At 68.3% G+C, this 55,997-nt stretch carries 57 protein-coding genes, 2 tRNA genes and 1 pseudogene (2 of these 60 only partly in view); 21 read left to right on the top strand and 39 right to left on the bottom strand.

Annotation, left to right across the window (positions count from 1 at the left end; all coding sequences use genetic code 11):
* Both OG595_RS28965 and OG595_RS28960 read left to right on the top strand, forming a co-directional pair.
* Positions 1–614, top strand: partial view of an MBL fold metallo-hydrolase gene (locus OG595_RS28965; protein WP_329277021.1) — the 3' portion only. 148 nt of this gene lie to the left of the window's left edge; only the last 614 of its 762 coding nucleotides appear in the window; its start codon lies beyond the left edge, outside the window; its stop codon occupies positions 612–614.
* Positions 615–645: 31 nt separating this feature from the next.
* On the top strand, positions 646–1,494 hold the full coding sequence (locus OG595_RS28960) for a DUF3097 domain-containing protein (protein ID WP_329277018.1): 849 nt from the start codon (positions 646–648) through the stop codon (positions 1,492–1,494).
* Between the two features lie 194 nt (positions 1,495–1,688).
* On the opposite strand, the gene hemW is transcribed toward OG595_RS28960, so the two are convergent.
* The 4 genes from hemW to lepA form a co-directional block, all read right to left on the bottom strand.
* On the bottom strand, positions 1,689–2,921 hold the full coding sequence (gene hemW, locus OG595_RS28955; protein WP_329277016.1) for a radical SAM family heme chaperone HemW: 1,233 nt from the start codon (positions 2,919–2,921) through the stop codon (positions 1,689–1,691).
* 99 nt (positions 2,922–3,020) lie between these two features.
* Positions 3,021–5,150, bottom strand: coding sequence for a SpoIIE family protein phosphatase (locus OG595_RS28950; protein ID WP_329277014.1), 2,130 nt, complete (start codon positions 5,148–5,150; stop codon positions 3,021–3,023).
* Positions 5,151–5,602: 452 nt separating this feature from the next.
* Positions 5,603–7,477, bottom strand: a complete 1,875-nt coding sequence (locus OG595_RS28945) for an AMP-dependent synthetase/ligase (RefSeq protein ID WP_329277013.1) — start codon at positions 7,475–7,477, stop codon at positions 5,603–5,605.
* Between the two features lie 345 nt (positions 7,478–7,822).
* On the bottom strand, positions 7,823–9,703 hold the full coding sequence (gene lepA / locus OG595_RS28940) for a translation elongation factor 4 (protein ID WP_329277011.1): 1,881 nt from the start codon (positions 9,701–9,703) through the stop codon (positions 7,823–7,825).
* A gap of 296 nt (positions 9,704–9,999) precedes the next feature.
* On the opposite strand from lepA, the gene rpsT reads away from it, so the two are divergent.
* Complete coding sequence (gene rpsT, locus OG595_RS28935; RefSeq protein WP_329277009.1) at positions 10,000–10,266, top strand: 30S ribosomal protein S20; 267 nt, start codon at positions 10,000–10,002, stop codon at positions 10,264–10,266.
* 305 nt (positions 10,267–10,571) lie between these two features.
* Here the strand turns inward: rpsT and holA are convergent, their stop codons facing one another.
* The 4 genes from holA to OG595_RS28915 all read right to left on the bottom strand — a co-directional run bounded on the left by holA (position 10,572) and on the right by OG595_RS28915 (position 15,372).
* Positions 10,572–11,561, bottom strand: a complete 990-nt coding sequence (holA, locus tag OG595_RS28930) for a DNA polymerase III subunit delta (protein ID WP_329277007.1) — start codon at positions 11,559–11,561, stop codon at positions 10,572–10,574.
* Positions 11,562–11,674: 113 nt separating this feature from the next.
* Entirely contained in the window at positions 11,675–11,920 is a 246-nt protein-coding gene (locus OG595_RS28925; RefSeq protein ID WP_329277005.1) for a hypothetical protein, read from the bottom strand.
* Between the two features lie 58 nt (positions 11,921–11,978).
* Positions 11,979–12,830 (bottom strand): arylamine N-acetyltransferase family protein, encoded by an 852-nt coding sequence (locus tag OG595_RS28920; protein ID WP_329277003.1) that lies wholly within the window; start codon positions 12,828–12,830, stop codon positions 11,979–11,981.
* Between the two features lie 4 nt (positions 12,831–12,834).
* On the bottom strand, positions 12,835–15,372 hold the full coding sequence (locus tag OG595_RS28915; protein WP_329283279.1) for a ComEC/Rec2 family competence protein: 2,538 nt from the start codon (positions 15,370–15,372) through the stop codon (positions 12,835–12,837).
* Between the two features lie 289 nt (positions 15,373–15,661).
* Here OG595_RS28915 and OG595_RS28910 point away from each other — a divergent pair, with 289 nt between their 5' ends.
* From OG595_RS28910 to OG595_RS28880, 7 genes are all read left to right on the top strand, one after another.
* Entirely contained in the window at positions 15,662–15,859 is a 198-nt protein-coding gene (locus OG595_RS28910; RefSeq protein ID WP_329277002.1) for a hypothetical protein, read from the top strand.
* Positions 15,846–16,538 carry a hypothetical protein gene (locus tag OG595_RS28905; protein WP_329277000.1) on the top strand — a complete coding sequence of 231 codons (693 nt, stop codon included), beginning with the start codon at positions 15,846–15,848 and terminating at the stop codon, positions 16,536–16,538. Before OG595_RS28910 ends, OG595_RS28905 begins: the two co-directional genes overlap by 14 nt.
* Positions 16,535–16,852 carry a hypothetical protein gene (locus OG595_RS28900; RefSeq protein WP_329276998.1) on the top strand — a complete coding sequence of 106 codons (318 nt, stop codon included), beginning with the start codon at positions 16,535–16,537 and terminating at the stop codon, positions 16,850–16,852. The genes OG595_RS28905 and OG595_RS28900 overlap by 4 nt, the downstream gene beginning before the upstream one ends.
* 99 nt (positions 16,853–16,951) lie before the next feature.
* Positions 16,952–17,161 (top strand): hypothetical protein, encoded by a 210-nt coding sequence (locus OG595_RS28895; protein ID WP_329276996.1) that lies wholly within the window; start codon positions 16,952–16,954, stop codon positions 17,159–17,161.
* The gene (locus OG595_RS28890; RefSeq protein ID WP_329276994.1) at positions 17,154–17,318 is read left to right on the top strand and encodes a DUF6257 family protein; all 165 of its coding nucleotides are present in this window, start codon (positions 17,154–17,156) and stop codon (positions 17,316–17,318) included. The genes OG595_RS28895 and OG595_RS28890 overlap by 8 nt, the downstream gene beginning before the upstream one ends.
* A gap of 87 nt (positions 17,319–17,405) precedes the next feature.
* Positions 17,406–19,532 (top strand): zonular occludens toxin domain-containing protein, encoded by a 2,127-nt coding sequence (locus OG595_RS28885; protein ID WP_329276992.1) that lies wholly within the window; start codon positions 17,406–17,408, stop codon positions 19,530–19,532.
* Between the two features lie 328 nt (positions 19,533–19,860).
* Positions 19,861–20,235, top strand: coding sequence for a hypothetical protein (locus OG595_RS28880; protein ID WP_329276990.1), 375 nt, complete (start codon positions 19,861–19,863; stop codon positions 20,233–20,235).
* A gap of 161 nt (positions 20,236–20,396) precedes the next feature.
* Here OG595_RS28880 and OG595_RS28875 read toward each other — a convergent pair whose 3' ends face one another.
* The 6 genes from OG595_RS28875 to OG595_RS28850 all read right to left on the bottom strand — a co-directional run bounded on the left by OG595_RS28875 (position 20,397) and on the right by OG595_RS28850 (position 23,960).
* Positions 20,397–20,945: a hypothetical protein gene (locus tag OG595_RS28875; protein WP_329276988.1), complete on the bottom strand. Its 549-nt coding sequence runs from the start codon at positions 20,943–20,945 to the stop codon at positions 20,397–20,399.
* Positions 20,942–22,084, bottom strand: coding sequence for a helix-turn-helix domain-containing protein (locus OG595_RS28870; protein WP_329276986.1), 1,143 nt, complete (start codon positions 22,082–22,084; stop codon positions 20,942–20,944). Before OG595_RS28870 ends, OG595_RS28875 begins: the two co-directional genes overlap by 4 nt.
* Positions 22,085–22,228: 144 nt before the next feature.
* On the bottom strand, positions 22,229–22,432 hold the full coding sequence (locus OG595_RS28865) for a hypothetical protein (protein WP_443073165.1): 204 nt from the start codon (positions 22,430–22,432) through the stop codon (positions 22,229–22,231).
* A 143-nt stretch (positions 22,433–22,575) separates the two neighbouring features.
* Complete coding sequence (locus OG595_RS28860; protein WP_329276983.1) at positions 22,576–23,121, bottom strand: hypothetical protein; 546 nt, start codon at positions 23,119–23,121, stop codon at positions 22,576–22,578.
* A gap of 107 nt (positions 23,122–23,228) precedes the next feature.
* Positions 23,229–23,702: a hypothetical protein gene (locus OG595_RS28855; RefSeq protein WP_329276981.1), complete on the bottom strand. Its 474-nt coding sequence runs from the start codon at positions 23,700–23,702 to the stop codon at positions 23,229–23,231.
* A 15-nt stretch (positions 23,703–23,717) separates the two neighbouring features.
* Positions 23,718–23,960, bottom strand: a complete 243-nt coding sequence (locus tag OG595_RS28850) for a hypothetical protein (RefSeq protein ID WP_329276979.1) — start codon at positions 23,958–23,960, stop codon at positions 23,718–23,720.
* 406 nt (positions 23,961–24,366) lie between these two features.
* Between OG595_RS28850 and OG595_RS28845 the strand changes: the two genes are divergently transcribed.
* The 3 genes and pseudogenes from OG595_RS28845 (at position 24,367) to OG595_RS28835 (ending at position 26,412) form a co-directional block, all read left to right on the top strand.
* Entirely contained in the window at positions 24,367–25,131 is a 765-nt protein-coding gene (locus OG595_RS28845; protein ID WP_329276977.1) for a hypothetical protein, read from the top strand.
* The gene (locus OG595_RS28840; protein WP_329276975.1) at positions 25,128–25,607 is read left to right on the top strand and encodes a hypothetical protein; all 480 of its coding nucleotides are present in this window, start codon (positions 25,128–25,130) and stop codon (positions 25,605–25,607) included. The genes OG595_RS28845 and OG595_RS28840 overlap by 4 nt, the downstream gene beginning before the upstream one ends.
* 164 nt (positions 25,608–25,771) lie before the next feature.
* Positions 25,772–26,412, top strand: a pseudogene (locus OG595_RS28835) (HNH endonuclease family protein).
* A 48-nt stretch (positions 26,413–26,460) separates the two neighbouring features.
* Here the strand turns inward: OG595_RS28835 and OG595_RS28830 are convergent.
* Together OG595_RS28830 and OG595_RS28825 are read right to left on the bottom strand one after the other, a co-directional pair.
* Entirely contained in the window at positions 26,461–27,312 is an 852-nt protein-coding gene (locus OG595_RS28830; RefSeq protein WP_329276974.1) for a helix-turn-helix domain-containing protein, read from the bottom strand.
* 17 nt (positions 27,313–27,329) lie between these two features.
* The gene (locus OG595_RS28825) at positions 27,330–28,085 is read right to left on the bottom strand and encodes a DUF6879 family protein (RefSeq protein ID WP_329276972.1); all 756 of its coding nucleotides are present in this window, start codon (positions 28,083–28,085) and stop codon (positions 27,330–27,332) included.
* A gap of 172 nt (positions 28,086–28,257) precedes the next feature.
* Between OG595_RS28825 and OG595_RS28820 the strand changes: the two genes are divergently transcribed.
* The 3 genes from OG595_RS28820 to OG595_RS28810 all read left to right on the top strand — a co-directional run bounded on the left by OG595_RS28820 (position 28,258) and on the right by OG595_RS28810 (position 29,292).
* Positions 28,258–28,461: a hypothetical protein gene (locus tag OG595_RS28820; protein WP_329276969.1), complete on the top strand. Its 204-nt coding sequence runs from the start codon at positions 28,258–28,260 to the stop codon at positions 28,459–28,461.
* Positions 28,458–28,679 carry a hypothetical protein gene (locus OG595_RS28815; RefSeq protein WP_329276967.1) on the top strand — a complete coding sequence of 74 codons (222 nt, stop codon included), beginning with the start codon at positions 28,458–28,460 and terminating at the stop codon, positions 28,677–28,679. Before OG595_RS28820 ends, OG595_RS28815 begins: the two co-directional genes overlap by 4 nt.
* A gap of 319 nt (positions 28,680–28,998) precedes the next feature.
* Complete coding sequence (locus OG595_RS28810) at positions 28,999–29,292, top strand: helix-turn-helix domain-containing protein (protein WP_329276965.1); 294 nt, start codon at positions 28,999–29,001, stop codon at positions 29,290–29,292.
* A gap of 44 nt (positions 29,293–29,336) precedes the next feature.
* On the opposite strand, the gene OG595_RS28805 is transcribed toward OG595_RS28810, so the two are convergent.
* The 5 genes from OG595_RS28805 to OG595_RS28785 form a co-directional block, all read right to left on the bottom strand.
* Positions 29,337–29,945: a hypothetical protein gene (locus tag OG595_RS28805; protein WP_329276963.1), complete on the bottom strand. Its 609-nt coding sequence runs from the start codon at positions 29,943–29,945 to the stop codon at positions 29,337–29,339.
* Positions 29,942–30,196 carry a hypothetical protein gene (locus OG595_RS28800; protein ID WP_329276962.1) on the bottom strand — a complete coding sequence of 85 codons (255 nt, stop codon included), beginning with the start codon at positions 30,194–30,196 and terminating at the stop codon, positions 29,942–29,944. Before OG595_RS28800 ends, OG595_RS28805 begins: the two co-directional genes overlap by 4 nt.
* 452 nt (positions 30,197–30,648) lie before the next feature.
* Positions 30,649–31,164 (bottom strand): hypothetical protein, encoded by a 516-nt coding sequence (locus OG595_RS28795; RefSeq protein WP_329276961.1) that lies wholly within the window; start codon positions 31,162–31,164, stop codon positions 30,649–30,651.
* Positions 31,165–31,224: 60 nt separating this feature from the next.
* Positions 31,225–31,713, bottom strand: a complete 489-nt coding sequence (locus tag OG595_RS28790; RefSeq protein WP_329276959.1) for a hypothetical protein — start codon at positions 31,711–31,713, stop codon at positions 31,225–31,227.
* 136 nt (positions 31,714–31,849) lie between these two features.
* Positions 31,850–32,320: a hypothetical protein gene (locus OG595_RS28785; RefSeq protein ID WP_329276957.1), complete on the bottom strand. Its 471-nt coding sequence runs from the start codon at positions 32,318–32,320 to the stop codon at positions 31,850–31,852.
* A 535-nt stretch (positions 32,321–32,855) separates the two neighbouring features.
* Between OG595_RS28785 and OG595_RS28780 the strand changes: the two genes are divergently transcribed.
* Positions 32,856–33,065, top strand: coding sequence for a hypothetical protein (locus tag OG595_RS28780; protein WP_329276955.1), 210 nt, complete (start codon positions 32,856–32,858; stop codon positions 33,063–33,065).
* 288 nt (positions 33,066–33,353) lie between these two features.
* Here the strand turns inward: OG595_RS28780 and OG595_RS28775 are convergent, their stop codons facing one another.
* The 5 genes from OG595_RS28775 to OG595_RS28755 all read right to left on the bottom strand — a co-directional run bounded on the left by OG595_RS28775 (position 33,354) and on the right by OG595_RS28755 (position 37,649).
* Positions 33,354–33,596 (bottom strand): hypothetical protein, encoded by a 243-nt coding sequence (locus OG595_RS28775; protein WP_329276953.1) that lies wholly within the window; start codon positions 33,594–33,596, stop codon positions 33,354–33,356.
* Positions 33,597–33,948: 352 nt separating this feature from the next.
* The gene (locus tag OG595_RS28770; protein ID WP_329276951.1) at positions 33,949–36,558 is read right to left on the bottom strand and encodes a bifunctional DNA primase/polymerase; all 2,610 of its coding nucleotides are present in this window, start codon (positions 36,556–36,558) and stop codon (positions 33,949–33,951) included.
* Positions 36,559–36,691: 133 nt separating this feature from the next.
* Positions 36,692–37,141, bottom strand: a complete 450-nt coding sequence (locus tag OG595_RS28765; RefSeq protein WP_329276949.1) for a hypothetical protein — start codon at positions 37,139–37,141, stop codon at positions 36,692–36,694.
* A gap of 80 nt (positions 37,142–37,221) precedes the next feature.
* Positions 37,222–37,401, bottom strand: a complete 180-nt coding sequence (locus OG595_RS28760; protein WP_329276948.1) for a hypothetical protein — start codon at positions 37,399–37,401, stop codon at positions 37,222–37,224.
* Complete coding sequence (locus OG595_RS28755) at positions 37,401–37,649, bottom strand: helix-turn-helix transcriptional regulator (RefSeq protein ID WP_329276946.1); 249 nt, start codon at positions 37,647–37,649, stop codon at positions 37,401–37,403. The genes OG595_RS28760 and OG595_RS28755 overlap by 1 nt, the downstream gene beginning before the upstream one ends.
* 127 nt (positions 37,650–37,776) lie before the next feature.
* Here OG595_RS28755 and OG595_RS28750 point away from each other — a divergent pair, with 127 nt between their 5' ends.
* Positions 37,777–38,409 (top strand): helix-turn-helix transcriptional regulator, encoded by a 633-nt coding sequence (locus tag OG595_RS28750; RefSeq protein ID WP_329276944.1) that lies wholly within the window; start codon positions 37,777–37,779, stop codon positions 38,407–38,409.
* Between the two features lie 59 nt (positions 38,410–38,468).
* On the opposite strand, the gene OG595_RS28745 is transcribed toward OG595_RS28750, so the two are convergent.
* The 6 genes from OG595_RS28745 to OG595_RS28720 all read right to left on the bottom strand — a co-directional run bounded on the left by OG595_RS28745 (position 38,469) and on the right by OG595_RS28720 (position 46,960).
* The gene (locus OG595_RS28745; RefSeq protein ID WP_329276943.1) at positions 38,469–39,995 is read right to left on the bottom strand and encodes a recombinase family protein; all 1,527 of its coding nucleotides are present in this window, start codon (positions 39,993–39,995) and stop codon (positions 38,469–38,471) included.
* 9 nt (positions 39,996–40,004) lie between these two features.
* On the bottom strand, positions 40,005–41,123 hold the full coding sequence (locus OG595_RS28740; RefSeq protein WP_329276941.1) for a helix-hairpin-helix domain-containing protein: 1,119 nt from the start codon (positions 41,121–41,123) through the stop codon (positions 40,005–40,007).
* Positions 41,124–41,291: 168 nt separating this feature from the next.
* Entirely contained in the window at positions 41,292–42,137 is an 846-nt protein-coding gene (locus OG595_RS28735; RefSeq protein ID WP_329276939.1) for a DegV family protein, read from the bottom strand.
* Between the two features lie 81 nt (positions 42,138–42,218).
* Complete coding sequence (locus OG595_RS28730) at positions 42,219–43,001, bottom strand: hypothetical protein (protein ID WP_329276937.1); 783 nt, start codon at positions 42,999–43,001, stop codon at positions 42,219–42,221.
* 157 nt (positions 43,002–43,158) lie between these two features.
* On the bottom strand, positions 43,159–46,038 hold the full coding sequence (gene leuS / locus OG595_RS28725) for a leucine--tRNA ligase (RefSeq protein WP_329276935.1): 2,880 nt from the start codon (positions 46,036–46,038) through the stop codon (positions 43,159–43,161).
* A gap of 325 nt (positions 46,039–46,363) precedes the next feature.
* Entirely contained in the window at positions 46,364–46,960 is a 597-nt protein-coding gene (locus OG595_RS28720) for a pentapeptide repeat-containing protein (protein ID WP_329275236.1), read from the bottom strand.
* 42 nt (positions 46,961–47,002) lie between these two features.
* On the opposite strand from OG595_RS28720, the gene OG595_RS28715 reads away from it, so the two are divergent.
* The 3 genes from OG595_RS28715 to OG595_RS28705 all read left to right on the top strand — a co-directional run bounded on the left by OG595_RS28715 (position 47,003) and on the right by OG595_RS28705 (position 51,389).
* Positions 47,003–48,241, top strand: coding sequence for an IS701 family transposase (locus OG595_RS28715; protein WP_329283141.1), 1,239 nt, complete (start codon positions 47,003–47,005; stop codon positions 48,239–48,241).
* Positions 48,242–48,474: 233 nt separating this feature from the next.
* On the top strand, positions 48,475–49,773 hold the full coding sequence (locus OG595_RS28710) for a ferric reductase-like transmembrane domain-containing protein (protein ID WP_329276933.1): 1,299 nt from the start codon (positions 48,475–48,477) through the stop codon (positions 49,771–49,773).
* On the top strand, positions 49,770–51,389 hold the full coding sequence (locus OG595_RS28705; RefSeq protein WP_164406570.1) for an NADH-ubiquinone oxidoreductase-F iron-sulfur binding region domain-containing protein: 1,620 nt from the start codon (positions 49,770–49,772) through the stop codon (positions 51,387–51,389). Before OG595_RS28710 ends, OG595_RS28705 begins: the two co-directional genes overlap by 4 nt.
* A 146-nt stretch (positions 51,390–51,535) precedes the next feature.
* Here OG595_RS28705 and OG595_RS28700 read toward each other — a convergent pair.
* The 7 genes from OG595_RS28700 to nadD form a co-directional block, all read right to left on the bottom strand.
* Positions 51,536–51,608 (bottom strand) — tRNA-Ala (locus OG595_RS28700).
* 98 nt (positions 51,609–51,706) lie between these two features.
* Positions 51,707–51,940, bottom strand: coding sequence for a hypothetical protein (locus tag OG595_RS28695; protein WP_044472114.1), 234 nt, complete (start codon positions 51,938–51,940; stop codon positions 51,707–51,709).
* Positions 51,941–52,407: 467 nt separating this feature from the next.
* A tRNA-Ala gene (locus OG595_RS28685) sits at positions 52,408–52,480 on the bottom strand.
* 107 nt (positions 52,481–52,587) lie between these two features.
* Positions 52,588–53,262, bottom strand: coding sequence for a histidine phosphatase family protein (locus OG595_RS28680; protein ID WP_329276928.1), 675 nt, complete (start codon positions 53,260–53,262; stop codon positions 52,588–52,590).
* Entirely contained in the window at positions 53,259–53,702 is a 444-nt protein-coding gene (gene rsfS / locus OG595_RS28675) for a ribosome silencing factor (RefSeq protein WP_329276926.1), read from the bottom strand. Before rsfS ends, OG595_RS28680 begins: the two co-directional genes overlap by 4 nt.
* A 153-nt stretch (positions 53,703–53,855) precedes the next feature.
* A complete protein-coding gene (locus OG595_RS28670; protein WP_329276924.1) occupies positions 53,856–55,598 on the bottom strand; it encodes an LCP family protein in 1,743 nt (580 codons plus the stop codon).
* A 16-nt stretch (positions 55,599–55,614) separates the two neighbouring features.
* Positions 55,615–55,997 carry the 3' portion of a nicotinate-nucleotide adenylyltransferase gene (nadD, locus tag OG595_RS28665; protein ID WP_329276922.1) on the bottom strand. 322 nt of this gene lie beyond the right edge of the window, so 383 of the gene's 705 nt are visible here — the last part of the coding sequence; the start codon falls outside the window, past its right edge — the gene reads right to left on this strand; its stop codon occupies positions 55,615–55,617.

Below are 55,997 nucleotides of genomic sequence, written 5' to 3'. Positions count from 1 at the left end.
CGAGCCTCGCGGAGGGCGCGAGACTGCGTCTGGAGGCTCAGGAGCTCGCCGGCTGCCGTGTGGGCTTCCTCGCACTCACGCACGCACACTTCGATCATGTTTTCGGAGCGGCGGCGTTCGCGGGTGCGCATGTGTTCGCGGCGCCGGGCCCGAACGACGAATTCGGGGAAGTGGGGCGCGCGGCGTTGTGCGCGGACGCCGTACGCAACGGTCTGGACGCCCGGGCGGCGGAGGAGGCGGCGGACACCCTGGTGGTTCCGCGTCAGCAGGTCCGGGGAAGTCTCACCGTCGAGCTGCGCGACGGCCCGGGAGTCGTCCTGAGCAACGTCGGCCCCGGCCACACCCGCGGCGACCTCGTGGCGGTCGTACCCGGTGACGGCACCCCGGCCGTCGTCTTCTGCGGCGACCTGGTCGAGGAGTCGGGCGAACCCCAGGCGGGCCCCGACGCCGAACCGGCGCACTGGCCGGCGGCCCTCGACCGCCTCCTCGCCCTGGGCGGCGAGGACGCCCTGTACGTGCCCGGCCACGGCGCGGTGGTGGACGCGGGGTTCGTACGGGCCCAACGGGACGCCCTGGCAACGCGTTTCGGCGTGTCGCGGGAGCCGGTGACCTGACGGCACGACCGCTTCTCCTATCGTCATCCGAATGCGCCAGTACTCTCCGGACCTGACCCCGCCGTGGAAGAAGCCCAAGCCCGTACCGCAGGTCCCCGCGGACCCGGGCCTGGTGGTCGAGGAGCCGGGTACGGGCTTCTGCGGCGCGGTGATCCGCTGCGAGGCGGGCACGGTCACCCTGGAGGACCGCTTCGGCAAACACCGCGTGTTCCCGCTGGAGCCGGGCGGCTTCCTCCTGGAGGGCAAGGTGGTGACCCTCGTACGCCCCGCCGGGTCACCGTCGCCGAGCGCGTCTTCCGTACGTCCGTCCCGTACCGCTTCCGGTTCGGTGGCGGTTCCCGGTGCCCGGGCACGGGTCGCACGGGCGGGGCGGATCTACGTCGAGGGGCGTCACGACGCCGAACTGGTCGAGAAGGTGTGGGGGGACGACCTGCGGGTCGAGGGTGTGGTCGTCGAGTACCTGGAGGGCATCGACGACCTCCCCGCGATCGTGGCCGAGTTCGCCCCCGGCCCGGACGCCCGCCTGGGCATCCTGGTGGACCACCTGGTGCCGGGCACGAAGGAGTTCCGGATCGCGCGGGCGGTGACCAGCGAACACGCGCTGGTGGTCGGGCACCCGTACATCGACGTGTGGGAGGCGGTGAAACCGGCGTCCCTGGGCATCCCCGGCTGGCCCCGGATCCCGCACGGGCAGGACTGGAAGACGGGGGTGTGCCGGGAGCTGGGATGGCCGGAGAACACCGGGGCGGTGTGGCGGGCGATTCTGGCGCGGGTGGGTTCGTACAGGGACCTGGAGCCGGAACTGCTGGGCCGAGTGGAGGAACTGATCGACTTCGTCACGGCACCACCGGACGAGGCCGCCCCCTCCAGCCCGCCCTGAGCTTGAGGACGAGGCCGCCCCTCCAGCCCACCCTGAGCTTGAGGACGAGGCCGCCCCCTCCAGCCCGTCCGGCGTTTGAGGACGAGGCCCCTTCAGGGCCGAAGCGGGGGTCTGGGGGCGGCAGCCCCCAGGAACGGGAAGGGACGGGACGGGTAGGGGCGGCGGGGGCGAGAACAACCCACCGCCACGCCCCCTCAGTCCACCAGGTCCCGAACCACCGCATCCGCCAGCAACCGCCCCCGCAACGTCAACACCGCCCGCCCCTCCCCATAGGGCCCCGCCTCCAGCAACCCCTCCCCCAACGCCCGCCCCGCAGCCACCAGCCCGGCGTCCTTCAGCAGCGCCAGAGGCACACCCTCCCGCAGCCTCAGCTCCAACAGCACCCGCTCCACCCGCCGGTCCTCCTCCGACAGCACCTCACGCCCCGCCCCCGGCGACCGCCCCGCCGCCAGCGCCCCGGCGTAGGCGCCCGGGTGCTTCACGTTCCACCACCGCACGCCCCCCACATGGCTGTGCGCCCCCGGCCCCGCGCCCCACCAGTCGGCGCCGCGCCAGTACAGCTCGTTGTGGAGGCACCGGGCAGCGCGCGAAGTCGCCCAGTTGGACACCTCGTACCACTCGTAACCTGCCGCGCCCAGCACCTCGTCCGCGATCAGATACCGGTCCGCGTGCACGTCGTCGTCGGTCATCGGCACCTCGCCCCGGCGGATACGCCGAGCCAGCTGCGTACCCTCCTCCACGATCAGGGCGTACGCGCTGACGTGATCCGGCCCGGCCCCGAGCACCGCCTCGAGCGAGGCCCGCCAGTCGTCGTCGGACTCCCCCGGCGTGCCGTAGATCAGGTCGAGGTTCACGTGCTCGAACCCCACGGCCCGCGCCTCCGCGACACACGCCTCGGGGCGCCCCGGCGTGTGCGTACGGTCCAGCACCTTCAGTACGTGCTGCCTCGCGCTCTGCATCCCGAACGAGATCCGGTTGAAGCCGCCCTCGCGCAGGGTGGCCAGATACCGCTCGTCCACCGACTCCGGATTCGCCTCGGTCGTCACCTCGGCGTCCGCCGCGAGGCCGAACTCGTCGCGGATCGACCGCAGCATCCGTACGAGATCGTCGGCGGCCAGGAGAGTCGGCGTACCGCCGCCGACGAACACCGTGCGCACCTGGCGCGGATCGTCGCCCAGCACCTTCCGGGCCAGCCGTACCTCGTCGGTCAGGGTGTCGGCGTAGTTGTCGCGGGAGGCCAGGACACCGCCCGTGCCGCGCAGCTCGGTCGCCGTGTAGGTGTTGAAGTCGCAGTAGCCGCAGCGGGTCGCGCAGTACGGGACGTGGAGGTAGAAAGCGAGGGGGCGGTCCGCGGCCCCGGCGAGCGCGGGGGCGGGCAGGGCACCGTCTTCGGGGACGGGTTCGCCGTCGGGGAGTGCGGAGGGCATGTCCTCCATTGTCCAGCACCGGCGAGGCGGCCCGCCCGACGGACCCGATGCCCGTGCCCGGGGCCCTTGCCCGGCGCCCTGCCGACACCCGGGCGCGAGTCACCCGCCGAGCGATTCCGCCTGGAGCACCAGCAGCGCCAGATCGTCCTCCGGCGGCTTCTCCCCGAACTCGTGCACGAGTTCGCGGATACGATCCGCGATCAGCTGCGCGTTCAGCCCGGCGCAGCCGGCGAGGGCGGTCGCCAGCCCGTCGCCGTCGTCGAACTGGCGGGGCCCGCAGCGCCGCTCGGTCACCCCGTCGGTGACGCACAGCAGGCTGTCGCCGGGCCGCAGCTCGAAACTCCCGCTCGTGTACGTCTCGTCCTCGACGACCCCGAGCAGTGTCTGCGGTTCGGCGGCGGTACGGACCTCACCGCTCGCCCGGAGCACCAGGGGCAGCGGATGCCCGGCCGAGGCGACAGTGCAGCGCACGCCTCCGTCGAAGGGCGCGAGTTCGCCGTAGAGGAGGGAGAGGAAGCGGGTCTGCGGCCCCTCGCCCGGCCGTACCGAGGCCAGGACACCGGGGACGGCCGATGCGGCCGACCCCGCCGCTCCGGTCGCCCCGGCCGGCACAGCGGGACGCGCGTCCGCGGCGACCAGCGCGCGGGCCGCCGCGTCCGCCGTCTCCGTGGCATCGTCGAGGAGCAACTGGTTGAGGCGGTCGAGGACGTCGGCGACGCGGTAGCCCTCGCGGGCGAGCAGCCGCAGCCAGGGCCGGGCCAGGCCGATCACCACGGCGGCCTCCGGGCCCTTGCCCTGCACATCGCCGACGGCGAAGCACCAGCGGCCGTCGCCGGCCGGGAAGAGGTCGTAGAAGTCGCCGCTGGGCCCGCCCTTGTCGCAGGGTTCGTAGACGAGGGCGCTGCTGACGCCGGGGATCTCGGCGACGGCGCCGGGCAGCAGCCCGCGCTGGAGGATGCGGCTGATGGTGGCCTGGCGGGCGTACTGGCGGGCGGCGCCGATGGCGAGCGCGACACGGCGGCTGAGATCCTCGACCAGGCCGGTGACCTCGTCGGGGAAGCGGAGCGTCCCGGCCCGCCCGATGACCAGCGTGCCGAGCGGCCGGCCGCCCGCGACCAGCCGGTAGGCGAGCGCGGAGCCGGTCTCCCCGCGCCCGCCGAGCGCCTCACCGGGCCAGGGCACGGTGACCGGCCCGGTTCTGGTGGTGTCGGGCGGGCGCGGCGGGTCCTTCTCCAGGACGCGGCGCAGCTCCTCGATACGGTCCTCGCTGCCGTGCCAGACCCGGGCGAGCCGCGGCCCGGGCCCGGTGTACCCCCCGTCCCCGCCTCCCTCTCCGTCGCCCCAGCTGCCGCGCCCCATGGACTCGTCCTCCAGCCACACCGCGCACCAGTCGGCGAGGCGCGGCACGAGGAGCTGCCCGGTGAGCGCGGCGACGAGGTCCTCGTCGAGCTGCCCGGCGAGCAGGTCCGAGGCCTCGGCGAGGAAGGAGAGGGCGCCGTGGTTGAGCCACTCCTGGTCACACGGGCTGCGCTGCGGCTCGGGGGCGAGGCCCTCGGCCACCCGTAACCCGTGCCCGAGGGCCTGGGTGCCGGCGTACGGGTCGAGGTCCTCGTCGACCGTCATGCCTTCGGCGGGGAGCCGCGCCCAGACGGTCTTGACGCCGGTGCGGTACGTGACGCCCCAGGCCTCGGAGAGTACGGAGACGAGGCGAAGGCCACGCCCGTACTCCGGTATGTCGTAAGGGAGTTCGACACCGCTGTCCCGGGGCGCGCGGGAGGGGTGATGATCGGACACCTCGACGACGAGCGCGACACCGACGCCCGCCTCCCCCTCTCCCTCGTCCCCCCTGTCCCGGTCCGCCCGATCCCCCCTGTCCGCCCTGTCCGCCCTCTCCGCCCGCTCCTCCGGTTCGTCCGGCGTCTCCAGGCGGCACTGCAACTCCACGTCCGTGCCCGCGTGGACGACGGCGTTGGTGACAAGCTCGCTGACGACCACCATGGCATCGTCGGTGAGCCGGTCGGACAGTGCCCCGGCGCCAGGCAGGCCGAGCCGCGCCCATTCGGCGAGGGCGGCGCGTACGAGGCCTCGGGCGGCGCCGGGAGCTAGGGGGCCGCCGCCGAGCGTGGCGTGCGCGACCGCACGCCGGTCCGCACCCCGTCGCGCGGGCGTGCCGGGCGCACGGGACGGCGCACGGGGCACGGTCTCCCGTTGCGTCGGAATGGCCCCCATGGGCAGCTCCCCGGGCAGTTCGTACGAATACACCTCAGTGGACGCGGACAGAGTGACAGACCGACCACGCCCATAAGCGCCGAGTTACGAAGTGGGCCGCCATGAGTGAGAACAGTGCTACGGAAGTGATCGAAGACGGACAGATTCGGGCATCCGATCCGCGTCCACCGCTCGCCACGTTCACCCGGATAACAGACCGCGGATCACGGATCACGGACCGCAGACCGCAGACCGCAGACCGCAGACCATGATCCGCACCTCAGCTCCGAGGCGCAGCGCACGCATACGACGAACCGCCCCCTTGTACCGACCCGGGTCGCGCGAGGTCGGTTCAAAGGGGCGGCTCATCGGACAAGCCCGCCTGTGCTGACGTTCAGGGGCGCGGGAACCGCGCGACCGGCCGCGTCGAACCCGCGGTCGTCGGCAGTCCCCACCGCCCGAAGGCGCCCGCGCTACGCCTCGCGCGAGCCCGCGTACATCTCGTCGATCAGGTGCTTGTACTCCCGCTCGACCACCGGCCGCTTCAACTTCAGGCTCGGTGTGATCTCACCGTGCTCGATGTCGAGGTCCCGCGGCAGCAGCCGGAACTTCTTGATGGTCTGCCACCGCTGAAGCCCGCTGTTGAGTTCCTTGACGTACCCCTCGATGAGAGCGACCGTCCCCGGCGCGGCGACCACCTCCGCGTAGGACTTGCCGTCGAGGCCGTTCTCCTTCGCCCAGCCCAGGATCGACAGCTCGTCGAGCGCGATGAGGGCCGTGCAGAAGTTCCGGTCGGCGCCGTGCACGAGGATGTTGGAGACGTACGGGCAGACCGCCTTGAACTGCCCCTCGACCTCGGCGGGCGCGATGTACTTGCCGCCGGACGTCTTGATGAGGTCCTTCTTGCGGTCGGTGATCCGCAGGTAGCCGTCGGGCGACAGCTCTCCGATGTCACCGGTGTGGAACCAGCCGTCGGACTCCAGCACCTCGGCGGTCTTCTCGGGCAGGCCGTGGTAACCCTCCATGATGCCGGGCCCGCGCAGCAGGATCTCGCCGTCGTCCGCGATACGCACCTCCGTACCGGGCACCGGCTTGCCGACCGTGCCGGTGCGGTAGGCCTCGCCGGGGTTGACGAAGGAGGCGGCGGAGGACTCGGTGAGGCCGTAGCCCTCCAGGATGTGGATGCCGGCGCCGGAGAAGAAGAAACCGATCTCCGGTGCGAGGGCGGCCGATCCGGAGACACAGGCGCGCAGGTTGCCGCCGAAGGCCTCGCGGATCTTGGCGAACACGAGCGCGTCGGCGACCTTGTGCTTCGCGGAGAGGGCGAAGGGCGCGGAGGCGGTGCCGGTGCGCCGGAAGTTGTCCTGGGTGACCTTGGCGTACTCGCGGGCGACCGCGGAGGCCCACTGGAAGATCTTGTACTTGGCGCCGCCACCGGCCCGCGCCTTGGCCGCGACCCCGTTGTAGACCTTCTCGAAGATGCGCGGCACGGCGGCCATGTACGTCGGCCGCACGACCGGAAGGTTCTCGATGATCTTGTCGACACGGCCGTCGACGGCGGTGACGTGCCCGACCTCGATCTGACCGGAGGTCAGCACCTTGCCGAACACGTGCGCGAGCGGCAGCCACAGGTACTGGACGTCGTCCGGGCCGACCAGCCCGGTCGCGGCGATCGCCTTCGCCATGTACGACCAGTTGTCGTGCGGAAGCCGGACCCCCTTGGGGCGGCCCGTCGTACCCGAGGTGTAGATGAGGGTCGCGAGCTGGTCCTTCGTGATGGCCCCGACCCGTTCCCTGATCAGGTCCGGGTTCTTCTCCAGGTACGCGGCACCGCGCTGCTCCAGCTCGGCGAGGGTGAGCACCCCCTCGCCGGTCTCGACACCGGCCGGGTCGATGACCACGACATGGGTGAGTTCGGGCAGCTCGGCGCGCTTCTCCTGCACCTTGGCGAGCTGGGTCACGTCCTCGGCGATCAGCACCTTGCTGGCGGAGTCGGAGAGGATGAAGGCCGACTCGTCGGTGTTGGTCTGCGGATACACCGTGGTCGTGGCGGCGCCGGCGCACATGATGCCCAGGTCGCCGAGGATCCACTCGACCCGGGTCGCGGAGGCGAGCGCGACGCGCTGCTCCGGCTGTACGCCCAGTTCGATGAGTCCGGCGGCGATGGCGTAGACACGCTCGGCGGCCTGCGCCCAGGTCAGCGACTTCCAGTCGTCGGGGCCCTCACCGGCAGCCGGGGGCACCGGGTAGCGGTAGGCCGCGGCGTCCGGCGTGGCAGCCACGCGATCCAGGAAAAGACCGGCGACGGACGGCGGACGGTTCTCGATCAAGGTCTGTGTGTCGCTCACGACATCCTCCGGGGCCCGCGGCAGTGCGGCGGCTGGCTCATTTGCGGCTGTTGTTACTGCGTCTTCCCGGGGGACTGCCCCCGGACCCCCAGCAGAAAAGCAGGTCAGCAGGGTGTAACCGACATGCACATCACGAGGCGAACCTGAGTGACTCGCGAGTAACTACCGAGCAGAGATCAGAGTAAGGCGCGACCGCCCGGCGCGTAAGGGGCGACGGCCTGTCACTTCGTACAGAGCGCGACTGTTCGCTTCCTACGGGCCCCGACGGTACCCACACGAAGGGGGCCCGCCGCGTTCCCGCACGGCGAGCCCCCTCTTCTCCCGGTTTCCACGGGCCGGCGTCGGCTACTTCTTGCCCTTGCCCGACCCCGCGTTCTCGTCGCTCGACAGGACGGCGATGAAGGCGTCCTGCGGAACCTCCACCGAACCCACCATCTTCATCCGCTTCTTGCCCTCCTTCTGCTTCTCCAGCAGCTTCCGCTTACGCGAGATGTCACCGCCGTAGCACTTGGCGAGAACGTCCTTGCGGATCGCGCGGATGGTCTCGCGGGCGATGACCCGCGACCCGATGGCCGCCTGGATGGGCACCTCGAAGGCCTGCCGCGGAATCAGCTCGCGCAGCTTGGCGACGAGCCTCACCCCGTACGCGTACGCCGCGTCCTTGTGCGTCACGGCGGAGAACGCGTCGACCTTGTCGCCGTGCAGCAGGATGTCGACCTTGACGAGGCTGGAGGTCTGCTCACCGGTGGGCTCGTAGTCCAGGGACGCGTATCCGCGGGTCTTGGACTTCAGCTGGTCGAAGAAGTCGAAGACGATCTCGGCGAGCGGCAGGGTGTACCGGATCTCGACCCGGTCCTCCGACAGGTAGTCCATCCCGAGCAGCACACCGCGCCGGGTCTGGCACAGCTCCATGATCGCCCCGATGAACTCGGACGGCGCGAGGATCGTGGCCCGTACGACGGGCTCGTAGACGTCGCTGATCTTCCCCTCGGGGAACTCGCTCGGGTTGGTGACGATGTGCTCGGACCTGTCCTCCATCACCACCCGGTACACCACGTTGGGCGCGGTGGCGATGAGATCGAGGCCGAACTCGCGCTCCAGCCGCTCCCGGATGACGTCGAGGTGGAGCAGTCCCAGGAACCCGACCCGGAAGCCGAACCCGAGGGCGGCGGAGGTCTCCGGCTCGTAGACGAGCGCGGCGTCGTTGAGCTGGAGCTTGTCGAGGGCGTCGCGCAGCTCCGGGTAGTCGGACCCGTCCAGCGGATAGAGCCCGGAGAAGACCATGGGCTTCGGGTCCTTGTACCCCCCGAGCGCCTCGGTCGCGCCCTTGTGGAGGGTGGTGATCGTGTCACCGACCTTGGACTGACGGACGTCCTTCACGCCGGTGATGAGATAGCCCACCTCGCCGACCCCGAGCCCGTCGGCCGACTTCATCTCGGGGGACGAGACGCCGATCTCCAGCAGCTCATGGGTCGCGCCGGTGGACATCATCCGGATCCGCTCACGCTTGTTGAGCTGCCCGTCGATGACTCGTACGTACGTCACGACGCCCCGGTACGAGTCGTACACCGAGTCGAAGATCATGGCGCGAGCGGGCGCGTCCACGGTTCCGACCGGAGCGGGAACCTCCGCGACGACCCGGTCGAGCAGCGCGTCGACACCGACACCGGTCTTGGCGGAGACCCTGAGGACGTCGTCGGGGTCGCAGCCGATGAGGTTGGCGAGCTCCGCGGCGAACTTCTCCGGCTGGGCGGCCGGCAGGTCGATCTTGTTCAGCACGGGGATGATCTTGAGGTCGTTCTCCATCGCCAGGTACAGGTTGGCGAGGGTCTGGGCCTCGATGCCCTGGGCCGCGTCGACGAGGAGAACGGTGCCCTCACAGGCCGCGAGCGACCGCGAGACCTCGTAGGTGAAGTCGACGTGTCCCGGGGTGTCGATCATGTTCAGGATGTGAGTCCTGCCCTGACCGCCCCCGTCCCCGTCGGTCGGAGCCCACGGCAGGCGCACCGCCTGGGACTTGATCGTGATGCCGCGCTCGCGCTCGATGTCCATGCGGTCGAGGTACTGGGCGCGCATCTGCCGCTGGTCGACCACTCCGGTCAGCTGGAGCATCCGGTCGGCGAGCGTGGACTTGCCGTGGTCGATGTGCGCGATGATGCAGAAATTGCGGATCAGAGCCGGGTCGGTACGGCTCGGCTCGGGCACATGGCTAGGGATCGCGGGCACGCAGGGTCCTGATTCTTGAGGCGTCCGCAGTGTCTGCGGTCTCGGGTCGGATCGATACGTAGGCTCCATGGTCCCACGGGCGGGGAGCGGGGACCGGTTTGCGTGGGTTCGCGCGGTCCGGCCGGGGAGCCGACAGCCGGATTGGGCTGTCCGGAAGGCGACTGGTAGCCTGGATCGTTGTGTCTCATGCCCTCTCAGCAGGAGACACACGTGCGGTGAAACGCAGTGAATCAAAGAAGCAATCAAACGGCGCGTGAGGCATGCCCTCGTGCGCCTGAACCTGAAAAGGCTCATTCGTGGCGAACATCAAGTCCCAGATCAAGCGGATCAAGACCAACGAGAAGGCCCGGCTGCGCAACAAGGCCGTCAAGTCCTCCCTGAAGACCGCGGTCCGCAAGGCCCGCGAGGCCGCTGCCGCGGGTGACGTCGAGAAGGCCACCGAGGCTCAGCGCGCTGCCGCGCGTCAGCTCGACAAGGCCGTCTCGAAGGGCGTCATCCACAAGAACCAGGCCGCCAACAAGAAGTCGGCGCTTGCTTCCAAGGTCGCCACCCTCAAGGGCTGAACCTCTCCTTCTTCGATCTGATCTCCTTCTTCGATCTGATCCAACCGCCGGAAGGACCAGAGCGGGCCCTCTCATCCGCTCCCACCCGGCAACCCGGCTCCACGCACGACCTGCGTTCGCCACGCGGGCGTGGAGCCAAGCAGAACGTTCCGCCCGAAGGCCCCGTCCACTGTCCTACCCCAGGACAGCGACGGGGCCTTCGGCATGAACACCAATACGCCCGCAGTACCGGCGGACGGGCAGACGGGCACACGGGTAAGGGCGAGGGGCGAAGAAACCCAACCCTCCACCCCCTGCTCCTGCTCCTACCCCCGCCCCCGAGACCGAGCCGCCCGGGCGATCACCACAACAGCCTTCTCCAACGCGTACTCAGGATCGTCCCCGCCCCCCTTCACCCCCGCGTCGGCCTGAGCCACCGCCCGCAACGCCTCGGCAACCCCGTCCGGAGTCCACCCGCGCATCTGCTGCCGTACCCGATCGATCTTCCACGGCGGCATCCCCAGCTCCCGGGCCAGATCCGCCGGCCGCCCACCCCGCGCGGAGGACAGCTTCCCGATCGCTCGCACCCCCTGTGCCAGCGCACTGGTGATCAGCACCGGCGCCACCCCGGTCGACAACGACCACCGCAACGCCTCAAGCGCCTCGGCCGCCCGCCCCTCGACAGCCCGGTCGGCGACCTCGAAGCTCGACGCCTCCGCCCGCCCCGTGTAGTACCGCCCGACCACGGCCCCGTCGATCGTCCCCTCGACATCCGCGACGAGCTGGGCCACCGCGGACGCCAGCTCCCGCAGATCACTCCCGATCGAGTCGACGAGCGCCTGGCACGCCTCGGGCGTGGCGGATCGCCCCGTCACCCGGAACTCGGACCGCACGAACGCCAGCCGGTCCGCCGGTTTCGTCATCTTGGGACACGCCACCTCCCGCGCCCCCGCCTTGCGCGCCGCGTCGAGCAGCCCCTTGCCCTTGACTCCCCCCGCGTGCAGCAGCACGAGGGTGATCTCCTCCGCGGGCGCCCCGAAGTACGCCTTCACGTCCTTGATCGTGTCGGCCGACAGATCATGCGCGTTGCGTACGATCACGACCTTGCGCTCCGAGAAGAGCGACGGACTGGTCAGCTCGGCCAGGGTGCCCGGCTGCAACTGGTCCGAGGTCAGGTCTCGTACGTCCGTGTCGGCGTCGGCGGCCCGGGCGGCGGCCACCACCTCCTGCACGGCACGGTCGAGCAGGAGGTCCTCCTGGCCCACGGCAAGCGTGACGGGGGCGAGAGGGTCGTCATGTGCGGTCTTCTTGGCCATCCCCGAAAGCATCCCACGAGCCACTGACAACGCCGCCGCCCACCAAGTCCACCGAAGCCTCCGCCGGACCGGCACGGCCACCGCTGCGAGTACGGCCGCGGCTCCTCACGAAACTACGGCTCCTCCCGCCACCCCTCCCACTCACCCACGAACTCGTCCAGCTCCTTCGGATCCAACCGCCCCGCCTCGTCCCGCAGCACCACAAGCCACTGCGCGTCCTCCGCGTCGTCCTCACCGGCCAGCGCATCCCGTACGAGCTGCGGCTCCTCGTCGAGGCCGAACCGGTCACGCAGCGCCTCCACCACGTCCTCGGCGGCATCACGGTCGGGCAGCACCAGCACATGTCTCACATCGCTCACGGAGACATTTTCCGCTACCCCGGAGCCCGGTCCAGTCACCCCATGCGCCTCAGCCTCCTCAGTCGCCCGCCCCGAATCCCCGAACCGTCGGCACAGCCGACACCTCGACCCCGAACCGCTCCCGGTACACGGAGAGCACCTCGCTGTCCGCCCCCAGCTCCGTCACCTCCCGCTCCCCACCGGGTGCCGTCACCGTGAGACTCCGGCCGCTGAGCGTGATCCTCCCTCCGTCCTCCGTGACCCGCGAACAGACCAGGGACCTCGTGAAGTGCGACTCCGGCGAGGTGCTGTGCCACCAGGCTCCGGCCACGAAGTCCCCGAGCACACGGGGCCGCGACTCCACCCGGTAGCGCCGGCTGCCGTCCCGGACCACATCCAGGTCACCCGAGCCCCGATCCGGGTCCCCGTCCGCCCCGGCACCCCGTGCTCCCGCCGCGTCCGGCCCCGCCTCGACGATCCGGAACGTACCGCCCGGATCCTCCTGCTCGCGCCGCTGCCCGATCGCCAGCGGAAAGTGACTGTGCGCCCCGAAGCCCACGTCGACGAGCCAGTCTCCGGCGTCCCCCGTCCGCACCCGCAGCGCGAGATGGTCGTAGGGGATGCCGAGCCGCTCCTCGTCGCCGTACACCCGCGCCGCGAGCAGCGTGACGTCGAAGCCCAGTGCGGTCAGCAACGCCGCGAAGACACCGTTCAGTTCGTAGCAGAACCCGCCCCGACGCGCGCCCACCACCTTGTCGAGCAGCAGGTTCTCCTCAAGGACGATGTCCTCGCCGAGATGGATCGACAGGTTCTCGAAGGGCACCGACACCAGGTGCCGCAGTTGCAGCTCGCGCAGTACGTCGAGAGTGGGCGACACCGGGCGTTCGACGCCCAGCCGACGGAGGTAGGCATCAGCCTGTGCGGAGTCCATGGCCTCAGTCTCTCGCCACCCGCAGCTCCCGGCCCGCGCCGACGACCGCCAACGCCCCGTCCTGGTCCGTCCGCAGCACCACGGCACCCCCGTCCCTGAGCGCCGCCACCGTGCCGGGAGCGGGATGCCCGTACGTGTTGTCCGCGCCGCACGAGATGAGCGCCAGCCTCGGGGCCACCGCCCGTATGAGCTCCGGGTCCTGATAGGCCGACCCGTGGTGGGCGACCTTCAGGACGTCCACTGCACGCACCTGGGCAGCCGCCGGCGAGCTCAGCAGCGCGCGCTGGGCCGGGGGTTCGAGGTCCCCCAGAAGCAGCAGGCGCAGCCCGGCCGACCGTACGAGCAGCGTGACACTGGCGTCGTTGGCGCCCTCCGGCTCGGGGGCCGGGGCAGGCCTCGGCCACAGCACCTCCCAGTCGAGGTCTCCCGTCCGCCGCCGCTCTCCGGCGACGGCACGCGTCACCGGGATGCGCCGGGCCGCCGCCTCCCTCAGCACGAACCCGGCCTGGTCCTCGGGCTCCTCGAACCCCGTTGTCTCGATCGCGCCCACCGAGCGCCCGCGCAGCACGCCGGGCAGCCCCGCGACGTGGTCCGCGTGGAAGTGGGTGAGGATCACGAGGGGCACCTTGGTGATCCCCAGTTCGCGCAGGCAGTGGTCGACCAGTGCCGGGTCGGGGCCGGCGTCCACGACCACGCCTGTGCCTTCGCCCGCCGCGAGCACGGTCGCGTCGCCCTGGCCCACGTCACACATCGCGAACCGCCACCCCGGCGGCGGCCACCCCGTGATCACCCTGGTCAGCGGCACCGGCCGCACCACCACCAGGAGCAGCAGCACCCCGCAGGCCGCGCACCACCATGGATGCCTCAGCAGGCGTGCGCCGACGAACACGACGAGCGCCGTGCACAGCCCCAGCAGCAGTGCGCCCGTCCAGCTGCCCGGCCAGTCCACTCCCCCGCCGGGCAGGGCGGCTCCCGTGCGGGCGATGTCCACGATCCAGCCCGCGGGCCAACTCGCGCCCCAGGCGAGCACCTTGGCCACCGGCATCGCCACCTGCGCCGTGGCGAGCGCCGCGAAGCCCAGCACCGTGGCCGGGGCGACGGCGAACTCGGCGAGCAGGTTGCACGGCACCGCCACCAGGCTCACCCGCGCCGACAGCACGGCCACGACGGGCGCGCACACGGCCTGCGCGGCACCGGCCGCGGCCAACGCCTCGGCCAGTCGCGGCGGCACCCCGCGCCTGCGCAACGCCGGGCTCCAGCGGGGCGCGAGGGTGAGAAGCGCGCCGGTGGCGAGGACGGAGAGCAGGAAGCCGTAACTCCGGGCCAGCCAGGGGTCGTACAGCACCAGCAGCAGTACCGCTGTCGCCAGCGCCGGGATCAGTGACCGGCGGCGCCCGGTCGCGAGGGCGAGCAGCGCGACGGACCCGCAGGCCGCGGCCCGCAGCACGCTCGGGTCGGGTCTGCACACCACGACGAACCCCAGGGTGAGGGCTCCGCCGAGCAGGGCGGTGGTCCGGAGGGAGATGCCCAGGCGGGGTGCGAGGCCTCGCCGTTCGACCTGCTGGGCGAGGGCGGGCGGGCCGATGAGCAGGGCGAGGAGGATCGTGAAGTTCGCACCGCTCACGGCCATCAGATGGGTGAGGTCGGTCTCCTTGAACGCCTCGTCCAGCTCGGGTGTGACGCGTGAGGTGTCCCCGACGACCAGCCCGGGCAGCAGTGCCCGCGCATCCGTCGGCAGGTCCTCGGTCGCGTCCCGCAGGCCCGCCCGCAGCCGCCCCGCGAACCGCTGCGCCGTCGACGGCTGCCTCACCACCTCCGGCGCCGCCCGGTCCCGTACCCGCAGCACGGCCGCGACCCGGTCACCGCCCGTCAGGGCCGGCACGAGCCGTCCGGTCACCCGCAGCCGCGTGGACGGCAGCAGTCCCAGCCAGGGCGAACTCTCCGGCCCGTCCCCCGCCTCCGCCGCCCGGCCGAACGGTCCGGGCCTCCTCGGCTTCGCACCCATGTCGACGGTCACGAGCACGGGCGTCCGCGTCGCCACCGTGCTTCCGTCCGTCTCCTCGATGCGCCGGACATCGGCGTCGAGCAGTACGGCACTCGGCAGGGCGTGAGCACCCTGGACGCGGGGCCGGGTGAGCCGCGGATCGGAGGTCACCTCCAACTCGGCCGTGACATGGGCGTACTGCCGTGCCAGTGCCGGTACCGGTCCCCGCCGCAGATCGGCCCCGTGCAGCCCGGCGGAGACGGCAGCCGCGGCGACACAGAGCAGCACGGCAGCCACGGAGATCCGCGACCAGCTGCCCCACCGCGGCTGTCCCGCCCGTGGGAGACCCGGTCCCGCGGAAGCGCGACGGGCCAGCAGGAGCAGGCCCGCCACGACCGAACAGACGACCGCGACGCCGGTGACCCGGCCGGGCGAGACGTCCAGCGCCAGTGCCGACGTCGCCCAGGCCGCCAGTGCGGGCGGCACCAACCGCAGGTCCGTCGGCCCTTCCTGCCGGGGATTGGCTTCCCCCAGCCGTTTCCCCGAGGCCGCGTGCACGGACCGGCGGGCGCGGGGTGTTCGACGGGCGGGGGCGGCGGCCCGGCCTTCGAGCGGCCGGGGCTCGGCATGTTCCGGCCCGGCCGTCTCGTGCCCGGGCGGACCTTCGGATTCCGATGTGTGTGGTGCCCGGCTCATGGCGTCACAAGGTTTCGCAGGTCGGCGAAGCGGCGGTCGCCGAAAGCTAGCCCCCTACCTAGCAAAGGGAGCAAAGCGGCCCTAGACCAGTGACGCCATCACCAGGCCAGGGCCTTGATCCGATTCCTTCTCGATCTAGGAGCCGGACCCAATGCAGAACGTACCCGTGCGCGGCACCACCGCGCGCTACCCCGTCAGTCTCGCCCGACAGCTTCTTGCCGACATGGACGCCGTCGGCAACGACGACTTCACCGAGCGGGACCTGTGCCGCCTCATCGGCCGCTGCGAAGTCGTCATCGCCAGTCTGATCGTCGCCGTTGAGGACGGTGCCAGCGATGACCGCACCTGAGACCGACCCCATGCGGATGTGGCTGACGCGCCTGTCCCTCGCCGCCGGTATCGCCTTCACTGCGCACGCCGAGTACGACCTTGCCCGAACCCTGGGGGCAGACCCGTTCATCGCAATCATGCTGCCGGTAGCCGTTGACGCGTACGTGGTCGCCGCCCTGCGGTGGTTCCGTGCTTTCGACGTCACGCTGGCGTTGGCGCTCATGAGTGCCGCGCAAGTGGCCGCACACGCCCTTGAGGCGGGGGTGATCGCGGTCAGCTTCGACCTGGTGGTGGTTGTCTCGCTGCTCGTGCCGGTGGCGCTGTGGCGTACTCACGCCCTCGCCCGCGGCGAGGGCGTGCCTACCACCGCGACCGCGCGATACACCCCGGTACAAGCGGTCACCGAGGTGACCGCCGTACCGGACCCGCTGCCGTACGCGTGGAACGCCTACGCCACCACCGGCGTAACCACCAAGGTGACCGCTTCGCTGCCCGCAACGACCCCCCACCAGGTGGTCACCGAGGTCATCACCCTCACCCCCGCTGATCTGCGCAGAAGGGCTCTGAAGCTGCACCGGGAGATGGTCACCGAGACCGGGCGGCCGGTGACCATCGACCAGCTCCGTCAGGAGTTCGCTCTGTCGCGCCGTGACGCTGCCGGGTTGCGGCGCGAGATCGTCGAGGGGAAGCGGTCATGAACTCCCCCGAGCAGACCCCGGTGCAGCACACCGTCCAGCCCATCGGCATGACCACCCAGGGCCAGCCCATCTATCCCTGGCCCGCCCATCCCGCACCGGTAGCGCAGGCGCCGCTTCGCGCGCATCCCGTCGGCCTGTACGTCGCCGGTGGCTGCCTCGCCATAGCCGCTCTGGCCGTCGTCGGCACGGTCCTGGTTGCCGTCCTCATCGGACTGTCTCTCGCCCTGGTGGTGCTGGCCATCACCGTCGTTGCCCTGACCGTCTGCCTTCTGGTCCTGCGCTCGATGTGGCGCGACTTCCAGAGGGGCCGCTGACCTGCCCTTCCGTCCTCCGCCAACCGTTGGCTCAGACGGCAACGGTTGCGGGGGTGTGGTGGGGCCGGACAGCCCGGCCCACAACCACGGAGGAACCCGATGACCCGCGACCAAGCCCTCACCGAGGCCCGCCTCGCCGCCAGCAGGGCGAAGGAACTCGCCCAGGCCGCTGACCGCGACCTCGAACACCCCACGCTCAAGCACGACGTCCCGAGGTGGGCCGCCGCCAGCACCGCCTACGCCGACGTCTCTCGTGCATACACCGCCCTCGCCGCCGCCCTGCCGATCACGAAGGTCACCAATGTCTGAGCCGAAGCTGACCTTCTGGGAGAAGGCCGCCATCGTCCGCCTGGAAGTCCGGGGCGCCCGCCGCACCATCGCCAACATCCAGGACCAGCCGGACATCGACCGCGGTATCGAGCGGATCAAGGAGCGCGCCCGCAAGCGCGAGGCGAACGGCAAGTAGGTACACCACGGGGCGCCCGTACCCGGCACAGGTACACCCGGGCGCCCCGTGTCCCGGACCGCCCAGAGAACGAGCGGAGAGACCAGGATGACGGACACGACCGCACCCGCCCAGACCGACCCGACGGGTACCCCCGTACCCGATGTACCCGCACCCTCAGGTACGACGGGTATCCCCGTACCCGCGACCGAGGTACAGCACCGCCGCCGAGTCCGCACCGAAGCCCTGCGACGGGTCGTCATCGAGGCCCGCGAGCACATGGCGTACCGGCTCCTCGTCCGCCACGGGGCGTACGTCTTCGGGGGTACCCGCGTCCTCACCCGCCGAACCTGGGAGGCCCGTACGACCGCCATGCACGCGCGCATGATGCGCCAGGCTGAGGCCGCGGGGAACGAGGAACTCGTCCGGCAGTGGGAGCAGCGGGCGTACGCGTACAGGTTCGCCCGCCACAAGCGGCGCATGGACCTGTTGCAGATGATCCTCAAAGCCCCCAAGGCGATCGCCTCCGCCGTCCTCAGTACGGGCAGCGTGCTGCTCATGCTCGGCCTCATGCTGGCCTGGTACAACCACGACGTCGACGACGTCCTCACCCCGTTGAACACGGTCGTCGAGCTGGTCGGATGGGTCGCGTTCATCGCGGGTGTGCTGTGGGAGCCGCTGCTGTACTCGCTGCCCTGGCTCGCCCTCGCCGGGGTGTGGGCCGTCGGCCAGCACCGGCAGACCGCACCGTCGTGGGCCCTGCCCGCAGGCGGCGACGAACGGGACGTCGTGCCTGACGAGGGCGCTATCCTGCGCGCACTCGGCGGCCTCGGCATCGCCCCGCTCAACAAGGCCATCAAGGAGGGCTGGCAGCCTCGTTGGGTGCAGCCCACCACCCGCTCCGGGAACGGCTGGCACACCCAACTCCAACTCCCCATCGGCGTCACCGTCGAGATGGTCAACGGGAAAAAGAACGTGCTCGCCCACAACCTGCTCAGGAAGCCCGTCGAGGTGTGGCCGACCGAGCCGCCGAAGCAGCCCGGCACCCTCGACCTGTGGGTGGCCGACCAGGGCTCGCTGTCCGGCCCGGTGCCGCCGTGGCCACTGCTCACCGAGGGCACAACGGATTACTTCAAGGGTGTGCCGGTCGCCGTCTCCCAGCGGGGAGACCAGATCGTCGGCAAGCTCATGGCCGCGAACTGGATCGTCGGCGGCATCATGGGCTCCGGGAAGACGTCCATCGTCGTCTCCCTGCTGCTCGGCGCGATCCTCGACCCGCTCGTCGAGGCCGAGGTGTACGTCATGGCGATGAACATCGACTACGACCCGCTCAAGCCCCGGCTGAAGACGCTGGTCAAGGGCGACGACCCCGAGCAACTGAAGGCCGCCCTCGACCGACTGCGCAGCCTCACCAGCGAGGTCACCGAGCGCGGCAAGCTGCTGGAGGAACTCGGCGGCGAGTCGCCCAAGCTCACCCGCGAACTCGCGCTGAAGGACCCGCGGATGCGGCCGAGGGTCGTCGTGTTCGACGAATGTCACGAGTTGTTCATGAGCAAGGACTATGGCAAGGAGGCCGCCGAGCTGGCCATTCGCGTGATGAAGAAGGCGCGGAAGGTCGGCATCACGTTGATCTGGGTCACCGTCTCCCCGACGGCGGACAGCATCCCGCGCGACGTCACCCGCAACACCAGCCACCGTGTCGCGTTCGCGGTCGGCGACCAGGTCGCCAACGACGGGCTGCTCGGGTCGGGCAAGTACAAGGCCGGCATCCGCGCGACCGAACTCGTTCCCGGCCAGGACATCGGCACCGCGGTGACCTACGGGTTCACCGCCAAGCCGTTCGAGGTGATCCGCGCCCACTACGTAGCCCGCGACCCCGAAGAGGGCATCGACGAGGTGACGCCCGTCGTTCAGCGGGCGATGGGCCTGTACGAGGGCACCGGACCGGCGGACGCGCCCGCGTTCGCGGTGGCCGACCCACTCGCCGACATCGCGACCGTCCTCGGTCACGAGACCAAGATGCTCACCCTGGACGTGCTGCACGGGCTGAAGGACCGCAACCCGGTCGTCTACGGAGACTGGTCACCACGAGACCTGAGGCGCGTTCTCGACGACGCCGGGCACGGCGACTACAAGACCAACGGCGGCAAGATGCACGTCAGCCTCGACCGGATCCTCGACGCCATCGCAGCCCGCGACGATGACGATCTCGACGAGGGAGGCACCGAGGACTGAGGGAGTTCTCCCTACCCGCCTCCCTCAGCGTGACCTGCACATATGCCAGTTCAGAGAGGGCAGGGAGGCGGATCTCCATACCTGTGGGAAACGGAAAACAGGCAGGTTGGCCTCCCCGACTGGCTTCCCTCCCCGCGTCCCGCATGCGGGAACGGCTTCGCGGCTGCACCCTGAAGCCATGAACGGCCGGACCCCGCCAGGCCCTCCAGAGGGGCCGCTGAAGCCCCCGGAGCGTGACGCCAGCACGTGGGCGGCGCCACGTCCCGCAACCTCCTGGCGGAGTCTCCTTACCCATGGAGGCGCGGCCCTCCTTGGTCTCTTCGTCGGTGTGCTGATCGGTATCACGGGCAACCCCAAGGCCGACAAGGCCGCTCCTTCAGCAACGGTCACCACGACAGCGACCGCCACACACGAGGCCACAGCCAGTACCCCGCCTTCAGTCGGCAAAGTTGCTGCGGACGGGTTCCCTGGTGATGGCACGTACGTCGTCGGCAGCGACATTAAGCCCGGCACCTACCGCAGCGACGGCCCGCAAGGCGGCCTCATCACCAGTTGCTACTGGGCCCGGCTCTCCAGCACCTCCGGCGAGGTGAACGACATCATCGCCAACGGGGCCACCAGCGGCCAAACGACCGTCACGATCGCCGCGACCGACAAGGCGTTCACCTCCACGGGCTGCAAAGCCTGGAAGAAGACCGGCTAGCAGCGGGAGACGTCGTGCTGCCACGGTCGTAACCTCCGGCTGCGCGTCGGCAGGCGGGCCCACAACCGGTTGCGCCGTACGTACGACGGCAGGTGCTGAGCCGAACTACATACAAAGCGGCCCCTGGAGTCGTACTCCAGGGGCCCTATGCCGCCGCTAGATCAACGGATCAACTCGTCGATCGACCGGGGAACGCGAACTGTGCGTTCCTGGGCCCTCATAGCCTCAAGCAGCCGCTTCGCCTCTGCAGGCATGACATCGCCAGCAACACACCCTTGACCCATCAGATCCGTGGTGTCCATGACATTGATGTTCTTCTTGCGGGCGAAGGACAGAGTAATCCTGTCGTCGCTGATCCACGTCGAATTCCCCTTGAACTCACGCCGCGTCTGGATCACGTGCAGCGTTTCCGCCTCTCCCAAGTGCTCCATCGGCATCGCAGACGTGCCGCCGAAACTGGCTCTCACCGTCTCAACAGCGTCCGCTTCGTCGTCCTTGACCTCGATCGGTTCCCCCAGAAACCCTCCGCCGACCAACGGTTGAAGACTCCGGTACTTGATTTGAGCCGACCTCTTCGCCTCGTATGCCACCGCGGTTGTCCAACGGCCGCGGCCGTTGAGGATCTGCTCAAGCAGCGGTATGCGGTCGACGCATGCAAAGTTGCAGAGCACCGTGTTGTCGGGGAACCAGAACGCGATAACGGGGGTCATGGGGTGAAGACCAGCCCCGTCTCTGTACAGGGCTCGTCGTCAGGCTGCACCAGTGGCGGCTCCATGACATCCAGCAAGTCCTCGGGAGGCACCTCCCAGAGAGTTGCTAGCGGACGGATGGAAATGTCCCGCTGAAGGTACGCACGTGTGGCCAGTTCACTCAGACGCTGCGGTGGCCAGCCTCGGCGGGCCCGCCCGGCCATCCTCAGATGCTCTTCGAGAGCCCGCGAGAGCAAGGCCGCGTCTCGCGTGGTGCCCACGACTGCACGGCGATATTCATCAGGCTTAATCAGGCCGAGGGCTTTGAGACGAGTCGCCATAGCGCTTGGGGACACCTTGTACTTCCAGGCGAGCCGACTGATGGATTGGCTATCCATGGGGCTTGAAGCGTCCTCGAAGACTTCGTCTGTCGGCATGAGGAACCCTGCGGCAAATGCGTTGGCTCGCACTTCACTCAGAGAGGTGGACCGTCCGGGCGAGACCTGCTCAGCAACAATCTCGCGAGCGTCACCAGCCAGTATGTGACCGCACTCGTGGGCCAGAGTGAAGCGTTGGCGGGTCCAGACGGGCGTCGAAGTAACGATGATCAGGCGAAAATCCCCCGGCGCCCAAGCAAGCCCGTCGAGCCCATCAGGCAGCTCGGTTGCTGCGATCTCTACACTGAAGGCTTCCTCGCACTGCGCAGCCAGTTCCTCAGCATCCCATTTCCTAGGTGACGAGTTGAGATGCTTGAGCGCGGCTCGCGCCAGTTGCTCCCCCTGCTCCACCGCTAGGGCGCCCTCGAAGTCGATCTCGGGGACGTTCATTGGGAGGGGGTAGCCAAGGCGTTGCAGGGCGTCAATGAGCCCCTCATAGCCTTGAAGAACCGAGCGAGCGTCAGCTTGATTGCCACCGTCGGAGTTCTTGCGCGCTGCCACATTGCGAGCGGTGCGCGGCAGTCGCCCGCTGAGGAGCCAGTCGACGGTGGTTCCGGTCGCCTCTGCCAGCAAGGCAAGTTCGAGGGAGTTAAAGCGGCGGGTGCCATTGAGTGACTTGGATAGCTTGTCGGGTGTCATCCCGAGTCGTTCCGCTTGGGCGGCTTGAGTGGGTCCGGCCCTGCCGATCACTTCGAGCACTCGTTCGATCAGGTCGGCGTTCATGTCGTGACGGTACCGCCGAGTTGCGAAAATCGCAATGTGGATCACCGGTGCCAAACCGGACAAAACCTCAATCGCCCCAATGGACTACACAAGACCGTGATCGAGCCGCCCGTGACATCGATCATTGGAGGTCATCGGCAGTGCTCAGTGGCCCCATGCCTCCGGCCCGCCGCCTCTCCATTCGATCAGCCCGGACTCCTCGACGTACGTCTCGCCGACGTCCTCGATCCCGGCCCGGCGCAGGAACTCGGTGATGTCCCGCAGCCCGTACGCGCGGCCGAGGATCTCGCCGTCGACACGCAGACGCCGACCGCCGTCCTCATCGGGCGGGTACACAAGCACGCGCATCACGGACATGCTGTCAGCCTCTCCCCCGCCGGGGACACCCGCGTTCAGACCCATCTCTGCAGGTGACGGCTCGGAATTGCGAGCAAGAGAATCAGAGCGTCGGCGTCCTCATCCGTCGCCCGGCTGTTGCTGAGGCGCCAGCGTTAGGCGTCCGTGCCGCGGTTCTCCTGGTCCTCCAGTGCGCGGCGCTGAGCTCTCGCCCACGTGCGTAGCCCCTCCATATCCTGATTCATCTGGTGGTGCCCGTACACGGCCTCCCCATGCGCCAAAAACGCGGGGGCAGACGTCACAATCAAGAAGCCGACGAGCACCGACGCGAGACAGAACCATGCGAGTGCGCTATCAGCGTGCCGCGCGCCCCCGAGCCAAGCCAGCGAGACGCCCTCCGCGCTGACGAGCAGAGAAGCCACAAAGAGGTAGACCGCTGCGACGCGGGACTTGATGGGCGCTTCGGCGTCCATGGACGCATGCCCTTCTGGCGGAATCGCTGCTTCGATCTCTGCCAGAAGCTCGGGCGTTGGGGGCCCCTCTGTCCTTTCGGTACGGCGGCGAGTCCTGGCGAGGCCGGCGTTGTACCTGAGCGGTTCCGCCAGGCGTTGCAGGAACTGGTGGACCTCTACAGCCGCGACCAACCAGAGGACCGGTGCGACCGCCGCGATCGTTGCCGCGTACGTCTCTGTCATCTTCACGACCCCAGTGTGCTGGGCCGATGGGCGAGCGCCGTACGTACGCGGAGGCACCCGCTGGCACGCGGTCTCATCGTCAGACCCGCCAGAAACGGAGCAGTTCAGGCTCGTCAGCGATTGACCCGTACAGCGACAGGCGTCTCCTGCCCGTCCCAACTCACTCTGATTTGAGCCGGGATTGGATTCGCAGCAGATCCCGCCATGAGGAAGGAATGCGCCTCTCCACCGTTCAGAGAGATCGGTCCGTCGTCTCGGAGAGTGTGCACCGCAGGAAGGCCATCCTCTTCGAATTGCAGGTTGTTGGCGAGAAGTTCGCCGTCGTTCTGAATGCGGTACGTGTCTCCATTCACCCGCACGATGCTGAGAAGCACCCTTGGCCGACGAGCCTCAGCAACCGCCTCTGCCTCGCGTCGCTGCAATGCCAGGGCCTCCTCCGCTGCAACGGCCGACCGGACCGAGGCTTCAGCCGAAGTAGCCGACGCGGCCGCCGACTTCTTGCCGTCACCTCGCGCTTTGATGCTCACCACGAACGCTCCCGCCGACAGCGCGAGAGCTAACAAGGCAGTCACGTCTCCCAGGTCCATGCCCGGACCATAGCCCTATCCGGCCCACCCGATCTCACGGACCTCGATCGCCCCGGAATGCGGCATGTACTGGATCCAGCAGCGCGCCCCGAACGCCTCGCGAATCTCCTCGACACTGCCGGGGTCCCGTACGTCCAACCACGCCCTCGGATCCTTACGTACGGCCTCAACGAGTGTGAGCACCTCACCCCGCGCCTCGTCTGTCGGCAGCTCCGCCATGACCTCGACCGCGAGATCCTCGAACACCATCCCGTGCATGTGTGTACGCCCCCTTGTGATCCACCGAGACGCCACGGTAGGGCGCGGACATCAGTCACGTTCCGCCCTGTGGATAACCCCCAACGCCCTGGCGCGTGCCGCCCGCCCCGGGCGCTCCAGGAGAGAGTGGCGTCGTCTTGCCGGAACCATCGGCTCCCCAGCCTCCGTCTCGGTACCATGAGGATGCCGACGGAAGGAGGTGGCGACCATTTCCAAGTTTGTGCCTAGGTGGCTGAGTTGGCGCCGTCGTGCCGATGCGGAACCGGGCGTGGAAGGTTCGCTCGCGGGTGAGTCCCATGATGCGATCACGCTTCGTGAACCAGAGGAACACTACGAGCGCCGCAGGATTGCAGACTCACTGAGGCGCTCGCATCGCGGTGGACCGGCATCCGAAATCCCCTCCCAGATGGACAACGACCAACCCTTTTCTGCTTCAGAGCAACTCGCCGACCTCCAGGCGCGATTGGAGGCCTCTATGCGAGCTTTTGAGCTTACAGACAACCAGGCATCCACGTCTTCCGATGAGTGGACCCAGCATGAACTGGTCTACCGTCGGCCGTCCAGCGATCCTGCAGTCTTCGACGCATATCTGGAGGCATTGGGGAGAATTACAGGGCCCTCGCCCAGTGATCCTGCAGACCGCTACGCATATCTAGAGGCGCTGGAGAGATTTGCAGGGCCCTCACCCAGAAATCCTCCAGCACGCGACACATACCTGGAGGCACTGAAGAGAATTACAGGGCCCTCCGGCCTCGGTGATCCCGCGTTACTGGAAGCCCTACAGCAAGGCACCGATGAGCCTAGCGAGTCAGCCCGCCGGGCGGTGCTGAACATCCTGGCCCTCGGCCAGCTTCGACTTGGAACGACAGCCAACGAGGCCGATCCCGAAGACCCTGACGTAACAGACGTCGACTTCGTCACGGTGTCCAGAATTTCTCGGCTCGCACAGGTCAAAACGGACTGGTCCGATCAGGAATTGCAGGTTCACTTTGCGAACCTGTTGCGTAGCCAACCTCTCGGGCACGAGGAACTCGAAGTGGTGGCCCCTGCTGCTGAGGAGACCATCGAGCACACCCTGGCCAGGCTGTTCCTCCTTCTCGGCCCCCCGCCAGAACCCACCGAACTCGACTACACACCCGCCGGAAGCGGTGGCGGAGGCGCGCAGCAGTGAACGTCGAAGACAGCAGCGCGATCCCGACAGTGCCCAGTGACGATCCCCTTGTGTCTGCTGGACTGGAAATCGCCATGAAGTGGGGGGCAGCGCTCGGCGGTCCTGAACAACTGAAGGTCGCCTTCGAGGCCCTTGAACCGCAATTGAAGCGTGAGCACCAGATCCGGCTCAAACAGCTCGACGCTCAGAGGCAGGCAGCTGAGCGCAGGGCCCGCGCTGAGCGAGAGGTGCGTCAGCATAGGTTCCGGATGACAAGCCTGATCGTAGGCGCCGTGATGAGCATCGCCATGCTGGGCGCAGGCGTCTATGTCGCGAAGGACGTGTGGTGGCTCGCGATGTTGCTGTGTGGGCCGAGCCTGATAGCCATCCTGAAAATCGTTGTGCTGCGACGCAGCGACCCATCGGACATGACGGCCGTCGCCGCCGCCGCGAGGGGAGCCACGAACGCGGCGTCTCAGGTGCAGCCTCCCATCTGACGGAATCGGCCGGCACTCCGTCTGGACGGTCCAGGCTGCCCTCCGAACCAGCACGGGTTCCCGGAAGGAGTGCATCGTTTCGTGGTCAACTGTGCCCTCCATGAGGGTGAAGCAGCGCGCGCCCGGCGGCGACGGACGCCGTCGTACGGCTATGCCTTAGGAATGTGATCAAGAACCTGATGCGTGCCGTACTGGCTGCCACGCTCACCACCCTTCCACTCACCGTCATCTCCCCGGCACACTCCGAGGAGACCCTGCTCGCCCCGGCTACAGTGGAAGCCCTCCTGGTCAACAGTGAGGTCCGCGACGGATACACCCGTACGTCCTTCAAGCACGGGAACACCGGGAACAACCCCTCCGACGGCTGCAACACGAAGGCCGAGGTACTCCTGGCAGAGGCCGTTGAGGCTCCGCAGGTGATGCCCGGATGCCGCCTCGTCGGGGGCGTCTGGTGGTCGTCACGTCCGCGTCCGCCCTCGACGTGGACCACATGGCGCCGCTCGCGGAGACCTGGGACAGCGGAGCCTCAGCCTGGAGCGCCACCCGTCGCGAGTCCTACGCCAACGATCAGGGTGCCGCTACGTCGCTAGTTGCGGTGTCGGCCCCTTCCAACCGGAGCAAGTCCGCCCAAGATCTGGCTTAGTGGCTGCAACCCACACCAGAGGTGCACTGCCGGTACATCTCGGAGTGGGTCGGGACGAAGCTCCGCTGGGGGCTGACGGCAGATACTCAGGAGCAGACAGCCCTGCGCGACTTGGCTGCCACGTGCCCGGACACCACCGTCACGTTCGAGTCCGCCCCGTAGCCGACACAGCCCCTGGCGTCTTCGTGAATACGTCCACCGAGCCGTACATCAGGTCATGTTCAGCTCTCTGCGCGCTGCGCTGATCACCCGCTGAGCGTCCCGCCCGTACACAGCAGACTCGCGCAGGGTGTTCCAGGTGCGGAGGTAGGTCTTCACGCTTGGCTCATCCTCGATCCACAGCTCGGAGTGCCATGTCTCGACGATCACTCGGCTGTCGTCGTAGACCCAGAAGGCCGTCGCGGGCGGGATCTTCAGTGAAGCGCTAAACGGGATGATGCCCAACTCGACCGTGTCCAGGCCGACGACTCCGGACAGCCGGTCGAGCTGGGCTCCCAGGACGGATGGCGGGCAGACAAGCGCCCGCAGCGCTGCCTCCCACATGATGATGTGGAAGCGTTTTGTGGGGTCGTACAGTGCCTCCTGGCGCTTGATACGGGAGCGTACGGCTTCCTCGGTGTCCCGTGGCGACTGCTGGAGTTCGGTGTACCGGGTGAAGATGTGCCGGGCGTACTCCGGAGTCTGGAAGATGCCCATGATCATGGACGACTCCCATCCCCGGAACACCGTGGTGCTCATATGTTCGGCCAAGTGAGTGTCCTGCACGGGCTTGTGCCCCGAGGCCAACTGTCGCCGCCATGAGCGGATATGGGACTCGAACCCTCTCAGCCGGGCGAGCAGTTCGTCATAGGCCTCTGGCTGGCCTGTCCCTTCGGCCCACACCCGCAGATCCTCGGGGGTGGCGGTCTGCTTGCCGTTCTCCAGTTTGCTGACCTTGGGCTGGGGCCAGCCGAGCCGTCTGGCCAGTGCGGAACCGGTGAGCCGGCCATCAGGGGCCGACAGTCTCAACTCGCGCAGCCGTACGCCGAGTGCTTCTCGCGACTGCTGATAGTCCGTGCTCACCCGTCCCCGCTCACTGTCTAATCGGTCGCGGCCAAGCCCGCCGCAAAGGTCTCGTAGGGCACGGCGTAGTGCCGGGCGGAATCGCGCACCTGGGCGTACCGGTTGACCTCGACCGGCTCCGTGATCAGCTCCACGCTGACGAGGTTGTCCTCGCCGTCGAAGTTGAGCCGGGCCACCAGTCGCGAGTCGAAGATCCAGAAGTCCTCGTCAGGGAGCTGGAGCCGTTCAGCATCGTCGCGCCACAGCTGGTGGATGTCCTCGCCGACTGCGCTGTTCCGTTGGGCGTTGTCGAGAAGGTAGAGCTGCCCGGGGGTGGGCGGGTTGTCGACGATCCGAACACGCTCGAACCGCTTGCCGAGTGCGGTCTGTTCACGGCGTTCCGCACACCATTCGACATCGACTCCCTCCCAACTCACCGATTCGCCGCGCATGAACTGGGCGTAGGTCTCGGTGACCTCGTCGGATGCGTATCGGCGTCGGGTCTCCAGACGCCAAGCTGCGTGCTTGAACTGGGTGAACAGCCGGTCGAATTCGTCCAGCCCAATGATGTTCGGCACGCGGGTGACCTCCTTGGGCCCGAAGTCGACGAGCAGTTCACGCGGGACGACAATGGGTACTTCCCCCTCTCCGAGGTGCTGGAGACGGGCGATGTCGCCAGGGTCGGTGAGCGCCGGTCCGTGGACGATGACTTCACCGGTGTCGAGGTCTTCGTGCACAGCGGGGCAGCCGTTCACACCACTGCCGGTGCCGTTGAAGCGCAGGCGTCGCGCCATGATCAGTTCCTTTCGCCGGGTACTGATCTCCTCATGATCTCCGTGCTCGGGAGCCGACGGTACTGGTCCACCGCACCCTCGTGGGCATAAATGACCATAGAAGGCTGGGGCCCGCGAATAATTGAGCATAGGCGCTCGCTGACCCAACTGGCCCGGGTCGATGCTGAGTTCCATGGTCACAACACAGGAGCTAGGCATCACAGAGGCCACGGCGGCAACTGAGGCGCTGCGAGAAGCATTGACTTCGGCAGGGGTCGTACTGCCGTCCTTGGGAACGGATACAGCGTCCCCCTCACTGAACCTGATCACCCTGGGCCGGGTTCGCAGCGACGTGGCGCTGCGCCTGGCCGAAGTCATCCAGCGGGGGTGCGCGTGAGCGGGTACACCCCGGACATCGGCGACCTGGTGTGGGACGAAGGGACCCTCACGGTCGGTCAGGTCGTCGACCACATCGGCCCGTATTTTCAGCTCAAGTCCCCCGGTGGTGGAAGGGAATGGGACGCGCACGGCATTCTGCGTCCGGCCACACAGGCGGAGCGACTGTCGTACGGCGTGGCGCTGGCCAACTCCCGTAGTCGAGGAAAGACACCATGAGCGGCGTCCGGTGGGAGTGGCGCGACGAAGGAAGCGGTCCCGGTCACATGCAAGCCGTCGCCGACGACGGCATGTTCAGCGACGTGCGGGGGGCGTACCGCGCTCTGCTGGCGCACTGCGCCATCTGCTCGGAGTGCCGCAGCCAGGATGGCAACGAGGAGAGCCAGGAGATTCGCTGCGAGGTCGCTTCTGGCCTGTACCGGGCATGGCGCAATGCGGGTGGCCCTCGGGCACCCCATGGCACCGGAGACTAAACCAGCACAGCAGGGCACCCCCAACAGGAGAGCCGTGTCCCTACACATGCGATATCGGGGAGTAGATGAACGAGGAGCGAGGCGTACTAAGCCTGGCCGAGATGCGCCGCATGAGCGGTCTGACGCAGAAACAGGTCGCCGAGAAGATGGGCGTGACAAAGCCACGGATCAGCCAAATCGAGAACGGCTTCCCGTACCTTCAGTTCAATGTGGTGCAGAGCTACCTGGAGGCCCTGGACGCCCAGGTCATGGTTGCCATGGCGGACGGCGTCCAGGCAGTGCTCCACGAAGGCAGCGACTATTCATCTGCCGTACGCAACCGCGACCGGGGTGACCGCACCGCGCTCCGGCAACGCTGACGACAGCGGGGAGGCGGGCCCGGGGTTCCGAACCACACCCTCCTTCAAGCAACGGCTTTCAGACGTTCCGTCAGCATTCCACCCGCTCCTCGCAGGAGGCTGTGCACACGGACGTCCTGCGCCCGGGCGCCCGTGTGCTTGGCGCCGAACACTCGCTTCATCACCTCGGCGACGACGTACTGAGTGAGTGCATCCTCGGGGACCGGACCCCAGGGCGTGCCGTTGATCCGCAGAATGCCGGCGCGCCCGTGACCGGTCTCGTACGTGGCGTCCTCGTCACCGAGGGGCAGCCCGAGAGCAGCGAGACGGGCATGTACCTCACTCGCGGAAGCATTGTGGTCCCGCAGCGCGCCGACGAGCTTGAGGAGCGCCTGGGCTGCTTCCTGCTGCGCCCTGACAACCGTCTCGGCGGACTTCTCCAACGACGCGTTCAGAGACTTGAGTTCGGCCGCGTGCGGCTTCTCGGCGATCTTCCGCGCCTTGAGAGCCTCGTCCTGTCGCGCCTTGGCCGCCTTCACTTCGTCGGCCCGGCGGACCTCACGCTGAATCGCGTCCTCCACGTCCGTACGCGCAGCCATCCTGGCGCGTGCACCTCGCTGCCTGGCCTCGGACACCCGGGTCTCGGCTTGCTCGATGTCAATGCTGGTGATCACACGTGCTCCTTCAGCAGCAGGACAAGCGGCATTTGCTTGTCCCGGGTCGGCTGCGCGAGTTTGGGGGCGGCGATGGTGAACAGGACCCGCGTCTCCTGTATGGCTTGGAGGGCGTCAGGGTCCCCGGCGAGGGCGGCGTCCTGGTGCGCAGCAAGCGCCCTGGCGTACGCACGGGATGCGCCCACGACCATGCCGTAGGCCGATGCCTCGTACGCGACGCAGAATTCCTGAGCAGGCCGGTACTCACTCATGGGTCATTCCTCCGAACCCCCGGACGGCGGCCACGTGTAGCCCTGACTCAGGGTGTCGACCTCCAGACCGCCCGTCGAGGCACCAGTTGGGGCCACCACACCTCACCCTGTTGACCAGGTCGTCATCGCCGACGGCGAATCGCAGTCGGCGATGGAGGGCGGCACCTAGTCCGCTGCCCGCGCCGCTTGTCCGTCAACTCCGGCTCCTCGACATCGCTGGGTTGATACATAAAGCAATGCCACTCACGTTCGGGGAAACCAAATGGCCCTGCTGAATTATACCAACCGACCGATCTCCAGGGAATAGATAAAGTCGGAAAAGTCAACCCCTCGAAGGGGTTGAAAAGTTACCTAAAATCTTTTCGATTCCAGGCGGCCGGTGAGGTGTGGAATTCATCCGATAAATCGACCTATAGCGATTCCGGCATTCCGCACATTATAGACATTTACGACTAGTTCGTGGAGCCTGGTCCAGTCGCACGAGGATTGTTTTCAAGGACGTCCCTCACAGCTGAAAGGTACTGATCTCTAGCTGTTCGAAAGGCCGCGTCGGCCTCATCCCGTGCCGGTACATCTTGTCGCCTACGTGCATCCAAGATTTCGATGATGAAGCGCAGCATCTGTCGCGCAGGGTCCTCGACCGAGGCTGGACCCTCAAGGGTCAAGCTGGCCATCACTCGGGACATGGACGGCTCAACCTGAAGTTCAAGGTTGTTAAGCCATGCGACCCTCTCGGTGAACTCCAGGAAATTGCCGTACACCTGTCGGCGCCGTTCATCGATCCGGGCACGCTTCTGCTCGTCCAGGGTGGCTTGCACCGTGTGAAGCAGCGCGTCCGCCTGACGGTCTCCCGCATGCTGCGCAGCCGTAGCTTGACGCAGCCCTGCCGAGCGGGTGAACCAGCCCGTGACGACGCCGCCCGCTACTGCCGCACCGGCCGCGATCAGCGCGACCCCCCATTCGCTCATGCGTGCATTCTGCCATTACCGGTACCTTCGCGATGGACCCATGGAGTGCCGGCCGTCGTCTCATCCGCAGGATGACTGAACGGCGGAGACGATGTTGCCAGCAAACCCGACGATGAGGCCCAATCCCACCACGAGCAGACCCCGATAGCTCTTCCACTTCGGCTGTTCCGTTCCCCTGACGTAGTCCCGCAGCCCGACGAACTGAATGTCGGCATTATTTCGGATGGTCTCAAGATCGCCTAGGAGGTGTGACTCCAGCCTGACACGGAATTTTCGTTCACGCTGATCAAGCACTTCGGGCAACTCCCCCTGCCACTGTTCCAGGTCGCCGATGCGCCGCTCAACGGTTTTCACTCCCGAAGTGGCGACGGTGGGATTGAACGCCTCTGCCTCGACCACAGCCCCCTGGTCGCTGTCGTACACGTAATTCGGGAGTCCGAGGTAACGGGCCAGGTTCCCCCGGGCCTTTTGGATGTCACGGCCAGTCAGTAGGACACCAGCCAGTTCCAGGACGATAGCCACGCAGTACAAAACCAACTCAATCGTCATGTCCGGAACGTACTGCGCAGGAACGGGCGGCGAGGGCGTTGCGTCGGCCTATAGCAAACGAGTTCAGCCGGGCAGAGGAAGGCCTCCCTCGCGCTGGAGGCCTTCAGGCGATGCCTTCGGATGGCCGGCCGGACGCTCAGATGGCGGAGACGATGTTGCCCGCCAAGCCGAACAGGACGCCGACCCCCAACACGATCGGGCCTCGGTAGCTGTCCCACACGGACTGCTGCGAGCCCTCGATGTACTCGCGGAGTTTCTTGAACTGACCGTCGGTGGTCTGCTCGACAGAGCGGAGGCCGCCTTGGAACTGCTCTGTCAGACGTTCCGTCACCTTCAGGTCGAGCTGCTTGAGTTCGTCCCGCATTCCGCGCCGCCAGGCCTCCAACTCTTCGACGCGCTGCTCAAGCGTCGGAGTCCCCACCGTCACCTCGGCGGTCATCTCCGGGGAGCCGAGGGTGCCGTGAACCGAGCCGTACACGGTGCGCGGAAGCTCCAGGTACGACGCCAAGCGGCGGCGCGCCGCGCGAATGTCCCGGACGGTCCGCTGAATTCCCCAGATCTCCAGGGCTGCAGCTATCGAAACGAGAACCACGGCAGCGACAGTCATATCGGGAGCCTACTGCCGGGCGGAAGCCCTGTAGCGGCCTGTGAGGTACGAGCCAACCGGACAGAGGAACACTATGCGCCGAGGGCCCGGCACTACCTTCGTCTTCTGCCTGTACGTCTTACCGTCCGCCCCCGTCACGGGGCACGGCGTGACCGGCTCTGGAACAGAGCGCCGCCGTGGGTGTCCATGTCGGGGACCTAAATGTCCGCAGGTGTTCCAGATGGCACACCTGCGTCGAGGTCACGGCGCACCGTACCGACCCCGGCCCCAGCCTCGATGGCTTAGCGATCGCCCACGTCGACATCCCCGCGTCCCATAGTTCGCCGACCACACCCCACCGTTCCTCACGGGGGAGCGCGGGCCCGAGCCCACGCCAGTTCGCCGTCGCACCAGGCGTCCCAGGACACGTACCCCCGGGAGATCCACGCGCCTCCTGTGTCCCGCCCGGCTACGGGCGGGGCGTTCGATTTCTGGAACCAGGCCCCCTTGTGTAGCCTCGCGCCCCTCGAACCAACGCACAGGAAAGGGACATCTCTTGACGAGCATTCAGGACACCCTCGAAAAGGCCACCAACGAGTACGTGAAGGCGGCGGACGCGCTCTCGGCGCTCTGGGCGCAGGCCGCTCAGCGGACGCTCACGATCACGGAGATCCAGCCGTACATAGACCGAGCCGACGCCACCCGGAAGGCGTACGCCGAGGCATTGAAGGCTGCCGGTCAAGCCGTCCCGCACGGCCTCGTCTGACGTGAGGGCGCCCCGGACTCTCGTCCGGGGCGCCCTCACCATGCGCCTCTACTTGATCCACTCGGTGTGGCCGCACGCGGTGCAGGCCCTGTCGCCGGTCTTTCCGAAGTTGCCGACCTCGGTTTCCCATTGAGGGTGGTCACACGGCGGATCACCCTTGGCTTTCCACTCTCTCCGCAGGCGTTCAGCCTGATCCATATGCATGACTAAATGGTACAACTGATCGAATATCAGAATCTGGGCGGACGGCTAATGGGACGCCCGCCACCCCCGCGCGCTTGGGGGTGATCACACAGCATCCTCCTCAGCCTGGGCGGGGAGGGCCTTGATCAGAGGCGGCCACCCGCTCGCAGCCTGGTAGACGGTGGCACGCTCACCGACCGCGACCGGGGTGAGCGGACGCTCATCGTCCGCCAGCCAGACGAGGGCGATACGTACGCGGCTCCCGTCCCGTGACGGGCGGACCGAGGTGACCCAGGCCCGGGTGAATGCTGAGACTGCAGAACGGCGGGCCAGGACCACCTGACCCACGGCGGGGACGATCCCGGCGGGAATTTCGCTGAATCGGCACATCTGCATGAATAGTTCTCAATCCTGATAAATGGGCAAATTAGGCGGGCGTACGTGCGAGGGAGGCGATCTTGAGGGGCAGCGAGGGAGGGGTCTCGCTCAAGAGGTTTCCGTCACCGGGGGGGTCTATATAGACCCCCCCGACGGGTTCCGAAACTGGGTTCCCATCGCGTCCGAAACCCACCTGACCTGGCCTTTTAGGTTTCGTCAGGTTTAGTTCCGGCAGGGGTTTTGGTCGACTACTGTCGGAAACCCTGCCGAAACCCACCTGACCTGCGAGTATGAAGATTTAATCCGAATTGCCCGCTGAAACCTATTTAGCCTGATTCTTCGGGATCGCGCATGCCCGGTAGTGGTCGGACGGACGCCCGCCCTTGGTCGACGCTGCGGCCTTCGACGCGTTGGCGTCCACGAAGATCAGACTGTCTTCCGTCATCTTCCGCAGGCGCTCCTTGATCTTCCTCTCGGAGATGCTGAAGCCCATGTCTCGGGTCTTGATGTGCAGCGCCGACGCATTCAGGGCGGTGGAATCGGACGCCACGATCTTCAGCAAGATGTCGATCTCCTCCCGCTCAGTCAGACGAGCCTTGTCCAGTCGGGCGGTGAACTGCTCTCGCTTGTCGTCCTCGACGCCCTGTGCGTCACGCTGGCGGGTGAAGTACACGTTCAAGCTGCCGTCCCCCGCCGTGCTGTCGAAGGAGACGTACGCGGCAACCTGGTTCACGGGACCGGCCCACCCCTGGTTGTCCTTGCGCAGCGTCAGCGCGACGAGTCCACGGGACCCGATCTCCGGCTGCTTGATGACCTGCGCCTGGTAGAGCGCGCCCTGTACGGCCTGGTACATACGGACCGATCCGGCCTGCCTATCGCGGTTCTCATGGCCAACGTGGCCGATGAACAGACCCGTAGCGCCTCTTACAGTGAACGGCGCGAGGAACGCGCGTAGCGCCATGTCCATACCGCTCGGGTGGTTAACCTCGGCTCCTAGTGCCGTGATGGCGGGAGTGATCGCGTCCAACGTCACCAGGCCGATGGCGTCGGCGAAGTCGGACGGAAGAGCTGCGATGTCCTCCTCGGAGCGCAAGACGCGAAACTGCTTGGCTACTTGGTCTCGGGTCGCCCCGGCGTTCTTGAGGCGCCGCACGATCGCACGGTCGGAGTTGTTGTCGAACTCCCAGTGGACGACAGTCTGTCCGCGCTGAAAGGCCTCCACCTGTAGGCGCGACAGGATCAGCGTCTTGCCGATACCGCCGTCGCCGTAGATACCGTTGGACGTTCCGGCATAGCACAGGCCGCAGTCATCATCAGAGAGGTAACCAGCCTGCGGGCGTCGGTCGGCAGCGCTCTCATCCTCCAACTCGTCGTACAGAGCACCGAGATCAGTGACCGGTTCCTCGACGCGCAGCTCGGCGGCGATGCGCTTCTTGGCTTCCAGCCGGGCTTTCTCTCGGACGTACTCAGCCTGATACTGCGTGGCTTCGTACTCCGGGTCCTCCGCTGTCCTTTGCAACTCCTCGGAGTCGACGATCCGATGCGCACGCCTGCGGGCACGCTCCCGCCGGAGCGCATCCGCATCCAGACTCTCCTGATCACCCTCCTGTTGGTTGTACGCGGAGCCAATACCTTCCGGGTCGCGCGGCGTGGGGATGTGAGCACCGCCGTCCACCGCTGAGTCCCCGGGAACGTCAGAGTCCGTGCGGGAGGAGCTGTAGCGGGCGAACCACGGCCGAGGGTCGGGCATCCGGCGGGCGTAGTCGAGGCCGCCCAGTACAGCGCGCTCCACCTCGCCAGGGTCACGGCCAGCAGCGAGACCAGCATCCCGCATGATGTTGGTGACCTCCTCCTCGGAGATCTGGCCGTGCATCGCGTACTGGTACGCCTTCAGCGGCTGTGCCAGCAGCAGGCCGTGAGTCCCCAAGTTGGGACCGCTCGCGTACCGGATCTCGTCGGCTAGTTCCTCGACCCGGGCACGCGTCTCCTCGTATCCGGCGAGTTCGCCGGCCGTCCGACCCGTCTGAGAGTTGATCCAGCCGTCACCGACGCGGGCCAGCGGTACGGCTGCGGAGCGCTTGCTGGCACGACGACGCTCGACTTCCTCAGGTATCCACAGTGGGAGGTCGTGACGCTGCTGCCACGGGTCGTTCTCCCAGACGTACTGACCCTTGACGAGGCCGGTCTTCTTGTCGCGGATGACTGACGGCGCGGCGACCATGAGGCCACCGTTCGCCTTGATGTCCACCGCGTCTGCGAGCCCGGTCATCTGCTTGTCCGAGCCGGTGGACGAACGCAGGTCCATCTCACGAGGGATGTCGAAGAGTCGGTGACCGCCGTGGGTTGCAGTTCGGGCGCGCGGTCCATCAGGGAGCGGCTCGAACGACGCTGCAATGGCAGCAAGGTTCGCCTCACCGGTCTTGCCGTCGGTGACATCGGTGTCCACCAGAGCGATGCCGGACCGTCCGCAGTTGATGCCGATATTGGCATGTGGGTTGTCGCTCCACCATCGCCGGATGACGTCCGGGTTGGTTGTGGCTGCGTACAGGCCGTGACACCGGGCATATCCAGCCGGATGGAGCGTGCAGTTCTCCCGGCCGTCCCGGTGTCTGTCCGACTCGTAGTAGTCGCCCTTCGAGTCGCACCGTCGGCAGTTGCCGAAAAAGCCCTTGCTCCCGTCGCGGAGCTGGAAGGCGTAGTAACCGTGCTCGGCATACTGGAGCGCCCAGTCCAGCATCGTGTCACCGGCGTACGGACCGACGAGGAAGCGGCCGGAGCCGTCCATGAACCCCTTTGCTCCCGTCTCGTCGGGCGTGACGAGGGGGATACCGGTGGGAACCGGCTGGGTCGACGCCGTGGACGACGTGCCTTCCTCGGTATCGGCTTTGTCAACCCGGGGTCTACCGATCGGATTGACGTGCACTACGCTCATTGATGAGCGCCTCTCTGTTCAGCGGCGACCGGGAGACTGCCGAGGTCTGTGGTCCCGATCACCGAAAAAGTGGGGCGTGCGCCCCCTGCGGCTGCTGGTGCGACCAACACCGGCCTTCAGCAGGGGGCTTTGTTCATACAGCCAGAGCCGCCGCGCGCTGCTTGGCGCGGTACCGGCGCATCCCCGCACCAATCCGGGCGCGCCCTTCGTCCGTCCAGCGCTGGCCGACCCGGACATTCAGTGGCAGGAGGTATCCGGCCTGCCGGTACGCAACGATCGCCGCGCCTTCGACAAGGTGCCTCTGGGCGTACGGCGCCTCGCAGATCCGCGAGACAAGCGGCGGCCCGTCCAGGCTGCGCAGCCACTCGGCGAGCCGGGGGTTCCACCGCTGGACGTCAAGGTCGTACCGGCGCACCCAGTGGCGGTATGCGCGGACCTCCTCGTCCCCGGCGGTAACGCCGATGTACACGGACCTGCGGTGAGCGTCGAGCAGGGCGTAGACGCGGACCATGGGAAACGGCTCATCGGTCTGCGGTTCGGGCTGGTCGAGCTTGGTGTCAAACTGGGCGGGATTCTGTACCATGTTTTGTGCAACTCCTTTCAGGTTGATCGGCGAGATGAGTCCTCGGGCTGGGCGGCCCGGGGACTTCGCCGCGTCGGGGGTCAGGCAGCCTTCGAGAGTCCGGCGCCCCCATCGCCCAGCTCAAAGCCGGACGTGGTTCTGCGTTTCTGCCTGAGCCCCAACAGGGCGACGAGGCGGCGCACCTGGGCGTCCGCCAAATCGCGGTCGACGTAGAGGTCGACGAGTGTCCGTACGGGCACGCAGGCGCCTTGTTCGACCATCAGGCGGCCCTGACGGCCTGATCATCGAGCCAGGCGTCAATGTCGTCCCAGCGGGCCCGCAGATGACGGCCAACCCGGATCATGCGCGGCCCTCCACCCCGCGAACTCCACTGGTAGACGGTCGCGAGCGGGACGCGACAGTACTCAGCGATATCGAGAGCAGTGGCCAACGGGCGCCGGGACAAAGCAGCGGATTGGTGCGAGCCGACGCACCCAACGCGGGACGCAGATACGACAGCACGGGGCATAGGACCCCTCCATGTAGCTTGTGGAATGACATGCAAGATTCAGCGTTACAGACAGCCGACACTATGTCAATGCTTGCCTTACCTCGCCCAAATCTGTCATCGTGTGGAATGACAAAAGGGGTTGAGCGTGAGGCTAGAAGAGATCATCGGCGCACATATCGCCGACCGCCGTGCCGACGAAGGGATGTCCCAGGCAGAGCTAGGTGAGGCGCTGGGTCAGCACCTGGAGAAGCCATGGAGTCGACAAGCCGTTCACGCCGCCGAAAAGGGCAAACGTGCCTTCACTGCAGCGGAACTCGTCGCAATCGCGCTTGCTCTGGACGTCGAACTATCTGAGCTGATGGAGCCACCGCTCAAGCAGCGTCACGAGGATGTGGAGCTTCAGCGCGGCACCATCTCGGCCAGAAAACTTGCAGCCGTAGTCGCACCAGAGACCCCTGAGCAGTGGGAGCGGCGCGCCGACCTGAAGACGCTGCGGCAAATTTCCCCGATGCTCACAGGTGTCATCCAAACCCTTAAGATTCTCAACATCAGCCTTGGAGGACTCCTCACGACCGAAGAGGAGCAGGAGGCCCGCGAGAACCCCGAGGGAGCGCAGCAGTGGGCGCAGGAAGCCCTCGCTGCCCGGGCGACCCTGACCGCGGCACTCGCCGACATGGTCGGCCAGAGCGTTCAGAGTGAGGATCGCAAGGCAGCCATCAAACGCGTAGAGAAGGCACTCGCTGTAGCCACAGGAACAGAGGGAGGCAGTGACAGCTGAGGCCTGCCGCCTGCCCGTGCTCCTACACCAGCGCGGTACGTACTTCCGCACGGCACTCTTTAGTCGACAGGGACCAGCCTGGCGGGGTCGAACTTGTTCCCTTTGGACCGATCGTGCGGCAGCACGTCGTACCCGGGCACCAGGGCAAGTACAACCTCTCGCCGGTCGACAGGAGCGAGGTGCTCCCACCCCTGCGCCACATCACCCAAGAGCAGGCGCCGCAGGACCCGAGGCACCCTCGACGTCAGCAGCGCCCGTGACTCCTTGATCCGCTGCTCGATGATCCCGCGCGCTTCTTTGTACTCCGGGAACGTGATCTCCCGGCGGGCGTACATACCCGCCATCTGCTTCAACTGCGCCTCATCCTCAGCCAGTTCGGCGCGGGTCTCGTCCGTTGCCTCCGTATCGGCGACAGTCCGCAACTGCTCAAGAACGCGGGGCTTTCCCAGAAGTTCGAGAACCTGCCGCTCCACCTCGTCCTCGGCGAACGCGGCCTTCACTGCGATCTTCCCGCAGCCGCCATGTGGCGTCGCGCACCAATACCGCCGGCCGCCATTGCCGTTCCAGCCCATCAGCATGTGGTGGCAGCGCGAGCAGCGCAGGACTCCGGTCAGCCACCGCTGCAGGGTCAGGTCAACGCTACGGGCACGGCTCGCGAGACGGGCGCAGACCTGTTCCCACTTCTCCTCGGAGATGATCGGATCCCATACAGCCTTGCCAACGATTTCGTCTCGGTACTCGCGCAGTCCCGCCACGGACGGCTTCGTGACCACAGACCTCACCGAACGGTCCGACCAGGGCGCGCCCGTGACAGTGGGCACCTTGCGCCGCTCCAGGCCATCGGCGATGGAGTTAAGACTCTCACCCATCTCAGTATCGATCTTGGACCGCTGGTCATGGGTCCAGCCGTCCCACTCGCCGAGGACGCGGTCCGCGATCTCGCGGATGATCGCGGCTTCTTCCTCGACAGGCTCGTGCCCGACAGCAGTGAAGCCGTAGCCCCGGTACCCGCCCCCAGGAGGCCTACCCTCGGCGGCCAGTTCCTCGTGTTTGCGGGTAACCCGGCGCGCGGTGTCTCGGGAACTCTTGTTGGCGACCGCGCACATGATGCGAGCCACGGTGATATCGGCGTCGTTCGCCAACCGAAGGGAGCCGGTGACCGACTCCACGGGGATGCGGGGGCGCCGGGACTCCACTACGTCGATGAGATCTTCAAGGTCACGAGGGTCACGGGCAACCCGGTCAAGGTCGTCGGCGATCAATCCGTCGTACTCCCCCGAGGCGAGGCTATCGAGGGCCGCGCGGAAGCCGGGCCGGACCGTACGCAGCGCGGTCGTGCCGTCGGGGAGCTTGATCTTGCGGCGCTTGAAGGCAGACGTGTCGTCCTCGGGGATCACTCGGGCGATCTTCCAGCCGAGCCGTTCGGCGAGGGCGCGGCCGTCTTCCTCCTGCCGACCGATGCCCTTGGAGAACTCCGCACGGCGCGGCTTCTCCTCGCTCTCAGCCGCGGACTCCTCGGCCTCCTCCTCAGCCTTGCGGTAGCTGATTCGAACGAGCAGTACGGCACTTGTTGGCCTTATGTCCATAGGTTAATGTTAGAACGTCGGATCACCGATGCCGTTCACGTCGCGCAGTTCGTCCACGGAACGGTATCCACCGTGCTGGGTGCGGTAGTCGATGATGTGCTGCGCCAGCACCGGGCCGACCCCCGGCAGGGTGTCGAGCTGATCCGTGGTGGCGGTGTTCAACGAAACAGGCGCCGCCGGTCCGGCCCCCGTCCCGCCCACGGAGCCACCCGCTCCCCCGCCGCCCGAGCCGGTCACACCGCCCATGACCGCCCCGGGTACGACAGGCACGGCCCCGCCGACCACCACCTGTTCGCCGTCCACGAGGAACCGCGCGCGGTTGAGCCCGTCGGTCTTCGTACCGGGCCGCACCCCGCCCGCGGCCCGGAGGGCGTCGGCGACCCTGGAGCCGGCCGGCAGCCGGTGAACCCCGGGCTCACGCACCTTGCCGCCGACGTCCACCACGATCTGGGCCCCGGCCGTTCCCGCGACGCCCCGGGGACCGGCCGCGCCGTCCGTACGCGCCGCCGCGAAAGGAGCCGCCGCCCGCACCACCTCCGGCGCCCGAACAGGCTGGGCACGCCCTGTCCAGAAGTGCTGCACGGCGAGCGCCGCGGCAGCGGCCAGCACCACCGTGAGCGCCACCACGCTCCGCCGCTCCAGACCGCACCGCACTTGCAGCCACACGGGCATCCGCTCCCGCAGCGCAAGCCCGGCCCGCTCCTGCCAAGCCCCGGCGGCCGGACCGCTCGCGGCACCGCCGTCAGCCCCGACACCGCTGTCCGCGACGGCAGCCGCAACGAGGGTGTCCCCGTCGACGCCAGCGCCCATGCCCTCGCCCCTGACCCCGACCCCGCCGGAAACCCCACGCCCTGCCGCCGGCCCGGGGAACCGCGCCCGCTCCCCGCCCGCCATCGCCCCCGCATCCCGCTCACCACCCGGCGGCCCGTTCCCCGACTCCCTTCGTTCCAGTACCTGTTCGCCGAAAAGCACCTCCGCCCGTCGACGGATCTCGTCGGCCGACGCCTGATGCTGTCGGGCCCTGCTGCGGGGACGGCGATGACCGTGCCGGACACGGCCGTCGGACATCGGGCCGCGGCCCGGGCCGCTGGTCGGAGTGGTCGCGTGTGAACGTGATCGAAGTGCCATGCGCCGAGGATGGAGCAAACCACCACACTCGCGATGATCTTGCTCAATTCCGGTGGATACCCAGCCGGTTGTGGATAACTCTGTCACCCACACGAGTGCTGCGCGCAGGCGGAATCCCCCAACAGAGCGCCGCGACAGCGCTCCGCGCAACACCCCCGCAGGGGCCCCTCACCGAGGCGAGACAACCACTCCCAGCAGCCCGGGCCCGGTGTGCGCCCCGATCACCGCACCGATCTCGCTCACGTGCAGCTCGGCCAGTCCCGGCACCCGCACCCGCAACCGGTCCGCGAGGGCCGCTGCCCGGTCGGGTGCGGCCAGATGGTGAACCGCGATGTCGACCTGCGCGCCGCCCGCCTGCTCGGCGACGATCTCCTCCAGGCGGGCGATGGCCTTGGACGCCGTCCGCACCTTCTCCCGCAGCTCGATACGGCCGCCGTCCAGCTGCAGCAACGGCTTCACGGCGAGGGCCGAGCCGAGGAGGGCCTGCGCGGCGCCGATCCGGCCGCCACGGCGCAGATAGTCCAGGGTGTCCACGTAGAAGTAGGCGGACGTGCCCGCGGCCCGTTTCTCCGCGGCGGTGACGGCCTCGTCGACCGTGCCGCCCGCTTCCGCCGCCTCGGCCGCGGCCAGCGCGCAGAACCCGAGGGCCATAGCCACCATGCCGGTGTCCACCACCCGGACGGGCACCGGCGCCTCACGGGCCGCCAGGACGGCCGCGTCGTACGTGCCCGAGAACTCGGCGGACAGGTGCAGCGAGACGATGCCGGTGGCGCCGGATTCGGCGACCTTGCGGTAGGTCTCCGCGAAGAGCTGCGGACTGGGGCGCGAGGTGGTGACGGACCGGCGCTTCTGGAGTGCCTGCGCCAGGGACCGGGCCGAGATCTCGGTGCCCTCTTCGAACGCCTGGTCACCGATGACCACGGTCAGCGGCACCGCGATGATGCCGTGGCGCTCCATCGTCAGCGGCGGCAGGTAGGCCGTTGAATCGGTGACGATCGCGACATGGCGGGACATGAGCTGGAGGTTACCTGCCGTAGCTCGTGGGCGGCAGCCCGCCCCTTTCACCTGCGACGGACCCGGAGGCGGCCCGCCGGATCAAGTCGTGCTCTCGGGACGGGGTTTCTTCTGCCAGGGGTAGACGGGCGGCTGGACCGGCGGAGTGATGGCCGGCCTGGTCTGTTCGGCGGCCCGGCGGGCGTCGGGGTTGTCCGGCCAGGTCTGCTGCGCCGAGGCGCCGTCGGCGGCCGGGGCCTCGGGCCACGGCGGCGGAGCCGAGGCGGGCGTGGAGGTCGATGTGGGGGTCGGTGCGGGTGCGGGGGCAGGCGTGGGTTCCTCGGTCGTCCAGTGCCGCAGGGCGCCCGCCTCGACGTCTATCTGAGTTCTCAGGGCGTCCAGGTCGTCGCCCGCGAAACGGGTCGCCCGGTCCCGGGCCGCCCACCGCAGCGAGTCGGCCGCATGCGTGATGTGGTCGGTGCGCTCGCGCAGGGCGGGCAGCCGTGCGACGAGTGTCGCCCGGTCGGGCTCGGACTCCAGCCGCTTCAGCTCCGCGTCCAGTTCGTGGCCGTGCGCGCTGAGCCGCTCGAAGAGGCCGAGGGCCTCCTTCAGGGACTCGTCCTCGCCCACGCCCGCGTGCAGCGCGTCCTGCGTGGCACGCATCGACGTACGCAGCTTGAGCCTGAGCTGGGCCAGCTCGCCGGCCGGGCCCGGCTGGGCGTAGGTCTTGGCGCGCAGCGTGGTGTCCTCGACCGTGCGGCGGGCCTGCGAGATCGTCCGGTCCACACCTCTCTTGGCCGCGCCGACCACCTTCACGGTCGCGTACACGCCCAGCACGACGAACAGCAGGAAGAGCAGGGCGACAACTGCGACAGCGGCTTCCACGACGCTCCTCCTCGTACCGGGCACGGCCTTCGAGCCGCTCTTCAACGGTAAACGCAAAGAGCAGGCCCGGAGTTCCAAAAGAACCCCGAACCTGCCCGTAGGGGACTACCCGGAGCCGCCCGGCAGACAACCCGCCGGACCGCCCTCCCCTGCGCCGCTACGCCGTGACGATGTTGACCAGCTTCGGCGCCCGCACGATCACCTTGCGGATCCCCGCGCCGGCCAGCGCCTCCACGACCTTGTCGTCACCCAGGGCCACCTTCTCCAGCTCGTCGTCGGAGATCGACGGCGAGACCTCCAGACGCGCCTTGACCTTGCCCTTGATCTGCACGACGCAGGTCACGCTCTCGTCCACGACGTACGCGGGGTCGGCGACCGGGAAGTCCTGGTGGACGACCGATTCGGAGTGGCCCAGCCTGCGCCACAGCTCCTCGGCGATGTGCGGGGCCAGCGGCGCGACCAGCAGCACCAGTGCCTCGGCGACCGTGCGCGCGACCGGACCGCCCGCCTTGGTCAGGTGGTTGTTCAGCTCGGTGACCTTGGCGATCGCGGTGTTGAACCGCAGGCCCTCCAGGTCCTGGCGGACGCCGTCGATCGCCTTGTGCAGGGCCCGCAGTGTCGGCTCGTCTGCCTCGGTGTCGACGACGGTGACCTCGCCGCTTTCCTCGTCGACGACGTTGCGCCACAGCCGCTGCAGCAGCCGGTACTGGCCCACCACCGCGCGCGTGTCCCACGGCCGCGACACGTCCAGGGGGCCCATCGCCATCTCGTACAGGCGCAGGGTGTCCGCCCCGTACTCGGCGCAGATCTCGTCCGGAGTGACCGCGTTCTTCAGGGACTTGCCCATCTTGCCCAGCAGCCGGGAGACCTTCTCGCCCTCGTGGAAGTAGGCGCCGTCGCGCTCCTCCACCTCGGCGGCCGGGACGGCGATGCCGCGGCTGTCGCGGTACACGAAGGCCTGGATCATGCCCTGGTTGAACAGCCGGTGGAACGGCTCGGCCGAGGAGACGTGCCCCAGGTCGAACAGGACCTTGGACCAGAAGCGCGCGTACAGCAGGTGCAGTACGGCGTGTTCGGCGCCGCCGACGTACAGGTCGACGCCGCCGTGGGGCTGTCCTTCGCGGGGGCCCATCCAGTACTGCTCGATGGCCGGGTCGACCAGCTTCTCGCTGTTGTGCGGGTCCAGGTAGCGCAGCTCGTACCAGCAGGAACCGGCCCAGTTGGGCATGGTGTTGGTCTCGCGGCGGTACTTCCGCGGGCCACGCCCGTCGCCCAGGTCCAGGGTGACGTTGACCCAGTCCGCGTTGCGGGACAGCGGGGTCTCGGGCTCGGTGTTCGCGTCGTCCGCGTCGAAGGTGCGCGGCGAGTAGTCCTCGACCTCGGGCAGTTCCAGGGGCAGCATCGACTCGGGCAGCGAGTGGGCGACGCCGTCCTCGTCGTAGACGATGGGGAAGGGCTCGCCCCAGTAGCGCTGGCGGCTGAACAGCCAGTCGCGCAGCCGGAAGTTGACGGTGCCGTGGCCGATGCCCTTGTGCTCCAGCCACTCGGTGATGCGCGCCTTGGCTTCGGCGACGGCCAGCCCGTCCAGCGAGATGTCGCCGTTGGCCGAGTTGATGATCTTCGCGTCGTACGCCCCGAAGGCGCTGTCCCATGTCGAGGTGTCGGTGCCGCGTCCGTCGGTCGGCTCGACGATGCAGTGGATCGGCAGCTCGAAGGCGCGCGCGAACTCGAAGTCGCGCTGGTCGCCCGCCGGTACGGCCATGATCGCGCCGGTGCCGTAGCCCATCAGGACGTAGTCGGCGATGAAGACGGGGATCCGCTCACCGTTGACCGGGTTGGTCGCGTACGAGCCGATGAAGACACCGGTCTTGTCCTTGGCCTCGGCCTGCCGCTCGACGTCCGACTTCGAGGCGGCCTGGGCGCGGTAGGCGGCGACGGCCTCGGCGGGCGTGGCGTGGCCGCCCGTCCAGACGTCGTGGGTGCCCTCGGGCCAGGCGGCCGGGACCAGCTTCTCGACCAGCGGGTGCTCGGGCGCCAGAACCATGTAACTGGCGCCGAACAGGGTGTCCGGGCGGGTGGTGAAGACCGTGATGGCCCCGCCGTCCACGGCGAAGTCGACGCGGGCGCCCTCGGAGCGGCCGATCCAGTTGCGCTGCTGCAGCTTGATGGCCTCGGGCCAGTCCAGCGCGTCCAGGTCGTTCAGCAGCCGGTCGGCGTAGGCGGTGATGCGCATGTTCCACTGGCGCAGCCTGGCCTTGAAGACGGGGAAGTTGCCGCGCTCGGAACGGCCGTCCGCGGTGACCTCCTCGTTCGCCAGTACGGTGCCCAGTCCCGGGCACCAGTTGACGGGCGCCTCGGAGGCGTACGCCAGGCGGTACTCGCCCAGGACGTCGGCGCGCTCGATGGCGGTCAGCTCGTTCCACGCGCGCGCGTGGTCACCCGGTACGGCACGCTCGCCGCTCTCGAACTGGGCGATCAGGTCGGCGATCGGGCGGGCCCTGTCCGCCTCCTCGTCGTACCAGGAGTTGAAGATCTGCAGGAAGATCCACTGGGTCCACTTGTAGTAGTCCGGGTCGATCGTCGCGAAGGACCGGCGCTTGTCGTGGCCCAGGCCCAGCCGACGCAGTTGGACCTTCATGTTCTCGATGTTGGCCTCGGTGGACACCCTGGGGTGCGTGCCGGTCTGCACCGCGTACTGCTCGGCGGGCAGGCCGAAGGCGTCGAAGCCCAGGGTGTGCAGGACGTTGTGGCCGGTCATGCGCTGGAAGCGGGCGGACACGTCGGTCGCGATGTAGCCCAGCGGATGGCCGACGTGCAGACCCGCACCGGAGGGGTACGGGAACATGTCCATGATGAATTTCTTGGGCTTGGCCGCCAGCTCGGGGTCGCCCGCCAGGTCGCCGCTCGGGTTGGGGGCGGCGTACGTGCCCTCGGCGTCCCAGAAGTCCTGCCAGCGTGCCTCGATGTCGGCCGCCATGGCAGCCGTGTAGCGGTGCGGCGCCGCGACCTCGGCGGCAGCGGGGTTCGTCTCGCTCATGGTCCTCAAAGCTCCATCGATCGTCTCTGCCAGCGGCTGGAAATGAAAAATCCCCTCGCACAGGAGGGGACGCCGCGCCGATGCCGACCACGATTCGTCAGCGGTCGGGACTGATCAGCGCGGCTCGCTAAGCAGAAGGCGTACGGCACGCATGGCGTCAGGGTACCGCAGTCGTCGAGGGAGCCGCGACGGAGTTACCGGGGCGCACGGCACCGGGTGCCACGCCGGGACGGAGTCCCGGAAGTCCCCACAGGACCCCCACACGACACTCCCACGACCCCCTAGTACTCCAGCTGTAGATCGTGATCTTGCCGCCAGGCAGGGCCTACTCGTTCGCGCCGTGCCCGGGTGGCCACCCGATGACGCCTTCCGCTTGAATGTTGCGCAAGGACGCTCCGTCGAACCGGGCACCGGTGATGTTGGTCAGCCCGAGCGGGGGCACGCCAGTGTTTACGCTTCCGAACCTGGCGTCGGTCAGATCGGTGTCGCGCAGATCAGCACCCCGTAGATCGCATCCGGCCAGGCTGACCTCGCGCAGTGAAGCCCCGCGCAGGTCTGCGCCGCTGAAGTCACAGAACTTGAACCAACACCCGTCCAGGGTGGCGTGGCGTAGATCGGCCCCGATGAACGAGCAGCGAGTGAACCGCAGTTGCGACGTGCGAGCTGAAGCAAGGTTCTGGCCGGTGAAGTCCTCACCGTTCACGGCCGCATAGCTGTGGAGCGCGGCGAGTCGTTGTCTCGCGGTCGGTGGCGTGGTCATGTGCGCCAGCGTGTCAGCCGGGGCGGTGGCCGTCGCCCGGATTTCCGGCAGTTCGCCGTCCGTCAGCCGGTCACACAGGTCCGGGCTGGTGCGGGAGCAGGTGCGGCCACCGGTGATCATCGGTGTGTGAAGACAGAAGATCAGACGGTGGCCGTAGGTCACAGCATAGATCCCGTCCGTTGGCGGGAGGCGTTCGAGGTGGCCATGGGGCGTATCGCGGGCCGGTTCGCCCGGGTCGAACCCCGGCGGCGGGCCGGGCGATTGGTGTTGGGACTGCTGGCGGACCTGCCGCGCAAGAACTGCTGGACGATCGCGGAGTGGGTCGGGGATGCGAATCCGCATGGCATGCAGCATCTGCTGTGCCGGGCGGCCTGGGACGCCGATGCCGTCCGCGACGACGTGCGCGAGTATGTCGTGGAGCATCTGCACGACGAGGCCGCGGTGCTGGTCGTGGACGAGACCGGCGACGTGAAGAAGGGCACTCACACCGTCGGGGTCCAGCGCCAGTACACCGGCACCGCCGGCCGGATCGAAAACTCCCAGGTCGCCGTCTACCTTGTCTACGCCGGCGCCCGCGGGCACGCAGCGGTGGACCGCGAGCTGTACATCCCGCGCTCCTGGATCTCTGACCCCGACCGTTGCCGGGCGGCCGGACTCGGCGAGGACACCGACTTCGCGACCAAGCCGGAGCTGGCCCGCGTGATGATCGAACGATTCCTGGACGCCGGACACCATGTCGGCTGGGTGACCGGCGACGAGGTCTATGGCGGCAACCCGAAACTGTGGTCCGCTCTGGAGGAACGCGGCATGGGCTACGTGCTTGCAGTGGCGTGTTCGGCCGAAGTGGCCACCGGGGCAGGCAAGTTTCGTGCGGATGCCCTGGCTGCCAAGTTGCCCCGGCGGGCCTGGCAGAAGCTGTCCGCCGGACAGGGAGCGAAGGGACAGCGTTTCTACGACTGGGCCGTGATCGATCTGGTCGCCACGGGATCAGGAGGGCGCCAGCTGCTGATCCGCCGCAACCGAGCCACCGGCGAACTGGCCTACTACCGCTGCCATTCCGCCCAGTTGGTGCCGCTGAACACTCTGGTTAGGATCGCCGGTTCCAGGTGGCGAGTGGAGGAAGCCTTCCAGACCGGGAAGGGCCTGGCCGGGCTCGACGAGCACCAGGTCCGCCGCTACCCCTCCTGGAGCCGCTGGGTCACCCTCGCCATGCTCGCCCACGCCTTCCTCGCCGTCGTCCGAGCCGACGAGCATGCCCACCGGCCGGGACCCGACGGTCTGATCCCGCTGACCTGCAATGAGATCCAGCGACTGTTCATCACCGTTGCCGTCCGGCCTCTTCACGATCTGGCCCACCGGCTCGGCTGGTCCGACTGGCGACGCCGCCACCAGGCACGGTCACGGAACAGCCATTACCTACGACAAGCCGCATCCCAGACATGAAGATCACGATCTGCAGCTGGAGTACTAGGGCCTCAGAAGGAAACGTGAATCGCCACACAGCAAAACCTGAACCAGGTTCAAAAATTACTTCGCGTAACAACCCCTATGGGACATCACAACGGCCTCACAGCCCTTTGGTAACAACGCAATAACTCAAACCTCGTACTCCTCGGTATGTCTCGACTTAGAGTTCGACGCGGGACCGCCTTCCCGAACCGCTCGGAGTTGCCCCCATGAACCCTCGTAGTAACAGTTCGCTTCCCAGGACGGGCCGTTCGGCCTCCGGGATGGCGACGGCTGCCATGCTGATCCTCATACCCGTGGTCGTGCTGGTCGGAGGAGACTCGGTCCAGGACTTCCTCAACTTCGGCGCCGGCGTCCTGTCACTGGTCGCCCTCTCCTGCTCGGTGATCTGGGGTCTGGTCGCGACCGACCGGGTCTTCCTGAACACCCGTCAGCGGTTGATCGCACAGGCCGTGCACCGGACGACGGCCGTCTCCTCGGTCGCCTTCCTGCTGCTGCACGTCTCGGTGAAACTGGCCCTCGACCACGCCCCGCTGATCGCCGCGCTGATCCCCTTCAGCCTCGGCGTCAGCGGCACCTCGGGCCTCATCGGCATGGGCTCCATGGCCGGCCTGCTCATGATCTTCACGGCCTTCACCGGCGCGCTGCGCAGCCGGTTCGCCTCCCCGGCACCGGTCGCGGCCCGCTGGCGCGCGATGCACATGCTGGCCTACCCGGCCTGGTGCTTCGCGCTGGTCCACGGCCTGTACGCGGGCCGTCAGGCGAAGCCGATCTTCACGATCCTGTACAGCCTGTCCCTGGTCGCGGTCATCGCGGCCCTGGCGCTGCGCTCCGCGCCCCGCCCGTTCAAGCGCAAGGTGGCCGCCCAGATCATGGCGATCCTGGGCTCCCAGGAGCGACCGGGCCGCGAGGGCCTGGACGCGAGCCGTGCACGCCTCGGGGAGTCCTCCCTGCCGGGCTACGAGAACCAGTCCGCGGGCAGGCCCGCGCGCGGGGACTCGGGGATCCCCCCGCAGCGCAGCGCGCCCTCCGCGTCACCGCTCTACGACGTGCCGGCCAGCCGCACCATGACCCCCGAACCCGCGCAGGACGGCTTCGCGGCGGCCTACCGTGCCGTGACTCCCCCGCGCACGCAGGACTCGTACATGGACCAGACCGCGCGCATGGACATCCAGTCCACCGAGGCGATGCCGCGGATGGACGGCAGCACGTCGGGCAGCTGGCCGATCCCGTCCCCGCCGCCGGTCGGCGAGGCGCCCGTGTCGGCGTACGACCCGATGAACGACACCGGATACAACATCCCTGCCTATGGCAATCCGGGCACCGCCGCGTACGGCACGAGTGATGTGTACAACACCGGTGAGTCGAATGCCGCCTATGGCACGTACAACGCGAACGACACGTACAACAGCGGTCCCGCCACTGATACAAACCCCGGTGCTTCCTATGACTTCGACGCACCGGGTTCGGGCGAACCTTGGAACGCGCCTTCCGGAGGCTTTAAGTGAACGAGGCTCTGCCCGACGTCCCCGAAGTCCGCGTGGTCGGGCTTCCCCAGCTCACGTCGGGTTTCGACCTTGTCGAACGACTGGACCTGCCCATGCACCTCAAGGTGCACGGGCCGCTCGAACCGATGGGCGGCGAGCAGCTCGCGCAGCTCGCCGAACGTATCTCGCTGAAGGGCCGCGGCGGCGCGGGCTTCCCTTTTCACAAGAAGCTGCGGTCGGTCGCCGAGACGGCGATCCGCCGCGGTGTGCGGCCGGTCGTCGTCGTCAACGCGAGCGAGGACGAGCCCGCCTGCCGCAAGGACACGGTGCTGGTCAACCGTGCCCCGCACCTGATCCTGGACGGCGCCCTGCTGTGCGCGGAGGCCATGGGCGCCCGCACGCTCGTCATCGGGGTGACACGTGAATCCACCCAGCGTTCCATGGAGGCCGCGCTCGCCGAGCGCGGCCTCAACAACGGCCGCCGGTCGGCCCTCCGCGCGCGCGTGCAGCGCAATCCGATCCGCATGGTCACCGGCGCCGCCGCCTCGCTGATCCGTTCCATCGACGGCGGCCCGGCGATCCCGCCCGGCCGCAAGATCAGCGCCTCGCAGAGCGGCGTCGGCGGCGCACCCACCCTGCTGTCCAACGCCGAGACGTACGCCCAGCTGGCCATCGCCGCCCGCATCGGCGCCGAGCGCTACTGCAACACCGGCCTGTACGACGAGCCGGGCACCGTCATGCTCACGGTCTCCGGCGCGGTCGCCCGCCCCATGGTGATCGAGGTCCCGACCGGCGTGCCCCTGCGGTACGTCCTCCAGCTCGCCGGCGCCCCGCCGGTCCCGCAGGGTGTGCTGACCGGCGGCTACCACGGCAAGTGGATCGACTCGGCGACGGTCAACGAGGCGATCGTCTCCCGCAACTCCCTGGACGCCGTGGGCGGCGCGCTCGGCGCCGGCGCGATCCTGCCGATCAGCCAGGACACCTGCCCGCTCGGTGAGTCCCTGCGCGTGGCCCAGTGGCTGGCCGAGGAGAGCGCCGGCCAGTGCGGCCCCTGCTACCTCGGCCTGCCCGCGGCGGCGCGCGGCATGGCGGACATCCTCAACGGCGGCGGCCCGGCCGCCCTGGAGGCCGTCAAGCAGGTCGCCAAGTCCGTGAAGCGGCGCGGTGCGTGCTCGCACCCGGACGGCTCGGCGATGTTCCTGGAATCGACCATCAAGGCGTTCACCGACGACCTCGCGGCCCACGTCCTCGGAAACGGCTGCGGAAGGCCCGTGGAGGGCGTTCTGCCGCTCTTCGAGGGCGGCCAGACGCCCACGGGCATCCCGGGCGGCCAGGCGGAGGAGGAGAGCGGCCCCAGCCGCCAGAAGATCTACGTCGACTGGACCCTCTGCCGGGGCCACGGCCTGTGCGCCGACATCCTCCCGGAGGTCTTCGAACTCGGCGCCGACGGCTTCCCCACCGTCGCGCAGGCGAAGGTCCCCCGGTACGCGGAGGCGAAGGCGCTGCGCGCGGTGCGCCGCTGCCCGGCGCTGGCGCTGCGCCTGGAGGAGGACACCAGGGCGTCGGCCCCCGACCGCCTGCCGGTCCTGTCCCAGCGCGGTGGCCGGGGCCGTCGCGCCCTGGGCAGCGGTCGCTGAGACACGCGGAAGCAACGACGGCGGGCCACTCGGATCGATCGAGTGGCCCGCCGTCCGCGTTCCCCGTACATGTCCTCAGGACGCACGCCCTGTGTACAACGTCGAAGGCGGGTCATCCTGTTCGGACGACCCGCCTTCGACTTCTGTGGAGCTAAGGAGAATTGAACTCCTGACCTCCTGCATGCCATGCAGGCGCTCTACCAACTGAGCTATAGCCCCTCGCGTTCCGCCGGGTCTCCCTGGCGGCGACGCCAACATTACCGGTCCCCCGGTGCAGCACCAAATCGTTTCCGTCCCGCCCGGCGGGGGTACCGGGGTCAGGCCGTGACGAACGAGTAGAACCGTTTGAGAGTGCAGTGCTCCTCAAGGAGCCGGCCGTAGATCGGCTCGCCCTCCAGCTCACGGTAGGTCTCGATCGGGTCGCCTTTTATGATCAGCGCCCGCGCGCATTCCTCGCACCAGTACTGGTAGTCGTGGTTCACGGGCTCCATGTCACGGACGATGGGCGTACCACTGCCGCACCAGTCGCATTTCCTCCTGTGTGCACCCATCGATCAGCTCCAGCTGTGGCCGCAGGCCGTGCACACGTAGGAAACGCCACCGTTGTCACCGAGTACCTGGGCGACATGGCCGGAACCGCAGGAAGGGCAGCTGAGACGGGTTCTCCTGCCTCGTATGACTGCCGCTTCAGGGAGGTGACCGACCTCCCTGAGGATGCTCGCAGGCATCGCAACTCCCTCCCGTCGGGCCGCGCCCCCTTCCGGCCGTTTGATTCTGCCACGGACGGACCAATACGGTCAGCGACGCCTTCGTACCAGTCCGGACACGGCACCCACCGCAGCCGTCGCGGCCAGCGCAAACATGCATGTAAGAAGAGCTTCCGCAGAGGTATACGCCTCCGGGACCCCAAGTGACTCAAGCCGGTCCGGGAAGAGTCTGCCGGAGACGGCGGGCGAACGACGAGAGTCCCGCTCCCCTCAGGGGAGCGGGACTCTCGTCGCACGATGTTCTTGATGTGTGGAGCTAAGGAGAATTGAACTCCTGACCTCCTGCATGCCATGCAGGCGCTCTACCAACTGAGCTATAGCCCCTCGCGTTCCGCCCGGACCCGCGGGGCGAACAAGAAGAACTTTAGCCTGCGACCAGCCGGAAAGTGAAATCCGGGTTCCGGCCCCTGACGGGGGACGGGAAGGGGCTCTCAGTCGTCGTCGCCGAGGACCGGTTCGGGCAGCGTGCCGGCGTTGTGCTCCAGAAGGCGCCAGCCGCGGGCTCCCTCGCCGAGGACGGACCAGCAGCAGTTGGAGAGACCGCCGAGACTCTCCCAGTGTCGGGATTCCAGGCCGAGCAGGCGCCCGATGGTGGTCCGGATGGTGCCGCCGTGGCTGACCACCACGAGGGTGCCGTCCTCGGGGAGTTTCTCGGCGTGCCGCAGCACCACCGGGGCGGCCCGGTCGGCGACCTCGGTCTCCAGTTCGCCGCCGCCGCGCCGGATCGGCTCACCGCGCTTCCACGCGGCGTACTCCTCGCCGTGGCGGGTGATGATCTCCTCGTGCGTCAGCCCCTGCCAGACGCCCGCGTACGTCTCGCGCAGGCCCTCGTCGTGCGTCACCGTGAGGCCGGTGAGCTCGGCGAGTTCGCGCGCGGTGTGCGCGGCGCGCTGGAGGTCCGAGGCGACGATCGCGTCGGGCTTCAGGGAGGCGAGCAGCCGGGCGGCGCGGCGGGCCTGGCCGATGCCGGTCTCGGTGAGCTCGACGTCCGTGGTGCCCTGGAAGCGGCGCTCCACGTTCCACGCCGTCTGGCCGTGGCGCCACAGGATGAGGCGGCGGCCCGGGCCCGGCTTGCGACGGGCCCCGGCGGGCGCGGGCGCGGTCACCGCAGGCCTCCGAAGTCGGCGGTGTCCTCCTCGGCCCGAAGCTTGGCGTGCTCGGCGGCCTTGCCGCGGGTGGCCTTCGCGTCGTCGGGCAGCTCCAGCTCGGGGCAGTCCTTCCAGAGCCGCTCAAGGGCGTAGAAGACGCGCTCCTCGCTGTGCTGGACGTGGACGACGATGTCGACGTAGTCCAGGAGCACCCAGCGGGCCTCGCGGTCGCCCTCGCGGCGGACCGGCTTGGTGCCGAGCTCCTTGCTGAGCCGCTCCTCGATCTCGTCGACGATCGACTTGACCTGGCGGTCGTTGGGTGCCGAGGCCAGCAGGAAGGCGTCCGTGATCGACAGCACGTCGCTGACGTCGTAGGCGATGATGTCGTGCGCGAGCTTGTCGGCAGCCGCCTGCGCGGCGGCGGAGATGAGCTCGATGGAACGGTCAGTGGCGGTCACTACAAGGCTTTCGGTCGGCGGTCAGGGACCCTTACGGGTTACGCAAGGGTCTCACGGACCGCCGACACCGCCCCACGCCATTACCGGATCGCACCCCGGGCACCCGCTCCGGGCCCGGGGCGGGCGCTCCGTCACGCCTTTGCCGTCACTCCGTCACGATGCCGGCTCGTAGTCCTGGCCGAGGATCACGGACACGTCGGCGTTCGAGGAGACCGTGCCCTTCTTGACCGAGCTCGTGGGCAGTCCGAGCGTCTTGGCGGTCTCGGTGGCGTTCTCCTTGTCGGCGGCGTCGGCATAGGTGACCTGGGAGGTGGCGCGGGCGGTGTCGGCCGTACCGGCCTCCAGGAAGGTGAAGCCGCCGTTGAGGAGGACGACGCGGGCCTTCTCGGTGTCGTCCTTGTCGCCACTGGCGTTCTGGACGGAGACACGGACCGCGGCGCCCTTGTCGGGGCTCTTGGCGGTGCCGCCGAGCACGGTCCTGACGACCGAGGAACTGGCCTGGGCGCTCAGCGTGCCGTCGCTCCGGACGGGCAGCAGCGCGGTCTTGTAGTCGCCGCCCTTGGCGAGGTCGGCGAGCCTGGCGAGGAAGCTGCCGAGGTCCTTGTCGGTCAGCGAGGGGTCGAGGATCTGCGCCAGTGTCTGCACGGTGACCGTCGCGGCCTGGGTGTCGGAGGACAGCTTGCGCAGCACGCCCTGCATGACCTGCCCGAACCGCTCCAGCTGGGCGTCCTGGGCCTCGCCGGGGGCGAGGTAGGTGGCGTAGGCGACAGCCATCTTGCCGCTGAGGGTCTGGGCCTCGCCCTTCTTGACCAGGGGCGCCGTGCCCTTCTTCGTGGCGTCCGGGTCGGGCACGTCGGCGTTGGTGTCGATGTCGATGTTGCCGACCAGCTCGACGAGGTTCTGCAGGTAGGGGGTGTCCAGCCGCCAGGTGCCCTCGATGTCGGTGCCGAGGACGGTGTCGAGCGCGTCGCGTGTCCCGGAGGAGCCGTCGTCGTCGACGGACTTGGCGAGCGTGGTCGTGGTGCCGTCGTCGTCGGTCAGGGCGAGGGAGTTGGGCAGCAGGACGGTGGTGCCCTGCTTGGTGGTGGCGTTGTCGACGAGCAGCACGGTGGAGGTGCCGCCCTTCTTGGTGTTGTGCAGGTGGACGACGACGACGTCCCGTTTCTGGGCGCCCGCTGCGGTCGCGCCGCCGGTCTTGGCATCCGCGGAGGACGTCCCGGGCAGTTTCCCCGCGTACCAGAGATAGCCGACCCCGCCGACCGCCACCAGGGCGAGGACGACGACCAGGGCGACGGCGCGACCGCGCGCGCGGCGCTTGGCCTCCTCACGCCGTTCGGTGCGGTTCTCGGTGAAGTTCAGCCAGTCGATGACGTCCTCGGAGTCGCCGGTGGGCTCCTCGACGAAGGCGAACTGCTGGGTGCTGTATTCGCGTTCGCCCCCGTCCTGCGGGTTCTCCCGGGTCTGCGGGACGTCGCCCTCGACCGGGCCGCCCTGCTGCGGGACGTAGGCGGTCGGTTCGGCCTGCGCGGTCCGTGCCGCCGGTACCGCGGGCGGCGCCTGCTCGGCGGCCCGGGGCTGCTGCCCGCTGCTCGCCGCCTGCCCGTAGGGGTCGTACCCGGTGACCGGGCTCCCGGCGCCGTACGGGTCGTAGGACGGGGCGGGCTGCTGCTGCCCGGTGGCGTACGGGTCGTAGCCGTACCCCTCGTACCCCTGCGCCTGGGGGGCCTGCTGCGCGTAGGGGTCGTACGACTGCTGCCCCGGCTGTACCTGTTGCTGTTGCTGGTACTGCTGCTGTGACGGCGGCGCCTGCTGGTACACAGGCCGGCCGTGGTCGTCGTAGCCGACGAGCTCGTACTGCTGGTCGCCGTCGTACCCCGAGTCGTATGGGTCGTTCACCGGTGCCCCTCTCGGCTCACTCGCCGCGGTACAGCTCGCGCTTGTCGATGTAGCGCACCACACCGTCCGGGACCAGGTACCAGACCGGGTCGCCCTTGGCGACCCGCGCGCGGCAGTCCGTGGACGAGATGGCCAGGGCGGGAACCTCGACGAGCGAGACACCGCCCTCCGGGAGTCCCGGGTCGGTCAGGGTGTGACCGGGCCGGGTGACCCCGATGAAGTGCGCGAAGGAGAACAGTTCGTCCGCGTCGCGCCAGGTGAGGATCTGGCCGAGCGCGTCGGCGCCCGTGATGAAGAACAGGTCCGTGTCGGGGTTGAGCGCGCGCAGGTCGCGCAGGGTGTCCGTGGTGTACGTCGGGCCACCGCGGTCGAGGTCGATGCGGCTGACCGAGAACTGGG

It is taken from the genome of Streptomyces sp. NBC_01451 (assembly GCF_036227485.1).
In the GTDB taxonomy this organism is placed as follows: Bacteria; Actinomycetota; Actinomycetes; order Streptomycetales; family Streptomycetaceae; genus Streptomyces.
This window is presented reverse-complemented; position numbering and strand designations above follow the sequence as displayed.

What these genes read in the sequence shown, in the direction of transcription:
- OG595_RS28900 (WP_329276998.1), top strand. Translation starts at nt 16,535, where the DNA reads ATGAACTCCCCCGAGCAGACCCCGGTGCAGCACACCGTCCAGCCCATC.
- OG595_RS28800 (WP_329276962.1), bottom strand. Translation starts at nt 30,196, where the DNA reads ATGAGTGAGTACCGGCCTGCTCAGGAATTCTGCGTCGCGTACGAGGCA.
- OG595_RS28740 (WP_329276941.1), bottom strand. Translation starts at nt 41,123, where the DNA reads ATGGCACTTCGATCACGTTCACACGCGACCACTCCGACCAGCGGCCCG.
- OG595_RS28875 (WP_329276988.1), bottom strand. Translation starts at nt 20,945, where the DNA reads ATGACCCCCGTTATCGCGTTCTGGTTCCCCGACAACACGGTGCTCTGC.
- OG595_RS28865 (WP_443073165.1), bottom strand. Translation starts at nt 22,432, where the DNA reads ATGCGCGTGCTTGTGTACCCGCCCGATGAGGACGGCGGTCGGCGTCTG.
- OG595_RS28795 (WP_329276961.1), bottom strand. Translation starts at nt 31,164, where the DNA reads ATGAGCGAATGGGGGGTCGCGCTGATCGCGGCCGGTGCGGCAGTAGCG.
- holA (WP_329277007.1), bottom strand. Translation starts at nt 11,561, where the DNA reads ATGGCCAAGAAGACCGCACATGACGACCCTCTCGCCCCCGTCACGCTT.
- hemW (WP_329277016.1), bottom strand. Translation starts at nt 2,921, where the DNA reads ATGCCCTCCGCACTCCCCGACGGCGAACCCGTCCCCGAAGACGGTGCC.
- OG595_RS28745 (WP_329276943.1), bottom strand. Translation starts at nt 39,995, where the DNA reads ATGGACATAAGGCCAACAAGTGCCGTACTGCTCGTTCGAATCAGCTAC.
- OG595_RS28770 (WP_329276951.1), bottom strand. Translation starts at nt 36,558, where the DNA reads ATGAGCGTAGTGCACGTCAATCCGATCGGTAGACCCCGGGTTGACAAA.
- OG595_RS28790 (WP_329276959.1), bottom strand. Translation starts at nt 31,713, where the DNA reads ATGACGATTGAGTTGGTTTTGTACTGCGTGGCTATCGTCCTGGAACTG.
- OG595_RS28920 (WP_329277003.1), bottom strand. Translation starts at nt 12,830, where the DNA reads ATGGACTCCGCACAGGCTGATGCCTACCTCCGTCGGCTGGGCGTCGAA.
- OG595_RS28885 (WP_329276992.1), top strand. Translation starts at nt 17,406, where the DNA reads ATGACGGACACGACCGCACCCGCCCAGACCGACCCGACGGGTACCCCC.
- OG595_RS28950 (WP_329277014.1), bottom strand. Translation starts at nt 5,150, where the DNA reads ATGGGGGCCATTCCGACGCAACGGGAGACCGTGCCCCGTGCGCCGTCC.
- OG595_RS28910 (WP_329277002.1), top strand. Translation starts at nt 15,662, where the DNA reads ATGCAGAACGTACCCGTGCGCGGCACCACCGCGCGCTACCCCGTCAGT.
- leuS (WP_329276935.1), bottom strand. Translation starts at nt 46,038, where the DNA reads ATGAGCGAGACGAACCCCGCTGCCGCCGAGGTCGCGGCGCCGCACCGC.
- OG595_RS28855 (WP_329276981.1), bottom strand. Translation starts at nt 23,702, where the DNA reads ATGGACCTGGGAGACGTGACTGCCTTGTTAGCTCTCGCGCTGTCGGCG.
- OG595_RS28905 (WP_329277000.1), top strand. Translation starts at nt 15,846, where the DNA reads ATGACCGCACCTGAGACCGACCCCATGCGGATGTGGCTGACGCGCCTG.
- OG595_RS28870 (WP_329276986.1), bottom strand. Translation starts at nt 22,084, where the DNA reads ATGAACGCCGACCTGATCGAACGAGTGCTCGAAGTGATCGGCAGGGCC.
- OG595_RS28845 (WP_329276977.1), top strand. Translation starts at nt 24,367, where the DNA reads ATGGACAACGACCAACCCTTTTCTGCTTCAGAGCAACTCGCCGACCTC.
- OG595_RS28695 (WP_044472114.1), bottom strand. Translation starts at nt 51,940, where the DNA reads ATGGGTGCACACAGGAGGAAATGCGACTGGTGCGGCAGTGGTACGCCC.
- OG595_RS28755 (WP_329276946.1), bottom strand. Translation starts at nt 37,649, where the DNA reads ATGCCCCGTGCTGTCGTATCTGCGTCCCGCGTTGGGTGCGTCGGCTCG.
- OG595_RS28825 (WP_329276972.1), bottom strand. Translation starts at nt 28,085, where the DNA reads ATGGCGCGACGCCTGCGCTTCAACGGCACCGGCAGTGGTGTGAACGGC.
- OG595_RS28710 (WP_329276933.1), top strand. Translation starts at nt 48,475, where the DNA reads ATGAACCCTCGTAGTAACAGTTCGCTTCCCAGGACGGGCCGTTCGGCC.
- OG595_RS28820 (WP_329276969.1), top strand. Translation starts at nt 28,258, where the DNA reads ATGGTCACAACACAGGAGCTAGGCATCACAGAGGCCACGGCGGCAACT.
- OG595_RS28715 (WP_329283141.1), top strand. Translation starts at nt 47,003, where the DNA reads ATGGGGCGTATCGCGGGCCGGTTCGCCCGGGTCGAACCCCGGCGGCGG.
- OG595_RS28850 (WP_329276979.1), bottom strand. Translation starts at nt 23,960, where the DNA reads ATGCACGGGATGGTGTTCGAGGATCTCGCGGTCGAGGTCATGGCGGAG.
- OG595_RS28735 (WP_329276939.1), bottom strand. Translation starts at nt 42,137, where the DNA reads ATGTCCCGCCATGTCGCGATCGTCACCGATTCAACGGCCTACCTGCCG.
- OG595_RS28890 (WP_329276994.1), top strand. Translation starts at nt 17,154, where the DNA reads ATGTCTGAGCCGAAGCTGACCTTCTGGGAGAAGGCCGCCATCGTCCGC.
- OG595_RS28785 (WP_329276957.1), bottom strand. Translation starts at nt 32,320, where the DNA reads ATGACTGTCGCTGCCGTGGTTCTCGTTTCGATAGCTGCAGCCCTGGAG.
- OG595_RS28895 (WP_329276996.1), top strand. Translation starts at nt 16,952, where the DNA reads ATGACCCGCGACCAAGCCCTCACCGAGGCCCGCCTCGCCGCCAGCAGG.
- OG595_RS28960 (WP_329277018.1), top strand. Translation starts at nt 646, where the DNA reads ATGCGCCAGTACTCTCCGGACCTGACCCCGCCGTGGAAGAAGCCCAAG.
- OG595_RS28810 (WP_329276965.1), top strand. Translation starts at nt 28,999, where the DNA reads ATGAACGAGGAGCGAGGCGTACTAAGCCTGGCCGAGATGCGCCGCATG.
- OG595_RS28760 (WP_329276948.1), bottom strand. Translation starts at nt 37,401, where the DNA reads ATGGTCGAACAAGGCGCCTGCGTGCCCGTACGGACACTCGTCGACCTC.
- OG595_RS28765 (WP_329276949.1), bottom strand. Translation starts at nt 37,141, where the DNA reads ATGGTACAGAATCCCGCCCAGTTTGACACCAAGCTCGACCAGCCCGAA.